General features: G+C 70.4%; 59 protein-coding genes and 1 tRNA gene (2 of these 60 cut by a window edge). 11 read left to right on the top strand and 49 right to left on the bottom strand.

The genetic code is table 11. The annotated features are described in order from the left end of the window. The 6 genes from AC2DGY_RS07425 to rpsB all read right to left on the bottom strand — a co-directional run. A protein-coding gene (locus AC2DGY_RS07425; protein WP_484509055.1) for a DivIVA domain-containing protein crosses the window boundary here: on the bottom strand, positions 1-609 show its 5' portion. Its footprint begins 18 nt before the window's first position; 609 of the gene's 627 nt are visible here — the first part of the coding sequence; it begins with the start codon at positions 607-609; the stop codon falls past the left edge of the window. Beyond that, positions 606-1,658, bottom strand: a complete 1,053-nt coding sequence (locus tag AC2DGY_RS07420) for a phosphatidate cytidylyltransferase (RefSeq protein WP_484509054.1) — start codon at positions 1,656-1,658, stop codon at positions 606-608. Before AC2DGY_RS07420 ends, AC2DGY_RS07425 begins: the two co-directional genes overlap by 4 nt. A 5-nt stretch (positions 1,659-1,663) precedes the next feature. Beyond that, positions 1,664-2,218, bottom strand: coding sequence for a ribosome recycling factor (gene frr, locus AC2DGY_RS07415; protein WP_484509053.1), 555 nt, complete (start codon positions 2,216-2,218; stop codon positions 1,664-1,666). A 73-nt stretch (positions 2,219-2,291) separates the two neighbouring features. Next, positions 2,292-3,011 carry a UMP kinase gene (gene pyrH / locus AC2DGY_RS07410; RefSeq protein WP_484509052.1) on the bottom strand — a complete coding sequence of 240 codons (720 nt, stop codon included), beginning with the start codon at positions 3,009-3,011 and terminating at the stop codon, positions 2,292-2,294. 96 nt (positions 3,012-3,107) lie between these two features. Further along, positions 3,108-3,935, bottom strand: a complete 828-nt coding sequence (gene tsf / locus AC2DGY_RS07405; RefSeq protein WP_484509051.1) for a translation elongation factor Ts — start codon at positions 3,933-3,935, stop codon at positions 3,108-3,110. 97 nt (positions 3,936-4,032) lie between these two features. Further along, positions 4,033-5,052, bottom strand: coding sequence for a 30S ribosomal protein S2 (gene rpsB, locus AC2DGY_RS07400; protein WP_484509050.1), 1,020 nt, complete (start codon positions 5,050-5,052; stop codon positions 4,033-4,035). 310 nt (positions 5,053-5,362) lie between these two features. Between rpsB and AC2DGY_RS07395 the strand changes: the two genes are divergently transcribed. Continuing rightward, complete coding sequence (locus AC2DGY_RS07395) at positions 5,363-5,845, top strand: murein hydrolase activator EnvC family protein (RefSeq protein ID WP_484509049.1); 483 nt, start codon at positions 5,363-5,365, stop codon at positions 5,843-5,845. An 87-nt stretch (positions 5,846-5,932) separates the two neighbouring features. On the opposite strand, the gene AC2DGY_RS07390 is transcribed toward AC2DGY_RS07395, so the two are convergent. The 10 genes from AC2DGY_RS07390 to AC2DGY_RS07345 form a co-directional block, all read right to left on the bottom strand. After that, positions 5,933-6,484: a hypothetical protein gene (locus tag AC2DGY_RS07390; RefSeq protein WP_484509048.1), complete on the bottom strand. Its 552-nt coding sequence runs from the start codon at positions 6,482-6,484 to the stop codon at positions 5,933-5,935. A gap of 55 nt (positions 6,485-6,539) precedes the next feature. Next, entirely contained in the window at positions 6,540-7,442 is a 903-nt protein-coding gene (locus AC2DGY_RS07385) for a tyrosine recombinase XerC (protein ID WP_484509047.1), read from the bottom strand. Between the two features lie 51 nt (positions 7,443-7,493). Next, a complete protein-coding gene (dprA, locus tag AC2DGY_RS07380; RefSeq protein ID WP_484509046.1) occupies positions 7,494-8,666 on the bottom strand; it encodes a DNA-processing protein DprA in 1,173 nt (390 codons plus the stop codon). Beyond that, positions 8,663-10,195, bottom strand: coding sequence for a YifB family Mg chelatase-like AAA ATPase (locus tag AC2DGY_RS07375; protein WP_484509045.1), 1,533 nt, complete (start codon positions 10,193-10,195; stop codon positions 8,663-8,665). The genes dprA and AC2DGY_RS07375 overlap by 4 nt, the downstream gene beginning before the upstream one ends. Continuing rightward, positions 10,192-10,554, bottom strand: coding sequence for a YraN family protein (locus AC2DGY_RS07370; RefSeq protein WP_484509044.1), 363 nt, complete (start codon positions 10,552-10,554; stop codon positions 10,192-10,194). The genes AC2DGY_RS07375 and AC2DGY_RS07370 overlap by 4 nt, the downstream gene beginning before the upstream one ends. Positions 10,555-10,650: 96 nt before the next feature. Beyond that, positions 10,651-10,974: a DUF2469 family protein gene (locus tag AC2DGY_RS07365; RefSeq protein ID WP_125132127.1), complete on the bottom strand. Its 324-nt coding sequence runs from the start codon at positions 10,972-10,974 to the stop codon at positions 10,651-10,653. 66 nt (positions 10,975-11,040) lie between these two features. After that, positions 11,041-11,700 (bottom strand): ribonuclease HII, encoded by a 660-nt coding sequence (locus AC2DGY_RS07360; protein WP_484509043.1) that lies wholly within the window; start codon positions 11,698-11,700, stop codon positions 11,041-11,043. Further along, positions 11,697-12,461, bottom strand: coding sequence for a signal peptidase I (gene lepB / locus AC2DGY_RS07355; protein ID WP_484509042.1), 765 nt, complete (start codon positions 12,459-12,461; stop codon positions 11,697-11,699). The genes AC2DGY_RS07360 and lepB overlap by 4 nt, the downstream gene beginning before the upstream one ends. A 145-nt stretch (positions 12,462-12,606) precedes the next feature. Beyond that, positions 12,607-12,954, bottom strand: a complete 348-nt coding sequence (rplS, locus tag AC2DGY_RS07350; protein ID WP_484509041.1) for a 50S ribosomal protein L19 — start codon at positions 12,952-12,954, stop codon at positions 12,607-12,609. A gap of 155 nt (positions 12,955-13,109) precedes the next feature. After that, positions 13,110-13,604 (bottom strand): MFS transporter permease, encoded by a 495-nt coding sequence (locus AC2DGY_RS07345; RefSeq protein WP_484509040.1) that lies wholly within the window; start codon positions 13,602-13,604, stop codon positions 13,110-13,112. Positions 13,605-13,737: 133 nt separating this feature from the next. On the opposite strand from AC2DGY_RS07345, the gene map reads away from it, so the two are divergent. Then, positions 13,738-14,520, top strand: a complete 783-nt coding sequence (map, locus tag AC2DGY_RS07340) for a type I methionyl aminopeptidase (RefSeq protein WP_484509039.1) — start codon at positions 13,738-13,740, stop codon at positions 14,518-14,520. A 449-nt stretch (positions 14,521-14,969) separates the two neighbouring features. On the opposite strand, the gene trmD is transcribed toward map, so the two are convergent. From trmD to rpsP, 4 genes are read right to left on the bottom strand one after another with little or no spacing between them, the layout of a single operon-like run. Further along, entirely contained in the window at positions 14,970-15,659 is a 690-nt protein-coding gene (gene trmD, locus AC2DGY_RS07335; protein ID WP_484509038.1) for a tRNA (guanosine(37)-N1)-methyltransferase TrmD, read from the bottom strand. 1 nt (position 15,660) lies between these two features. Continuing rightward, positions 15,661-16,377: a ribosome maturation factor RimM gene (gene rimM, locus AC2DGY_RS07330; RefSeq protein WP_484509037.1), complete on the bottom strand. Its 717-nt coding sequence runs from the start codon at positions 16,375-16,377 to the stop codon at positions 15,661-15,663. Next, positions 16,377-16,607 carry an RNA-binding protein gene (locus AC2DGY_RS07325; protein WP_484509036.1) on the bottom strand — a complete coding sequence of 77 codons (231 nt, stop codon included), beginning with the start codon at positions 16,605-16,607 and terminating at the stop codon, positions 16,377-16,379. Before AC2DGY_RS07325 ends, rimM begins: the two co-directional genes overlap by 1 nt. Positions 16,608-16,611: 4 nt before the next feature. Next, positions 16,612-17,025, bottom strand: a complete 414-nt coding sequence (gene rpsP, locus AC2DGY_RS07320) for a 30S ribosomal protein S16 (RefSeq protein WP_484509035.1) — start codon at positions 17,023-17,025, stop codon at positions 16,612-16,614. 187 nt (positions 17,026-17,212) lie between these two features. On the opposite strand from rpsP, the gene AC2DGY_RS07315 reads away from it, so the two are divergent. Beyond that, positions 17,213-18,376, top strand: a complete 1,164-nt coding sequence (locus tag AC2DGY_RS07315) for a glutamate--cysteine ligase (protein WP_484509034.1) — start codon at positions 17,213-17,215, stop codon at positions 18,374-18,376. Between the two features lie 35 nt (positions 18,377-18,411). On the opposite strand, the gene ffh is transcribed toward AC2DGY_RS07315, so the two are convergent. Continuing rightward, positions 18,412-19,980, bottom strand: a complete 1,569-nt coding sequence (gene ffh / locus AC2DGY_RS07310) for a signal recognition particle protein (RefSeq protein WP_484509033.1) — start codon at positions 19,978-19,980, stop codon at positions 18,412-18,414. 12 nt (positions 19,981-19,992) lie between these two features. Further along, the gene (locus AC2DGY_RS07305; protein ID WP_484509032.1) at positions 19,993-20,595 is read right to left on the bottom strand and encodes a TetR/AcrR family transcriptional regulator; all 603 of its coding nucleotides are present in this window, start codon (positions 20,593-20,595) and stop codon (positions 19,993-19,995) included. An 84-nt stretch (positions 20,596-20,679) separates the two neighbouring features. On the opposite strand from AC2DGY_RS07305, the gene lipB reads away from it, so the two are divergent. Together lipB and lipA are read left to right on the top strand one after the other, a co-directional pair. Continuing rightward, a complete protein-coding gene (gene lipB, locus AC2DGY_RS07300; protein ID WP_484509031.1) occupies positions 20,680-21,318 on the top strand; it encodes a lipoyl(octanoyl) transferase LipB in 639 nt (212 codons plus the stop codon). Beyond that, positions 21,315-22,316: a lipoyl synthase gene (gene lipA / locus AC2DGY_RS07295; protein WP_484509030.1), complete on the top strand. Its 1,002-nt coding sequence runs from the start codon at positions 21,315-21,317 to the stop codon at positions 22,314-22,316. The genes lipB and lipA overlap by 4 nt, the downstream gene beginning before the upstream one ends. Positions 22,317-22,340: 24 nt before the next feature. Here the strand turns inward: lipA and AC2DGY_RS07290 are convergent, their stop codons facing one another. The 3 genes from AC2DGY_RS07290 to smc are packed head-to-tail and all read right to left on the bottom strand — an operon-like array spanning position 22,341 to position 27,309. After that, positions 22,341-22,841, bottom strand: coding sequence for a DUF2004 domain-containing protein (locus AC2DGY_RS07290; protein WP_484509029.1), 501 nt, complete (start codon positions 22,839-22,841; stop codon positions 22,341-22,343). Positions 22,842-22,885: 44 nt separating this feature from the next. Continuing rightward, positions 22,886-23,758 (bottom strand): signal recognition particle-docking protein FtsY, encoded by an 873-nt coding sequence (ftsY, locus tag AC2DGY_RS07285; protein WP_484509028.1) that lies wholly within the window; start codon positions 23,756-23,758, stop codon positions 22,886-22,888. Positions 23,759-23,781: 23 nt separating this feature from the next. Beyond that, complete coding sequence (gene smc, locus AC2DGY_RS07280; RefSeq protein WP_484509027.1) at positions 23,782-27,309, bottom strand: chromosome segregation protein SMC; 3,528 nt, start codon at positions 27,307-27,309, stop codon at positions 23,782-23,784. Positions 27,310-27,726: 417 nt separating this feature from the next. On the opposite strand from smc, the gene AC2DGY_RS07275 reads away from it, so the two are divergent. Further along, positions 27,727-28,818, top strand: coding sequence for a GNAT family N-acetyltransferase (locus AC2DGY_RS07275; RefSeq protein WP_484509026.1), 1,092 nt, complete (start codon positions 27,727-27,729; stop codon positions 28,816-28,818). A gap of 3 nt (positions 28,819-28,821) precedes the next feature. Here AC2DGY_RS07275 and mutM read toward each other — a convergent pair whose 3' ends face one another. The 6 genes from mutM to AC2DGY_RS07245 form a co-directional block, all read right to left on the bottom strand. Beyond that, entirely contained in the window at positions 28,822-29,724 is a 903-nt protein-coding gene (gene mutM, locus AC2DGY_RS07270) for a bifunctional DNA-formamidopyrimidine glycosylase/DNA-(apurinic or apyrimidinic site) lyase (protein WP_484509025.1), read from the bottom strand. After that, positions 29,717-30,406 carry a ribonuclease III gene (rnc, locus tag AC2DGY_RS07265; RefSeq protein ID WP_484509024.1) on the bottom strand — a complete coding sequence of 230 codons (690 nt, stop codon included), beginning with the start codon at positions 30,404-30,406 and terminating at the stop codon, positions 29,717-29,719. Before rnc ends, mutM begins: the two co-directional genes overlap by 8 nt. Positions 30,407-30,423: 17 nt before the next feature. Beyond that, positions 30,424-30,633 (bottom strand): 50S ribosomal protein L32, encoded by a 210-nt coding sequence (rpmF, locus tag AC2DGY_RS07260; RefSeq protein WP_484509023.1) that lies wholly within the window; start codon positions 30,631-30,633, stop codon positions 30,424-30,426. A gap of 2 nt (positions 30,634-30,635) precedes the next feature. After that, a complete protein-coding gene (locus AC2DGY_RS07255; protein WP_484509986.1) occupies positions 30,636-31,136 on the bottom strand; it encodes a YceD family protein in 501 nt (166 codons plus the stop codon). A gap of 103 nt (positions 31,137-31,239) precedes the next feature. Beyond that, positions 31,240-31,737 (bottom strand): pantetheine-phosphate adenylyltransferase, encoded by a 498-nt coding sequence (gene coaD / locus AC2DGY_RS07250; protein WP_484509022.1) that lies wholly within the window; start codon positions 31,735-31,737, stop codon positions 31,240-31,242. Positions 31,738-31,762: 25 nt separating this feature from the next. Beyond that, positions 31,763-33,928, bottom strand: a complete 2,166-nt coding sequence (locus tag AC2DGY_RS07245; protein ID WP_484509021.1) for an ATP-dependent DNA helicase RecG — start codon at positions 33,926-33,928, stop codon at positions 31,763-31,765. A gap of 60 nt (positions 33,929-33,988) precedes the next feature. Here AC2DGY_RS07245 and AC2DGY_RS07240 point away from each other — a divergent pair, with 60 nt between their 5' ends. Continuing rightward, positions 33,989-34,573 carry an RsmD family RNA methyltransferase gene (locus AC2DGY_RS07240; RefSeq protein ID WP_484509020.1) on the top strand — a complete coding sequence of 195 codons (585 nt, stop codon included), beginning with the start codon at positions 33,989-33,991 and terminating at the stop codon, positions 34,571-34,573. Here the strand turns inward: AC2DGY_RS07240 and thiL are convergent. Further along, positions 34,543-35,526: a thiamine-phosphate kinase gene (gene thiL / locus AC2DGY_RS07235; protein WP_484509019.1), complete on the bottom strand. Its 984-nt coding sequence runs from the start codon at positions 35,524-35,526 to the stop codon at positions 34,543-34,545. The genes AC2DGY_RS07240 and thiL overlap by 31 nt on opposite strands. Before the next feature lie 35 nt (positions 35,527-35,561). On the opposite strand from thiL, the gene AC2DGY_RS07230 reads away from it, so the two are divergent. After that, the gene (locus AC2DGY_RS07230) at positions 35,562-36,038 is read left to right on the top strand and encodes a DUF3515 family protein (RefSeq protein ID WP_484509018.1); all 477 of its coding nucleotides are present in this window, start codon (positions 35,562-35,564) and stop codon (positions 36,036-36,038) included. Between the two features lie 70 nt (positions 36,039-36,108). Here the strand turns inward: AC2DGY_RS07230 and AC2DGY_RS07225 are convergent, their stop codons facing one another. From AC2DGY_RS07225 to AC2DGY_RS07195, 7 genes are all read right to left on the bottom strand, one after another. Further along, positions 36,109-37,194, bottom strand: coding sequence for a D-alanine--D-alanine ligase family protein (locus AC2DGY_RS07225; protein WP_484509017.1), 1,086 nt, complete (start codon positions 37,192-37,194; stop codon positions 36,109-36,111). Beyond that, entirely contained in the window at positions 37,094-38,206 is a 1,113-nt protein-coding gene (locus AC2DGY_RS07220; RefSeq protein ID WP_484509016.1) for an NAD(P)H-dependent glycerol-3-phosphate dehydrogenase, read from the bottom strand. The genes AC2DGY_RS07225 and AC2DGY_RS07220 overlap by 101 nt, the downstream gene beginning before the upstream one ends. Positions 38,207-38,219: 13 nt before the next feature. Further along, the gene (locus AC2DGY_RS07215) at positions 38,220-38,987 is read right to left on the bottom strand and encodes a lysophospholipid acyltransferase family protein (RefSeq protein WP_484509985.1); all 768 of its coding nucleotides are present in this window, start codon (positions 38,985-38,987) and stop codon (positions 38,220-38,222) included. After that, on the bottom strand, positions 38,984-40,354 hold the full coding sequence (gene murA, locus AC2DGY_RS07210) for a UDP-N-acetylglucosamine 1-carboxyvinyltransferase (RefSeq protein WP_484509015.1): 1,371 nt from the start codon (positions 40,352-40,354) through the stop codon (positions 38,984-38,986). Before murA ends, AC2DGY_RS07215 begins: the two co-directional genes overlap by 4 nt. Positions 40,355-40,418: 64 nt before the next feature. Further along, positions 40,419-41,015 (bottom strand): 3-isopropylmalate dehydratase small subunit, encoded by a 597-nt coding sequence (gene leuD / locus AC2DGY_RS07205; RefSeq protein WP_484509014.1) that lies wholly within the window; start codon positions 41,013-41,015, stop codon positions 40,419-40,421. 1 nt (position 41,016) lies between these two features. After that, positions 41,017-42,495 carry a 3-isopropylmalate dehydratase large subunit gene (gene leuC / locus AC2DGY_RS07200; protein ID WP_484509013.1) on the bottom strand — a complete coding sequence of 493 codons (1,479 nt, stop codon included), beginning with the start codon at positions 42,493-42,495 and terminating at the stop codon, positions 41,017-41,019. A 176-nt stretch (positions 42,496-42,671) separates the two neighbouring features. Beyond that, a complete protein-coding gene (locus tag AC2DGY_RS07195) occupies positions 42,672-43,751 on the bottom strand; it encodes a TerC family protein (RefSeq protein WP_484509012.1) in 1,080 nt (359 codons plus the stop codon). Between the two features lie 257 nt (positions 43,752-44,008). On the opposite strand from AC2DGY_RS07195, the gene AC2DGY_RS07190 reads away from it, so the two are divergent. Then, the gene (locus tag AC2DGY_RS07190; RefSeq protein WP_484509011.1) at positions 44,009-44,566 is read left to right on the top strand and encodes an RNA polymerase sigma factor; all 558 of its coding nucleotides are present in this window, start codon (positions 44,009-44,011) and stop codon (positions 44,564-44,566) included. After that, positions 44,563-45,642, top strand: coding sequence for a DUF4349 domain-containing protein (locus AC2DGY_RS07185; protein WP_484509010.1), 1,080 nt, complete (start codon positions 44,563-44,565; stop codon positions 45,640-45,642). The genes AC2DGY_RS07190 and AC2DGY_RS07185 overlap by 4 nt, the downstream gene beginning before the upstream one ends. Positions 45,643-45,655: 13 nt before the next feature. Here the strand turns inward: AC2DGY_RS07185 and AC2DGY_RS07180 are convergent, their stop codons facing one another. The 3 genes from AC2DGY_RS07180 to AC2DGY_RS07170 all read right to left on the bottom strand — a co-directional run bounded on the left by AC2DGY_RS07180 (position 45,656) and on the right by AC2DGY_RS07170 (position 48,010). Next, entirely contained in the window at positions 45,656-46,069 is a 414-nt protein-coding gene (locus tag AC2DGY_RS07180; protein WP_484509009.1) for a glucose-6-phosphate dehydrogenase, read from the bottom strand. Positions 46,070-46,141: 72 nt separating this feature from the next. Further along, the gene (locus AC2DGY_RS07175; RefSeq protein ID WP_484509008.1) at positions 46,142-47,842 is read right to left on the bottom strand and encodes a long-chain-fatty-acid--CoA ligase; all 1,701 of its coding nucleotides are present in this window, start codon (positions 47,840-47,842) and stop codon (positions 46,142-46,144) included. 92 nt (positions 47,843-47,934) lie between these two features. Further along, positions 47,935-48,010, bottom strand: a tRNA-Glu gene (locus AC2DGY_RS07170). Positions 48,011-48,118: 108 nt separating this feature from the next. On the opposite strand from AC2DGY_RS07170, the gene AC2DGY_RS07165 reads away from it, so the two are divergent. After that, entirely contained in the window at positions 48,119-48,757 is a 639-nt protein-coding gene (locus AC2DGY_RS07165; protein WP_484509007.1) for an MBL fold metallo-hydrolase, read from the top strand. Between the two features lie 22 nt (positions 48,758-48,779). Here the strand turns inward: AC2DGY_RS07165 and AC2DGY_RS07160 are convergent, their stop codons facing one another. From AC2DGY_RS07160 to AC2DGY_RS07130, 7 genes are all read right to left on the bottom strand, one after another. Next, the gene (locus tag AC2DGY_RS07160; protein WP_484509006.1) at positions 48,780-49,598 is read right to left on the bottom strand and encodes a hypothetical protein; all 819 of its coding nucleotides are present in this window, start codon (positions 49,596-49,598) and stop codon (positions 48,780-48,782) included. Between the two features lie 71 nt (positions 49,599-49,669). After that, a complete protein-coding gene (locus AC2DGY_RS07155) occupies positions 49,670-50,443 on the bottom strand; it encodes an amidohydrolase family protein (RefSeq protein WP_484509005.1) in 774 nt (257 codons plus the stop codon). Beyond that, a complete protein-coding gene (locus AC2DGY_RS07150) occupies positions 50,440-51,183 on the bottom strand; it encodes an amidohydrolase family protein (RefSeq protein WP_484509004.1) in 744 nt (247 codons plus the stop codon). The genes AC2DGY_RS07155 and AC2DGY_RS07150 overlap by 4 nt, the downstream gene beginning before the upstream one ends. A gap of 82 nt (positions 51,184-51,265) precedes the next feature. After that, entirely contained in the window at positions 51,266-52,018 is a 753-nt protein-coding gene (locus tag AC2DGY_RS07145; RefSeq protein ID WP_484509003.1) for an SDR family NAD(P)-dependent oxidoreductase, read from the bottom strand. Continuing rightward, entirely contained in the window at positions 52,015-52,500 is a 486-nt protein-coding gene (locus AC2DGY_RS07140) for a TIGR03618 family F420-dependent PPOX class oxidoreductase (RefSeq protein WP_484509002.1), read from the bottom strand. The genes AC2DGY_RS07145 and AC2DGY_RS07140 overlap by 4 nt, the downstream gene beginning before the upstream one ends. Before the next feature lie 35 nt (positions 52,501-52,535). Next, entirely contained in the window at positions 52,536-53,540 is a 1,005-nt protein-coding gene (locus AC2DGY_RS07135) for an ABC transporter permease (protein WP_484509001.1), read from the bottom strand. Next, on the bottom strand, positions 53,537-54,152 hold the 3' portion of the coding sequence (locus AC2DGY_RS07130) for a sugar ABC transporter ATP-binding protein (RefSeq protein ID WP_484509000.1). The gene runs 911 nt beyond the window's last position; 616 of the gene's 1,527 nt are visible here — the last part of the coding sequence; its start codon lies off the right edge, out of view; its stop codon occupies positions 53,537-53,539. Before AC2DGY_RS07130 ends, AC2DGY_RS07135 begins: the two co-directional genes overlap by 4 nt.

Genomic DNA, 54,152 nt, shown 5'->3' with positions numbered 1-54,152 from the left:
GACCTCCACGACGGCGTCCAGGACCGCGTCCACCTGGGCTTCGCGATACCCGCCGCGCTGCATCCGGAACGCCACGGCCCGGACCTGCTCGACGGTCACCGGCTCACCTGCAGCCAGATAGCGGGCGAGCTTCTCGGCGACGAGGTCGACCTCGTCGACCCGATAGCCGTATCGGAGCACGGTCACCCGGTCGAAGCGTCGGCCCTTCGGTCGAAGCAGCCGGTCGAGCACCACCTGCGCGGTCGCGCGCGAGTCCGCCACCCACGCACGGGCGCCTCGCCGGCCCATGGCCTGCTCGCGCTCGCGCGCGGCGAAGGCGTCCTCGATACGTCCGAGCGCCGCGTCCACCGGCGCGACGGCATAGCCCGAACGCACGAGCGGGAACGCCGCGGCCCGCACTTCGGCCGAACGGAGGGCTTCGGGGTCATCGGATTCGAACGCCGCCCGCGCCTGCGCCAGAAACGCGTCGACGGCGCGCTTCTCGTAGCCCTTCTGACGCCGCGGAGCATCCGGGAAGGGCGCACGCGTCACCTCGCCGTCGCTCGTTTCCGCGTTGCGATCGCCCGCGTCGGAGTGCCCCGTGCGGGCGTGCTCGGCGTCGATGGTCATGTCACCGCCAGAGGGGTCAGGAGATAGTAGAGCGCCAGCGCGGCGGTGGCCGACGGCAGGATCGAATCCAGCCGGTCCAGCACGCCCCCGTGACCGGGAAGCCATGAGCTCATGTCCTTGATGCCGAGGTCGCGCTTGATCATCGACTCGCCGAGGTCGCCGGCGGTGGCGGTGCCCAGGATGGCCGCGCCGAAGATGAGTCCCGCCCACCAGGGCAGGTCGAGCATGTACAGCGCGAGGACGACGCCGGCCGCGAGCGCGACCACCGCCGACCCGGCGAAGCCCTCCCAGGTCTTCTTGGGACTGATGCGGGGCGCCATCAGGTGTCGGCCGCCGCGGCCGAAGGTCAGGCCCGAGGCATAGGCCCCGGTGTCGGCGACGACGGTCACGATGAGGAACGCGAGCACCCACCACTCGCCGCGCGGCTGGGAGAGGAGCACCATCGCCAGGCTGGCCAGGAACGGCACGTAGAGCTGGATGAACGCCGACACGAGCACGTCGGTGAGAACCGCGCCGTAGGTGCGCCCGTCGCGTCGGAGCATCTGGCCGAGCAGTCGCCACACGACCACGAGGGCCACCGACGCGAGCGTCGCGACCCAGTGCAGCCACAGGGTCGCGAAGTAACCGGAGACCAGCAGCAACGTGCCGGCGACCACCTGGGGCACGAGATCGATCCGGCGGCCCGATGCCTGCAACGCCCGCGTGAACTCGAACATCCCCAGGATGCAGGCGGCGATGGCGAAGATCAGGAAGATCCACTTGACGAACAGCAGGGATGCGAGCACGGCGGCACCGATGGCCAGGCCGATGGCGATCGCCAGGATGAGGTTCCGACCGGTGCGCTGCGTGATGCGCGCGTTGGCCTCCTCGAACTCCGCCCGCGCGTGCGCGACCTGGTTCTCGAACTCCGAACGCGCGGCGCGGATGCGCGGCTGAAGACCCGCGCCGGCGTCCGCCGCGCTCTGCGCGCGCCTCGCCCGGGAAGCGTCACGACGGGACAGCGGCGCGTCAAGGGGTGACGCGCTGTCCGTGCCGGATGGATCGGTCATGGGGCCTAGACCTCGAGGAGCTCTGCCTCTTTGCGCTTGAGCGCCTCGTCGATGGCGTCGACGTGGGCCTTGGTCAACGCATCCAGCTCCTTCTCGGCCCGGCCGAGCTCGTCCTCGCCGACGTCGCTCTTGAGCGCGTCGAGCTCGTCCTTGGACTTCCGCCGGATGCCGCGCACGTGCACCTTGGCGTCCTCGCCCTTGGAGCGGACGAGCTTGACGAACTCTTTGCGCCGCTCGGCGGTGAGCTCGGGCATCGTGACGCGCAGCAGGGTGCCGTCGTTCGTCGGGTTGGCCCCGAGGTTCGGCATCTCGCGGATGGCCGTCTCGATCGCCTTGAGCGCCGACTTGTCGTAGGGGGTCACGACGAGGGTGCGGGCTTCGAGCGTGTTGAGGGAGGCGAGCTGTGCGAGCGGTGTGGGCGATCCGTAGTAGTCGACCATCACCTTCTGGAACAGCTGAGGGTTGGCGCGCCCGGTGCGAACGGTGGCGAAGTCCTCCTTCGCCGCTTCCACGGCGCGGTCCATTCGCGATTCAGCGTCGGCCAGAACATCGGCGATCACAGGAACTCCATTCGTTGGGCTCGACGTCCCAGTCTAGACAAGCCCACCCGGTCCGGCGGGCGCACAACGCCGTTCACGCATTCACGAGCGTCCCGATGGATTCGCCCAGCAGTGCGCGGGTGACGTTTCCCTGCGGCTCCATCCCGAACACCCGCATGTCCATGCCGTTGTCCATGCAGAGGCTGAAGGCGGTCGAGTCGACCACCTTGAGGCCGCGCTGCAGGGCGTCCATGTACGTGATGGTGTCGATGCGTGTGGCGGTGGCGTCTTTGCGCGGGTCGGCGGTGTACACGCCGTCCACACCGTTCTTGGCCACCAATACCTCGGTCGCCCCGATCTCCAGCGCTCGCTGGGCGGCGACGGTGTCGGTGGAGAAGTAGGGCAGGCCCGCGCCCGCCCCGAAGATCACGACGCGGCCCTTCTCCAGGTGACGCTCGGCACGGCGCGGAATGTAGGGCTCGGCCACCTGGGTCATCGAGATGGCGGATTGCACGCGGGTGGCGGCGCCTGCCTGCTCGAGGAAGTCCTGGAGCGCCAAGGCGTTCATCACGGTGCCGAGCATCCCCATGTAGTCCGCGCGCCCGCGATCCATGCCGCGCTGGCTGAGTTCGGCGCCGCGGAAGAAGTTGCCCCCGCCGACGACGACGGCGACCTCCACCCGGTCCACGGCCGCGGCGATCTCGCGGGCCATCTGGCTCACCACGTCGGGGTTCACACCCAGCTGGCCACCACCGAACGCCTCGCCCGAAAGCTTCAGCAAGACCCGTCGGCGCCCGGTCGCTTCATCGATCACGTGTCATCCCTCTCGTCGGACCCCAACCTATCCTCCCGAGTCCGGCGGACACGGGAAAGGGCCCGGGATGCGGTGCATCCCGGGCCCTCCTTCCCCCTACGCGCCGACCTTGAAGCGGGCGAAGTCGGTGATGGTGATACCGGCGTCCTTGGCGACCTGGGCCACCGACACCTTGTTGTCCTTGGCGTAGTCCTGATCCAGGAGGGCGACCTGCTTGAAGAACGCGTTGACGCGGCCCTCGACGATCTTCGGCAGGGCGGCCTCGGGCTTGCCCTCGTTGCGGGAGATCTCGGTGACGATCTCGCGCTCCTTGTCGACGTCGGCCTGGGGCACGTCCTCGCGCGAGAGGTACGTCGGGTTGGCGAAGGAGATGTGCTGCGCGATGCTGCGCGCAGCCTCGTGGTCCTCGCCCGAATACGCCAGGACCACACCCACCTGCGGGGGCAGGTCCTTGCTGGTCTTGTGCAGGTAGACCGAGAAGTGCTCGCCCGTGAGGGTGCGCACCCGACGAAGCTCGACCTTCTCACCGATGATCGCGGCCTCATCCGAGATGAGCTGGTCGACGCTCTGGTCGCCGGCGGGAGCGGCCAGGGCCGCCTCGGCGGAGTCGGCGGACGCGGCGGCGGCGGCCTCGACGACCTTGTCCGCGAGCGCGATGAAGCGGTCGTTCTTCGCCACGAAGTCGGTCTCGCACGCGAGCTCGAGCAGGGTGGCCTTGCCGTCCTGCTCCCGCGCGGTGATGAGTCCCTCGCTGGTGGAGCGGTCGGCACGCTTGGCGTTGCCCTTCGCGCCCTTCAGGCGCAGGATCTCGACGGCCTTCTCGACGTCCCCGTCGGCCTCTTCGAGCGCCTTCTTGGTGTCGACCATGCCGGTGCCGAGCTGCTCGCGCAGCGACTTGATGTCGGCGATCGTGAAGTTTGCCATATGGCGGCTCCTTGTTCTGGTGAGTTCTGGGGGAAGCGTCGGCGAGGCCGTCTGGAACGACCTCGCCGACGGAATTCGTCTGTAGGGAAGGCGCGTGTTACGCGTCGGTCTTCGCAGGAGCCTCGTCGGCCGGTGCCTCGTCGGCGTTCTCGGCCGATGCCTCCTCGGCGGGTGCCTCGTCGGCGCGCTCGGCCGATGCGTCGGCGATCGCCGCGGCGCCCTCGGCGTCGGGGGCCGACTCCGTCGCGGCTTCGCCCTCGATCGCCTGCTCGTCGGCGACGAGCTCGCTCGCTTCGGCGGTGGCCTCGGCGACGTCGGCGACCTTCTCGGTCTCGGCCGAACCCTGCGTGGGCGAGCTCTGCTCGAGCAGCTCGCGCTCCCACTCGGTCAGCGGCTCAGCGGCCTGCTCGGCATCGCCGGCGGGCTGGTGACGCTGGATGAGGCCCTCGGCGGCGGCGTCGGCGATGATGCGGGTCAGCAGGCTGACCGAGCGGATCGCGTCGTCGTTGCCGGGGATCGGGTACTGGAACTCGTCGGGGTCGGCGTTGGTGTCGAGGATCCCGATCACCGGGATGCCGAGCTTCTTGGCCTCGTCGATGGCGAGGTGCTCGCGCTTGGCGTCGACCACCCAGATCGCCGAAGGGGTCTTCTGCAGGTTGCGGATACCGCCGAGGGACTTGTGCAGCTTGTCGAGCTCGCGCTTCTTGAGCAGCAGCTCCTTCTTGGTGAAGCCGCTGTTGGCGGGGGTCTCGTAGTCGAGCTCCTCGAGCTCCTTCATGCGGGCCAGACGCTTGGAGATGGTCTGGAAGTTGGTGAGAAGACCACCGAGCCAGCGCTGGTTGACGAAGGGCTGACCGACGCGCGTCGCCTGCTCGGCGAGCACTTCCTGGGCCTGCTTCTTGGTGCCGACGAAGAGGATCGTGCCGCCGTGGGCGACGGTCTCCTTGACGAACTCGTACGCCTTGTCGATGTACGACAGCGACTGCTGCAGATCGATGATGTGGATGCCGCTGCGCTCGGTGAGGATGAAGCGCTTGACTTTCGGGTTCCACCGGCGGGTCTGGTGTCCGAAGTGCACGCCGCTGTCCAGCAGCTGGCGAATGGTGACGACGGCCATGGCCGTTCTCCTTCTTTGGGCGCGTGCGCGCCTGGTTGCGGTTGTGTCGCGCCGACCCGGTCGGGCGGCGAGCCTGGTGTCCGGCACGCATCCGCTCCCGGGCGGATGCCCGGAAGACCGGTGGATGCGGAATGCCGCGCGATGCGGTTCAACAGAACTGCGGTGCGCTGTGGACACGCGGAGTCACCCCGACGGACGGGGCGCCCCACAAGTGTACCAGCCGCTCCTCCCCAGGCGGTCGGTCGGCCGACGTCTCCACCGCCTCCCTCGCGTGCCCCTCGTCGGCACCGGGGGCGGCGAGGCTGGGGCCATGCGGCATCCGCTTTCTTCCGCCCTGCTCCTGGCCGTCTCCGTGATCTCGGCTGCCGCGCCCGCGGCGCCGTCGCCCGTATCCCCGGACTGGGTCTGGCCGGTGACACCGGTGCACGTGGCCCGCGCCTATGCCGCTCCGGCCCACGCCTACGGTCCCGGGCACCGCGGGGTGGACCTGTCCGCCACGGGTCCGGTGCACTCGCCCGCAGACGGGGTGGTCGCCTACGCCGGAGCGGTGGTCGATCGGGGTGTCGTCACGATCGACCACGGTGGCGGCTTGGTGACGACCTTCGAGCCCGTGGAGACGGTTCTGCGGCCCGGTGACGCGGTGGCCCGCGGGGAGGAGGTCGCGGTGGTGTCCGTCGGGGGACACGCCGAGCCGGGCACCGTGCACTTCGGCGTGCGCCTGCACGGCGAATACCTCAACCCCCTCGTGCTGCTCGGAGGAATCCCCCGCGCCGTGCTGCTCCCCTGCTGCTGACGTCCCGCGAATCGAGGAGATCGCGCCGATCGAGGAGCCGCCGGCCCGGTATCGCCCTCGATTGCCGAGAACTCCTCGAATTCCGGTTCACTCGATCGCGTTGCGGTCGCCCTCGTCGGTCACGACTGCCTCGTCGTCGAGTCCGCGCACGGTGTTGGCGTTGCCGCGGACGACGACACTGTCGATGGAGTCTGGGGCGGTGACGGTGTTGCGGTCGCCGCCCACCACGAGCGCGTCGATCTCGTCGGCGGTGACGACGGTGTCGTTGCCCTCGACGGTGACGGCATCCACCTCGCGGACAGACACTTCGATGCGGTCTCCCGCGAGGGTCAGGGCGTCGATGTCGGCGGCGACCAGGTTCACCTGCAGGTCGTTGCCGCGGATCTGGACGTCCGGGCAGTCGCCGGTGAGGGTGAGCGGGGATGCTCCGGCCGTGAGCACGATGGGGGCTCCCCCGCAGTTCTGCGCTGCGCCCGCGGTCGGCGATGACTCCGGACCCGGGGACGCGCTCGCCGACGTCGACGGCGCACCGTCGGTAGGCTCTCCGGTCGCGCTCGGCCCGGGCGGCTGCCCCGCGCATCCGGCGAGCAGCGCCGCCGTTGCCAGGAGAACCGCCGGACCCGTCCGCCGTATGCGCATGCCAGCGACGCTACGCTCCTCGGCTGACGCGGCACAGGGCCACAGGTCACGGTGCTCAGGCGCGAGGGTGGGCGAGGCGGTAGGCCTCGGTGAGCCGCTCGCTCGACACGTGCGTGTAGATCTGGGTCGTGCCGAGGCTGGCATGGCCGAGGATCTCCTGCACCGCGCGCAGGTCGGCGCCGCCATCCAGCAGGTGGGTCGCGGCCGAGTGACGGAGGGCGTGCGGACCGACCGCGGACGAACCCACCACCGGCCCGATGGTGCGAGCGACGAGGTCGTACACCGAACGCGGTCCGAGTCGGCGCCCACGGGTGCCGAGGAACACCGCCGCGCCGGCGTCCTCGGCCCGCGCGGCGAGTGCTGGCCGGCCGCGCACCAGGTACGCCTCCAGCGCACGGGCGGCGCCGCCGCCGTAGGGCACGACCCGCTCCTTGGATCCCTTGCCGAGCACCCGGACCGTGCGCCGGCCCGGGTCGAGGTCATCGATATCGAGACCGCACAACTCGGAGACCCGCACTCCCGCGCCGTAGAGCAGCTCGAGCACGGCAGAGTCGCGGAGGGCGGTCGGATCCCCGTCGGCCGCGTGGGAGGCGAGCGAGTCCAGGACCTCGCGAAGGGCATCGGCGGTGGCGACGGCCGGCAGCGCACGCCCGCGTTTGGGGGTCACCAGCCGCAGCGTCGGATCGATCGGGACGAGCCCCTCCTCCTGTGCCCAGCGGAAGAGTCCGCGCACGGCAGCCGTACGCCGTGCGAGGGTGCTGCGCGCCTGCCCCCGCTGAGCGGCCGACCACGACCACTCCCGGAGGTGCTCCACATCCACCTCCGCGAGCGGCATATCGCCGCCGGTGGCGAGCAAGTCGTCCAGATCGGAGCGGTAGGCGCGGACGGTGGCGGGCGCGAGCCGGCGTACCTCCGCCAGTTGGGAGAGGTAGGCGTCGATCGCGGCACGCAGCAGCACTCCCCCAGGATGCCGCGAACCAGTGCCCGCGAGCGTCGCTCTCCCGGCGCGTCACCGGCTCGGTGCGCGGCGCCACCCGTCGCCGTCGGCCACCAGTGCGCCATCGAGCACCGCGAGCCCGATGAGGGCTTCCACCTCCGCCACGGCCAGACCGCTGCGTCGGGCGAGCTCGCCAGCCCCCGCGCGAACGCGCGTGCTCGCCGCGTCCAGCAGCCGAGTCAGCTCGTCGGTGCGGCCCGCCGCCACGACCGCGGAGGTGACCGGCAGACCGATCAGTTCCCGGACGTCGTCGGCTCCGGTGATGCACCGTCCGTCGTAGTCGCGGAGGATGCGGTGACACCCGGCCGACGCGGCGCTGGTCACCGGGCCCGGAACCGCACCGAGTGCGCGACCGAGTGATGCGGCGTGTGCCGCGGTGTTCAGCGATCCGCTGCGCGTTCCCGCCTCCACGACGACCGTGGCGTCCGACAGCGCGGCGATGAGCCGGTTGCGCGCCAGGAAGCGCCACTTGCTGGGCGCGGTGCCGCAGGGGGTCTCGCTGGCGACGACTCCCGACCGGGCGATCCGGGCCAAGAGGTCGGCGTGACCGGAGGGATAGGGCCGGTCGATGCCTCCGGCCAGGAGCGCGGCGGTGAGTCCCCCCGCCGCGAGGGCGGCCCGGTGAGCAGCGCCGTCGATGCCGTATGCCGCGCCGGAGACGACCGCGATGCCGTCAGCGGCGAGTTCGGCGGCCAGCTCCGCCGCGACATGCTCGCCGTAGCCGGTGGCCGCCCGGGCACCGACGATGGCGACGGCCGGCTTGCGCGTCATCGCGGCGAGATCACCGTGCACCCACAGCGCATGCGGCGCGTGGCTGCCGAGGTCGAGGAGGCGCGCGGGCCAATCGGAATCGCCGGGAACGACCAATCGCGCGCGTGCTCGACGGGCCCGCTCCAGGGCGGAGGAGACGAGGGCGGGGTCCGCCCGCGGCATCCACCGGTCGCGTGCGGCCGCCAATTCCCGCGCCGGGATCTCCGCATCCCGCAGCGGCGAGCCGGCGAGCATCCGTCGGAGCGCTTCGACCGCGCCGAAGGTGGCGATCAGGTCTCCGGCCACACGGTCGCCCGGCTCGGTCAGCACGCTCCAGACCGCTCGCGCATACGCGTCCGGGGCATCGGCAGACGAGCCTCGAAGGTCGCGCAACGCGCCATGGGCGATCTCGGGTGAGACCTCGAGCGCGCTCACGCGGTCATCCCCCGCTTGAGGAAAAGCGCACGGCCGATGTCGCCCACATCCACCGCGGCCCGCCCAGCGAGATCCGCCAGCGTCCACGCGACCCGCAGCACACGGTCGTACCCCCGCAGTGTGAGCGAGCCGCGGTGCAGGGCGGCGTCCAGCGGTCGCCGCACGATCGGGGGCGGCGCCATCGGCCCCTGCCGGAGCCACGTCCCGGGGACATCGGCGTTCCGCCGCCATGGCGTCGCCGCGAGGCGGGCAGCCGTCCGCTCGCGCGCCGCCCGCACGCGTTCGCGAGCGGAGGCGCTCGTGGCCGTCGAGGGCGCGGGGTCGCGGTGGGCGACGGAGACCCGGCGGAGAGACAGCTCGATATCCATGCGGTCGAGCAGGGGGCCGGACAGGCGGCCGAGGTAGCGGCGGATGGCGTTCGGTGGGCACACGCACGTTCCCCCGGGGACGCCGTACTGTCCGCACGGGCAGGGGTTCGTGGCCATGACCAGTTGGAAGCGCGCGGGATAGGACGCTTCGGCGCCGGCTCGGTGGATCGCGATGCTGCCCGATTCCAGCGGCTGGCGCAGCGCGTCCAGGGCCGAGGACGCGAACTCGCCGGCCTCGTCGAGGAAGAGGACGCCGCCGCTGGCCCGGGCGATCGCTCCGGGGCGCACGACGCGGGAGCCCCCGCCCACGAGTGCGCCCACGCTGGCGCTGTGATGCGGCGCCTCCCACGGGGGGATGCGGGAGAGACGCGTGACCGGTGCGCCCGCGAGCGAGCGCACGCAGGCCGCTGTCAGCGCGGCCTCGTCGTCCAGGGGCGGGAGGATGCCGGGGAGTCTTCGCGCCAGCATGGTCTTGCCGGCCCCGGGAGGACCGCTCAGCAGCAGGTGGTGCCCACCCGCCGCCGCGACGATGAGCGCCTCCACGGCGTCGGGCTGTCCGATGACGTCGGCGAGGTCGGGGGTCTCGTCCGCAGGGACGTCGACCTCTTCGGAGGGAGCGGCGACCGGGTCGAGGTCGGCCGCATCCACCTCCGCCCCGTGCCAGCGCAGCACCTCGGCCAGGCACGCCGCTCCGAGCACCTCGATGCCATCGACCAGTTCGGCTTCCCGCAGGTTCGCGAACGGCACGACCACGCGCGGCACGCCCGCCCGTGCGGCCGCCAGCACGGCGGGGAGGACGCCCGGGAGCGGCCGCAACCGCCCGTCGAGCCCGAGCTCCCCGATGTGAACGGTCGACGACAGGCGGCCCGCATCCATGGCGCGCTCCGTCGCGAGTGCCGCCACCGCGATCGCCACATCGAACCCCGAGCCGTACTTGGGAAGGCTCGCCGGGGACAGGTTCACCGTCAGGCGACGGCGGGGAACGGGCACGTTGCGGTTCGCGCACGCGTTCGTCACGCGCTGCACCGCCTCGCCGATGGCTTTGTCGGGGAGGCCGATGACGCGGAACCCCGGAGTCTGCGGTGACAGGTCGGCCTCGACCTCCACCACGGCGCCGTTCAGCCCCGACAGCGCGATCGAGAGCGTCCGCGCGGTGGTCACAGGGCGTCCTCGAGATGCTCGAGGATCGCGGTGGGCACGTCGGATCCGGTGAGCGCTATCGCATCCACCCGAAGGCGACGGCCGCGAGCCTGCTCGGGATGCGCCGCCATCCATGCGACCGCGAGACGCCACAGCCGCGCGCCCTTGCGCTCGTCGATGGCCTCCAGCGGATGGCCGAAGGCCAGGGATCGGCGGGATTTGACCTCGACGACGACGAGGGCGTTCCCGCGCACCGCGACGATGTCGATCTCACCCTGCGGGCACCGCCAGTTGCGGTCCACGATGGTGTACCCCGCGGAGCGCAGGTGTGCCGCCGCCCGCTCCTCGCCGGCCCTACCGAAGTCGTCTTTCTCTGCCATGCAGCCAGCCTGGCCGGCTGCTCGGTGCCGTGGTCACCGCACATCTGCACCGGGGGATGCGCCCCGGAAATCCCCGCCTGGGGAGGAGAGACCGGGTCAGCCGTCGAGCGACAGCTCTTCCGGCAGCTGGAAGTCGCGTCGCGACAACTCCTCGACATTGACGTCTTTGAACGTGAGCACCCGCACCGACTTGACGAAGCGGTCGGCCCGGTAGATGTCCCACACCCAGACGTCGGTCATCGAGATCTCGAAGTAGAAGTCGTGCTCGGTGTCTCGCCGCACCACGTTGACCTCGTTGGCGAGGTAGAACCGGCGCTCGGTCTCGATCACGTACTGGAACTGCGAGACGACGTCGCGGTACTCGCGGTACAGCGCCAGCTCGAGTTCGCGGTCGTAATCCTCGAAGACATCGTCATCCATGGTGCTTCCATCCTAGGGCGACGGGTGCCGCCGCGCGGTGGCGCGGTGGCGCGGGCGAGCCGCAGATCAGAAGAGGGTGGGCGCGTCGAGGATCGACCACGACTGCCGGTGATGGGCGCTCATCCCGTGGGAGCGGATGGCCTCGCGGTGGTCCGGGCTCGCGTACCCCTTGTTCCGCCACCAGTGGTACGCGGGCAGTTCATCGTGCAGCCCGGTCATCAGGCTGTCGCGGGCGACCTTCGCGATGACGGATGCGGCGGCGGCGCTCGCGCAGTCGCGGTCGGCCTTGATCACCGGCGTCACGCGGAGCCCGGTCGCTCCGGCCGGCGTGATGTAGTCGTAGTTGCCGTCGAGGATCACGATGGCGCTCTCCGGGACGACGCCCTGGGCACGCAGATCCTCGATCGCCCGCAGCGCCGCAAGCCCCAGCGCACGCATGATGCCGATCTCGTCGATCTCCGCGGAACCGGCCCACCCCACCGCGCTGGCGGCGACCCAGGCCGACGCGCGCGCCGCGACGTCGGCACGCTTGGGCTCGGGGACGAGTTTGGAGTCGCGAAGCCCCGCGGGGATCCGCTTGCGCGAACGATCCGGGTCGATCACGGCCGCACCGACCGCGACCGGGCCCGCCAGTGCGCCGCGCCCGACCTCGTCGCACGCGATCACGAGCGGGTGCTCTTTCAGCAGCCGTCGCTCGAGGGTCAGTCGTGGCTCGACGACCGTCACGGGGCACCCTCGGCGGCGGGGATTCCCGCGAACACGTCGTGGTGGAAGTCGATCCCGCCGAACCGCGCGATCGGCCAGGTGACGAGGAACGCGCGGCCCACGACGTTCTCGAGAGGGACGAACCCCTCCCCAGGCTGATCCTGGTTGTAGCGCGAATCCCGTGAGCTGTCGCGGTTGTCACCGAGCACCCAGACGGAATCCGCCGCGACTTCCACGTCGTAAGCCATCGGCTCCGGTGCCGAGCGCCCGGGGGGCAGATTCAGATAGTCCGTCTCGTCGATCGGGACACCGTTGACCGTGATCTGCCCGAGGGCGTTGCAGCACACCACGTGGTCGCCGGGGAGCCCGATCACGCGCTTGATCAGGTGGTCGTCGCTGTCCGGAGCCGACAATCCGACGAGCGACAGCAGCCAGTCGCCGGCTTCCACGATGCCGGGTCGCGGAGGGTCGTGCGACGGGGGCAGCCACCCGCCGGGGTCGCGGAACACCACGATGTCACCGCGCTCGTACTCCCCGAAGCGAGGCGTGATCTCATCGACCAGGATGCGGTCGTCCACCAGCAGCGTCTGAGCCATCGAGGTGGACGGGATGTAGAACGAGCGGACGAGGAACGTCTTCACGAGGAACGACACGAGCAGCGCGATGACGACGATGACCACCACGTCGCGGAGGAAGATCAGCAGCCCGCGCCGGCGACGGCGCTCGGCGCTGCTGCGGCCTTCGGTCGACGCGGGGGCGGATGCGGTCTGCTCGCTGCTCATGGGGATCCTTCGCCCGGCCCGCACGAACGAGGCGAACCGCGGTTCAAGCGTCGCACACCTCGCCTGAACGGCGGGTATCGGCTCAGCACTTCGCCGGGAACGAAGAACGCCCCGGGCGATGCCGGGGCGTTCTTCACAGGCGCGATCAGCGGTCGCGCTTCTCCTTGATCTTGGCCTTCTTGCCGCGGAGGGCACGGAGGTAGTAGAGCTTCGCGCGGCGGACATCGCCACGGGTGACGACCTCGATGTGGTCGATCACCGGGCTGTGCACCGGGAAGGTGCGCTCCACGCCCACCTGGAAGCTGATCTTGCGAACCGTGAAGGTCTCGCGGACACCGTCGCCGGAGCGGCCGAGCACGATGCCCTGGAACACCTGGATACGCGAGCGCGTGCCCTCGGTGATGTTCACGTGCACCTTGACGTTGTCGCCGGGGGCGAAGGGGGGAATGTCGGAGCGGAGCGAAGCCGCGTCGACGGCATCGAGGATCTGCATGATCGTCTCTTCCTGCGGCCGCCACAGGTCGACCGCATGATGGTTGGTAGGTTCCGGGTGTGCCCGAGGCCGCGAACGCGGCGGACTCCCCTGAGGCAGAGCCGGTCAGGACACAAACATCCATTCTGCCATGGATGTGGTGTGGTCCCAAACCATCACGAACCGGCGGGGCGCTCCGTGATCACGATGACGGGCGCGTCCGTGGGTTCTGCGTGCGGCGGATGCTGAGGCGAGAGGTAGGCGGTGCCGTCGGCGGCGCGCAGCAGCGACTGCGCTCCGAGCTTCGCTTCCCGCAAGAGCTGCCAGATGGCGAGCCAGAACAGCGCGACCGCGATGATCACCGCGAGGATCAGCGCCGGCGCGAACCAGGTCGGGCTGAACAGTCCGGTCGCGATGATGAGCGCGTGCCATACGCCGAACCCGGCCACGTCCCACCAGGACACCGCCCGTGTCGCGCGGACACTGCTGCGCGCCCGCACGAGGAGGGCGAGGACGAGCTGACCGAAGAACACCGACGGTATGGCGAGGAACAGCACCCACAGCAGGGCCCATCCGCCCGCGTCGAAGGCGATCCATCCGGCGAGCAGCCACACCGGCAGAATCACGGCGGCCGGAAAGAGCCACCAGAAGAACGCCCGACGAAGCCACATGCCCCGATGCTAACGCCGCCCGCGGGGCTGGTGCCGGAGAGCCCGGAGTTCCCACGGCATCCTCACGGGTTGGCCGTGCACCGCACCCGCACGGTTGCCATCCGCGACAATGGGACGAGACGGAAGGACATCCATGATCGAGTTGCGCACACCGGCGGAGATCGAGGCCATGCGGCCGGCCGGCCGCTTCGTGGCGGAAACCCTCGCGACCCTGCGCGACGAGACCAAGGTGGGGACGAACCTCCTCGCCATCGACCGTCGCGCCCACGAGCTGATCCGACGGGCCGGCGCGGAATCCTGCTACATCGACTACCACCCGTCCTTCGGCGCGAGCCCGTTCGGGAAGGTGATCTGCACGTCGGTGAACGACGCCGTGCTCCACGGTCTGCCGCATGACTACGCCCTTCGCGACGGCGATCTGGTGTCGCTGGATTTCGCGGTGTCCATCGACGGGTGGGTGGCCGATTCCGCCGTCTCGTTCGTCGTCGGCACGGCGCGAGATGAAGACCTGGCGCTCATCGACACGACCGAACGTGCTCTGGATGCGGCGATCGAGGCGGCCGTCGTCGGAAACCGCATCGGCGACATCTCCGCCGCGATCGCCGCGGTCGCCCACGGGGACGGCTACTCCATCAACACCGATTTCGGCGGGCACGGCGTCGGCCGGGTCATGCACGGCGACCCGCACGTCCCCAACGACGGCAAGCCCGGGCGCGGCTATCCCCTGCGCGCCGGACTCGTGATGGCTCTCGAGCCGTGGTTCCTCGCGACCACCGACCTGCTGGTCACCGACCCCGACGGATGGACGCTCCGCGGCGCCGACGGCTCGCGCGGGGCCCACGCGGAGCACACCGTCGCGATCACCGACGACGGCCCGATCATCCTCACCGACCGCTCGTTCCTCGGCGTCGACTGACCTCCGGCCGCGGTCGCGGTGCTGCCGCGCACCACTCCGAGCCGCCGCATCCAGCCGCGGCATCCGTCCGGCGACCGACGCCCGGCCGTTCAAACTCAGGAGAATCCGTCACTTCGGCCCCTTTCGGGCGCCCCGCCCGGCGTGTCTCCTGAGTTTTGAACACGGATGCCGCGGATCGGCCGGCGCGCCCCGCACCCCTGTGGCTCCGCCGCACGCCTCCGCGGCAGCCCGTGCCGCCGCATCCAGCCGCGGCATCCGTCCGGCGACCGACGCCCGGGTGTTCAAAACTCAGGAGAATCCGTCACTTCGGCCCCTTTCGGGCCCTCCCGCCCGGCGTGTCTCCTGAGTTTTGAACACGGATGCCGCGGAACAGGCGCGGAACGGGTGACCGGGGACCGGCACGCCGGCCTGGGCGACACTGCACCACGGGTCGGGTCAGTCGGCCAGGGTCAGTCGGCCAGGAGGTCGGGACGCCGCTCGCGCGTGCGCTCGAGCTGCTGCTCGCGCCGCCACGCGGCGATCGCCCCGTGGTTGCCGCTGAGGAGGACGGGCGGCACTTCACGGCCCCGCCAGACCGCGGGCTTCGTGTACGAGGGGTATTCGAGGAGGCCATCCTCGTGGGACTCCTCCACCAGGCTCTCGGGATTTCCGACGACGCCCGGGATGAGGCGGCCGATCGCCTCGATCATCGCCATGGCCGCCACTTCGCCGCCGTTGAGCACGTAGTCGCCGAGGCTCACGAGCCGCACGTCACCGAGCGAGGCCGCCTCGGCGAACACGCGCTCGTCGATGCCCTCGTAGCGGCCGCAGCCGAAGACGAGGTGCGACCGTTGCGCCAGTTCGCGGGCGGTCGCCTGACGGAACACCTCGCCCGCCGGGGAGGGGAAGATGAACACCGGACGATCGCTGGCGCCGGCGGCGATGTCGCCGAGCGCCTCGCCCCACGGCTCGGGCTTCATGACCATGCCGGCACCGCCGCCGTACGGGGTGTCGTCGACCGTGCGGTGCCGGTCGTGAGTGAAGTCGCGGAGGTCGTGCACGCGGATATCGAGAAGCCCGGCGCCTCGCGCCCTGCCGAGGAGGGAGACCTCGAGCGCGTCGAAGAAGGAGGGGAAGATCGAGACGACGTCGATGCGCACGTCAGTCCTCCCGAGCGCTGTCCTCGTCCGGCGCGGGACCGTCCTCGTCCGGCGCCGGACCGTCCTCGCCCGGCGCGGAACCATCGTCCTCGGTCGGGGACTCCTCGACCGGTTCGGTTTCAGCGAGCTCGGGCTCCGGCTCGTCGGACGCGCCGGGCAGGTCTTCGAACAGGCCGGGCGGAGGGGTGACGACCACGCGGCCTGCCACGACGTCCACCTCGGGTACGAGAGCCTTCACGAACGGGACAAGCACCTCGCGCTCCCCCGCCGTCACGATGAGGAGGTCCTGCGCGGGCATGTGGTCCACGCGCGCGACGCGGCCCACGACGGTTCCGTCACGGACGACGTCCATTCCCACCAGCTGGTGGTCGTACCAGGCGTCCTCTTCCGCGGGAGCGGCCTCGGCATCCTCATCGATCCAGAGGATGGCGCGGACGAGCTCCTCGGCGGACGAGCGGTCATCGACCCCTTCGAAGAAGGCGACGGCGTGGCTGTTCATCCACTTGAACTCGCGGACGGTGAGCGACTTCCCGTGCCAGGGCGAGGAGGTCGGCACCTGGAGGGTGAACGTCGCGCCCGGCACGAATCGTCCGTCCGGGTCGTCGGTGTACAGCTCGAGCTTGAGGGCGCCCTTGAGCCCGTGGGCCTTCACCAGGCGCCCGACGCGCAGCTGCGTGCGCGCGGGTTTCGGGGAACGGGACGGTGCTGCGTCCGACATCAGTCGTCGGCGACGTCGACGCGGACGCGACGACCGTCCGCGAGCGCCGAGATGAGGGTGCGCAGCGCCTTGGCCGTGCGTCCGCCGCGCCCGATCACGCGTCCCCGGTCGTCCGGGTGCACGCGTACCTCCAGCACGTCCCCGCGCGGGGACGTGCTGGAGTGGATGGTCACGTCGTCAGGGTGATCGACGATCCCCTTGACGACGTGCTCGAGCGCGGCGGCCAGCAACGGGTTACTCCGAGTCGGACGCCGAAGCGGCGTCAGCGTCCTCGGCGGCGGGCTCGGCGGCCTTCTTCTCCGCCTTGGGCTTCACGACGGACTTCTTGGTCGAGTCGATCTCGAACGGCTGCTTCGGCTCGGCGACCTTGACCGTCGAGACGGCGTTCTTGTCGCCCTTGAAGCGGCCCCAGTCTCCAGTGAGCTTCAGCAGTGCGGCGACCTGCTCGGTCGGCTGCGCGCCGACGCCGAGCCAGTACTGTGCGCGCTCGGAGTCGACCTCGATGAACGAGGGCTCCTCCGTGGGGTGGTACTTGCCGATCTCCTCGATGACACGACCATCGCGCTTGGTGCGCGAGTCGGCGACGACGATGCGGTAGTAGGGCGCGCGGATCTTTCCGAGACGCTTGAGACGGATCTTGACAGCCACGATTCTCCTGGTGATATGGAAGTGACGAACTGGTCGCCGGAGTGGGGTGTGCATCCGGCGGAAGCTCAAATGGTCGGACCGAGGCTGGATAGAGGGTCGAGCACACGGTCCAGCCCTCTATTCTGCCAGACATCTGCGGATGCGGCGAAACGGAGGGTCGTGCGGCGTCGCATGTCAGACTGTCGCCATGACGGTCCCGTTCGCGCCCTCTGCACGTTCGTCGGTCGGGATCGAGTGGGAGTTGATGCTCGCCGACCGCGAGAGCGGTGATCTCGTGCCGCGTGCGCCCGATATCGTGCCGCCGCTCGAGGAGAGCACGAAGCTCGAGCGCTTCACCATCACCCAGGAGCTCCTGACCAACACCATCGAGCTGACCAGCGGCGTCGGCGACACGGTGGCTGCGGCGGTGGACGACATCGCCGACGCGATCGCCGCCGTGCGCACCGAGACCGAGCCCCGCGGCGTGGAGCTGCTGTGCGCGGGAAGTCACCCGTTCGCGCAATGGTTCGATCAGCAGGTCACCGACAAGACGCGGTACCACAGGCTGATCGAGCGCACCCAGTGGTGGGGCCGCAACATGATGATCTGGGGCATCCACGTTCACGTGGGGGTTGAGGACGTCAACAAGGTCTTCCCCCTCATCGACGCCCTGTCGGTGTACCTGCCGCACCTGCAGGCGCTGTCGGCGTCGAGCCCGTTCTGGGCGGGTGAGCGCACCGGGTACGCCTCCAACCGCGCACTCGTGTTCCAGCAGCTCCCCACGGCGGGACTGCCGTGGCAGCTGGAGAACTGGGCCCAGTACGAGGCGTACATCGACGACATGACGCGCACCGGGGTCATCGCCGATGCGACAGAAATCCGCTGGGACGTCCGGCCGGCCCCCCGGTGGGGCACCATCGAAGTGCGGGCGTGCGACGGGATGTCGACGCTCCCGGAGCTCGCTGCCGTCGCCGCGCTCATTCAATCGCTCGTCGAGCGGTTCTCCCGCGACCTTGACGAGGGCCGCCCGATCCCGCGTATCCCGCCCTGGTACGTCCGTGAGAACAAGTGGCGTGCGGCGCGGTATGGCCTGGACGCGCGGATCATCGTCGACGCCGAGGGACGGCAGGCGCCGGTCGTCGAGCACCTCCGCGAAACCATCGCCGAAGTCACCGACATCGCCGTGGAACTGAAGTGCGGGCGCGAACTTGCGGCGCTGGACACCATCCTCGCCACGGGGGGCAGCTCGGCCCGCCAGGTCGCCGTCGCCGAGGCCGCCGATGGCGACCTCCGTGAGGTCGTGCAGCACCTGATCCGAGAGTTCCGCAGCGGTCCGACGCTCCGCGAGCACCTGCGCTCGTTCCCCGCCTGACCCCTCGAGCCGGCCGTGCGCGGCGGGGGACGGCGTCAGCTGCGGCCGAGGAGCTTCTGGAGCTCGGCGAGGTCGGCCTCGCTCGGCTCGCCGGCCGGGGCACCCGTGCGGCCGCCGAGTCCGAAGCCCGAGCCGGTGGGAGCGGCGGGGGCGGATGCGGCGATGCCGGCGTTCTCCGCGGCACGCTTGGCCGGGTTGCCTGAACGCGACCCCTTGGCCTTCTGCTGCTTCCCGCGCTTGGCGGATGCGCCGGGGCGGGCGCCGGGCACCGGGCCCATTCCGGGAATGTTCGGCACACCGCCGCGCGCCATCGTCTTCATCATCTTCGCCGCCTGCTCGAACCGCTGCACGAGCGAGTTGACGTCGGTGACCGTCATCCCCGACCCGCGCGCGATGCGCAGGCGCCGGGAACCGTTGAGCACCTTCGGGTTGCGCCGCTCCCCCGGGGTCATCGAGCGGATGATCGCCTCGGTGCGGTCGAGTTCGCGCTCGTCGAAATTCTCCAGCTGCTGCTTCATGGAGCCCATACCCGGGAGCATCCCGAGCATCTTCTTCATGGAGCCCATCTTCTTCATCTGCTGCATCTGCTCGAGGAAGTCCTCGAGCGTGAAGGTCTCCGTCGCCAGCTTCTCGGCGACCTTCATCGCCTCTTCCTCGTCGAACGCGCTCTGGGCCTGCTCGATGAGGGTCAGGATGTCGCCGAGGTCGAGGATGCGCGACGCCATGCGGTCGGGGTGGAACGGCTCGAGGTCGTCCAGGCCCTCGCCCGTGGAGGCGTAGATGATGGGGCGTCCGGTGACGGATGCGACGGACAGGGCCGCGCCGCCGCGCGCGTCGCCGTCGAGCTTGGACAGGACGACCCCGGTGAAGTCGACGCCCTCCTGGAACGCCTTGGCGGTGTTGACCGCATCCTGACCGATCATCGCGTCGATGACGAAGAGGACCTCGTCCGGGTTGGTCGCGGAGCGGATGTTCGCGGCCTGCTTCATCAGCTCGGCGTCCACGCCGAGCCGGCCCGCCGTGTCGATGATGACGGTGTCGTGCTGCTGACGGCGGGCGTGCTCCACGCCGTCGCGGGCGACTTTGACCGGGTCGCCGACGCCGTTGCCGGGCTCCGGGGCGTAGATCGCGGCCCCCGCACGCGCGGCCACGACCTGGAGCTGGTTCACGGCGTTGGGGCGCTGGAGGTCCGCCGCGACGAGGAGCGGGGTGTGCCCCTCCTTCTCCAGGGAGCGCGCGAGCTTGCCTGCGAACGTCGTCTTCCCCGACCCCTGGAGGCCGGCGAGCATGATCACCGTGGGCGGGTTCTTCGCGAACTGCAGGCGCCGCTGCTGCCCGCCGAGGATGCCGACGAGCTCCTCGTTGACGATCTGCACCACCTGCTGCGCGGGGTTGAGGGCGCGGTTGACCTCGTCGCCCAGTGCCCGCTCGCGCACGGCCGCGGTGAAGTCCTTCACGACGGGCAGCGCGACGTCCGCCTCCAGCAGGGCACGCCGGATCTCGCGCACCGTGCCGTCGATGTCTGCGGGCGTCAGCTTGCCCTTGGTGCGGAGGTTGCGGAATGTCTCGGTGAGCCGATCGGAGAGCGTGCCGAAGGTAGCCATGATGCGGCAAGTTTACGCGAGCGCGTCGCCGGTCTGCCCGGGAGTCGCCGCGGGCACGACGTCAAGGGCCCGCGCGAGCACGTCGCCGAGCACCGTGCGGCCCGGACCGAGCGCTGCCCACCGCGATATGGCGGCGAGAACCGCGCCGCCATAGGCCGCGCCGATCACATCGGCCCTGAGGGGCTCCACCCCCGCGCGGCGGAGCCTTTCGGACACCGCATCGGCGATGCGGGCGCGACGGATCCCCGCCTCGCGCTGCAGTTCCTCGCGGATGCCCATGGTCTCGGCCTGCCCGAGGGCCAGCGCGAGGCTGTCGGGCCGGAAGCCGTCGGCCAGGCCGGCCAGGGCTGCCCTCACCCCATCGGTACCCTCCGCCTCATCGTCACGCAGTCGGGCTGTGAGGGCCAGGATCCGCTCATCCAGCGCCGCCCAGAAGACGTCGCCCTTCGTCGCGAAGTAGTTGAAGAAGCTCGACCTGCTCACCCCCGCGCGGGTGGTGATGTCGGACACCGACGTGGAGTCGTAGCCGCGCTCGAGGAACAACTCGCACGCGGCGTCGGCGAGGGTCTCGCGCGACGACGCCTTCGGGCGCCCGCCGCGGTTCTCGGTCGGCATGTGCCCAGATTAGCCCGCCCGGATCATCCACCCGGATGTATTGTTGGACGCAATCCATAAATGTCCCCCGCGACAGGAGATCGGATGCTGGACATCGTGAGGGCCGGGCTGGCCCCCGCCTATGTGCCCTACGCCGAGGGGTGGGCACTGCAGCGCCGCATCCATGCCGAGGTGGCGGCCGGCGGGCGCTCCGACACGCTGATCCTGCTCGAGCACGAGCCGGTGTACACGGCCGGCCGGCGCACCGCAGACCACGAGCGACCCACGGACGGCACGCCGGTGATCGACGTCGACCGCGGCGGGAAGATCACGTGGCACGGGCCCGGGCAGCTCGTGGGCTATCCCATCCTGCGCCTGGCCGAACCGGTCGACGTCGTCGCGCACGTGCGGCGCCTGGAGCGCGTACTCATCGCCGTACTGGCCCGGCACGGGGTGGCCGGATACCAGGTCGACGGGCGGAGCGGCGTGTGGGTGCGCCGCCCCCTGTCCGAGGACAAGGTCGCCGCCATCGGCGTCCGGGTCGAGAAGGGAGTGACCATGCACGGCTTCGCGGTCAACTGCGACAACACGCTGGCGGGGTTCGCCCGCATCATTCCCTGCGGGATCGCGGATGCCGGCGTCACGACGATCAGCGAGGTGGCCGGAGTCGTCGTCACCCCGGCCGACGTCGCCGCCACTGTGACCCGCGTGTTCACCGAGGAGTACGCGGGGGTCGCCGCATGACCGCCACCATCCCGGACGGGCGCCGCCTGCTGCGCCTGGAGGTGCGCAACGCCCAGACTCCCATCGAGCGCAAGCCGGAGTGGATCAAGACGCGAGCGAAGACCGGCCCGGAGTACTCGGCTCTCCACGCGCTCGTGAAGAGCGAAGACCTGCACACCGTGTGCCAGGAGGCGGGCTGCCCGAACATTTACGAGTGCTGGGAGGACCGCGAGGCCACCTTCCTCGTCGGCGGTTCGCAGTGCACCCGCCGGTGCGACTTCTGCCAGATCGACACCGGCCGGCCCGCCGACTACGACACCGACGAGCCGCGGCGCGTCGGCGAAAGCGTGCAGCGGATGCGGCTGCGCTATGCCACCGTCACCGCGGTGGCGCGCGACGACCTGCCCGATGAAGGGGCATGGCTGCACGCGGAGACCGTCCGCCGCATCCATGAGGCGAACCCCGGCACCGGGGTCGAGATCCTCGCGACCGACTTCTCCGGGAAGCCGGATCTCCTGGCCGAGGTGTTCGACTCGCAGCCGGAGGTGTTCGCGCACAATGTGGAGACCGTCCCGCGGATCTTCAAGCGGATCCGGCCCGCCTTCCGCTACGAACGCTCCCTCGGGGTGCTCACCAGGGCTCGCAACGCGGGGCTCATCACCAAGTCGAACCTCATCCTCGGGATGGGCGAGGAGCCGGAGGAGGTCGTGCAGGCCCTGCAGGACCTGCGTGCGGCCGGAACCGACATCATCACCATCACGCAGTACCTGCGGCCCTCGCCGCGTCACCTCCCGGTGGCTCGCTGGGTCACGCCGGACGAGTTCGTCGCGTTCAAGGAGGAGGCCGAGCGCATCGGATTCCTCGGGGTGCTGGCCGGTCCCCTGGTGCGCTCGTCGTATCGCGCGGGTCGCCTCTGGGCGCAGTCGATGAGGTCGATGGGCCGGGACATCCCCCCGCACCTGGCGCACCTGGCCGCCGAGATCGCGGCGGGTGAATCGGGGTTCGCGCAGGCCGTCTGACCGCCGCCGGGATGTCCCCGGGGCTCAGTCGGCGCTGGTGACGGACTGCACCGTCCCGTCGGAGGCGAGGTTCACCAGGAGCACATCGTCGGTGGCGTCGGGGTCCAGGGCGTACTCGAGCACCGCGAACGGCTCGGTGCCGCCGTGTTCGTCGGCGAGGATCGTCATGCTCATCAGCTGCAACGAGCGGATGACATCGACCTGCACGTCGCCGGACACATCCACCAGGAGGTCGTCGAGCTCGTCACCGAGGACCTGCTGCTGCTGGAGGATGTACTCGATGACCTCGCTCGTGCGGTCATCCAGTTCCGACACCATGGCGTTGCGCGCGGTGTGATCGATCGCCTCCAGCGACGAGACCATGGAGGCTGCCACATCCAGGGCCGCCTGCGACACGTCGTCCTGGTCGGGCGCGGTCAGATCGACCGTCACGGTCTGGTCGCCGAGCTCGACGTTCTCCGACCAGAAGATGGATCCGTCCGGGCCCGACTCGAGGAGTCCGAAGAAGTCGTGCTCGATCGCCATGGCCCTATGAAACCAGTCCCTTCGTTCGTGCGATAGTCGCGAGGTCAGTCGACCAGGGACGCGGCGAAGACGTGCGGGGTGAACCCGGTGAGGTCACCGATCCCCTCGCCCGAACCCAGCAGCTTGACCGGGATGCCGGTGCGCTCCTGCACGGCGAGGATGAACCCGCCCTTGGCCGAGCCGTCGAGCTTCGTGATGACGAGCCCCGTGACCCCGGCGTGCTCGAGGAACGCCTGCGCCTGCATGACGCCGTTCTGGCCCGTCGTGGCATCCAGCACAAGTAGGACCTCGCTGATCGGGGCCTGCTTCTCCACGACCCGCCGGATCTTGCCGAGCTCGTCCATCAGGCCGCCCTTGGTGTGCAGGCGTCCGGCCGTGTCGACGAGGACGATCTCGGTGCCGGTCTCCTTGGCGTACGTGATCGTCTGGAAGGCGACCGACGCCGGGTCCTGGCCTTCGTGCTGCGGACGCACGATGGTGGCTCCCCCGCGCTCGGCCCACGTCGCTAGCTGGTCCACGGCGGCCGCGCGGAACGTGTCGGCGGCGCCCACGACGACGGAGCGGCCGTACCGCTGCAGGAACTTCGCGAACTTGCCGATCGTGGTGGTCTTGCCGACGCCGTTGACACCCACGACCAGGACGACGGCGGGCCGCTCCGTGAGGCGGAGCGTGGTGTCGAACTTCGCGAAGTGCTCTTCGAGCGTCTCGCGCAGCATCCGCTGAAGGTCGCGCGGGTCGGTCGTACGGTATCGGTCGACCTTGTCCCGGAGCTCATCGACGATGCGTTCGGTGATGTCGGGGCCGAAATCGGCGGTCAGGAGGGCGGTCTCCAGGTCTTCCCACGTCGTCTCGTCGATCGTGGGCTTGACGAACAGCCCGCGCAACGCGCGGCCGAGCGACCAGGAATTCTCCGCCATGTCTTCAGCCTACGGGCCTGGGCTCAGGCCGTCGCGCGATCGCCCACCCGCTGGCCGACCACGGCGGAGACACCGTCCTGACGCATCGACACGCCGTAGAGGGCGTCGGCGATCTCCATCGTGCGCTTCTGGTGCGTGATGACGATCAGCTGGCTGTTCTCGCGCAAGCGCTCGAACACGCCGAGGAGGCGCCCGAGGTTGGCGTCGTCCAGCGCGGCCTCGACCTCGTCCAGGATGTAGAACGGGCTCGGGCGGGCGCTGAAGATCGCGACCAGGAATGCCACCGCCGCCAGAGATCGCTCCCCGCCGGACAGCAGAGACAGCCGCTCGATCTTCTTCCCCACCGGCCGCACGGACACCTCGATCCCCGTCGTCAGCGGAGAGTCGGGGTCGGTCAGCGAGATGCTCCCGGTACCCCCGGGAAAGAGGATGGGGAAGACCTCGGTGAACGCGTGGCGGGTGTCCTCGAACGCGGACAGGAAGATCGTCTGCATCCGCTCGTCGAGTTCTTCGATGATCGTCAGCAGATCCTTGCGGGTCTGCGCGAGATCGGCGAGCTGCTCGGTGAGGAACGCGTGCCGCTGCTCGAGGGCCTCGAACTCCTCCAGCGCGAGGGGGTTCACCCGGCCGAGCTGTGCGAGCTTGCGCTCGGCGTCGGCGAGCCGCCGCCGTTGCGCTGCGCGGTCGAACGCCACTGTCGGCGGTTCCTCGTCGTCGCCGGGCGCTCCGTCCGCAGGGATGGGCTGATCCGGGCCATATTCTGCGACGAGAATATCCTCTTCGAGGCCGAGTTCCGAGTGCACGCGCTCGAGGAGACTCGTCACGTGCAGCCGCTTCTCGTGGATCTGCAACTCCAGTCCGTGAACGTTCTCGGTGAGGGCTCCGAGCCGCTCGCGGAGCGCCGCATCCTGTGCTCGGGCTGCGGCGAGTTCCGCCGTGACGGCGGTACGTGCCGACTCGGCCGTGGCCAGTTCCACCCGGGCCTGGGTCACCGACCTGTCGACGGAATCGAGGAGGGCCGGCAGCTGCGCAGCGACCTCCGCCGCGATGTCGCGCTGTGCCCGGCGCACGACGGCGCGGCGAGCCGCCTCCTCGGCCGCGGCGCGTTCACGTTCGCGCTGCCGCTCGAGCTGAACGACCCGCGCCTCCCCCGCCCGCACCCGCTCGCGGAGGGTCTCCACCTCCAGTCGCGCGCGCATCTCCGCGTCGCGCGCTTCCTCGAGCGCCGCGAGCATCCCCTCGCGGGCAGAGGCGTCCAGCATCGGCCGCGGCGCCTCCCGCGCGCGGGCGAGCGCCTCGGCGGCGGCCCGTTCGGCGGCCTCGGCATCGGTCACGGACGCCTGCGCCTGCGCGAGACCGGCGGCCAGCCGCTCGCACTCGGCGACGGCCGCCTCGTGCCGCACCGTCGCGCGGTTCACCTTCTCGGCATGCGCGGCCAGCGCGGCATCCTGTACGCGCAGCGCGGTGAGCGATTCCCGTGCGCGCCGACGCGCCGCATCGTGCGCGGCGACCGCATCGGTGAGCGCCTCGCGGAGCGAGTCGGCCACGACCACCATCTCCGACAGCCGCTCGGCGGCGGCATCGCGTTCGGCGGCGAGTTCCAGACGTGAGCGTCCCGCTCCGGAGCCGGCGCGCAGCGTGAAGGCGGTGACCACCTCGCCGGCGCGGGTGACGAGCGTGAACTCCGTGGTCGCCGAGCCCAGGGCGGTCAGAGCCGCGCGCGCCTCGGCGAGGTCGTCGGCGACGAGCACGCGGGCCAGGATGCCGCGGACACCTGCCGGAGCGGTCACCACCTCCGCGGCCGACACGACGCCGGGGATCGGGGGAATCGGGATCGACGTCGAGGGGACGTCGTCGGCGGTGACGATGTCCACGACGCCGAGGTCGCCGTCACGCGCGAACCCCGCCGTGGCGAAGGCGCTGTCCCGGGTGTCGACGAGCAGGCCTTCGGCGAGCGGCCCCAGGGCCGCGGCGATCGCGGACTCGAAACCGGGCTGCACCTTCACCGCGTCACTGACGAGACCGCGGACCCCCGCACCTCCGCCGGCCACGAGCTCGGCGGCGGCGTTTCGCACATCGAGCGCCCGACCGAGCGCGGTCGTCTGCGCTGTCAGTGCTTCCACCTCCCGCTCGGCCGCGTGCAGTCGGTCACGGAGCCCCGAGACGGTGCTCTCGGCGTCGTTGGCCTCGCGCTGCGCGCGCTCGTATGCCGCGGCGTGCTCGGCCGCAGACTCCTCGGGAGCCAGTTCGGGGTCCAGTCCTTCGCGCTCGGCTTCCGCCTCGGCGCGGCGGACGAGTGCCGCATCGAGGGCGCGCTGTTGGCGCTCGACTGCGGTGCGGACGGCCGCGAGGGCGGATGCGGCGGCCTCGGCCGTTCCGCGCAGCGACGTGATCCGCATGTCGTGCTCGGAGACGAGAGCGCTCTGGGCGGCGATGTCGACATCGAGCGCATCCAGCTCCGCTCGCGCCCGGATCACGCCGCGCGAGGCGAGGGCTGCCGCATCCTGCGCATCCCCCAGTCCCGAGGAGATCGCGTCGATCTCCTCGCGAGCGTCGTCGATCATGCCGCGCGAGACGGTGGGAACGAACCCGGAGGAATCGTCCTCGTCGGCGGACAGCAGCGCCAAGCGCTGACCGGCGAGGGAGTACAACCCCCGCAATCGCTCCTGCACCTGCTCGAGCGAGAAGGCGACCCCCCGCGCGCGGTCGACCGCCTCCGAACGCTGGTCGTTCTCCAGACGCTCCACGCGCGCGCGGAGGTTCTCCGCCTGATCCTGCAGCACCACCCGCTCGGTGTGACGCTCGTGCTCTGCGCGGGCGTGGTCGGCGAGCTGGGCGCGAAGGGTGACGAGCTCGTCGGCGAACAGGCGCGCCTTGGCGTCGCGCACGATCGCGGCGATCGTCGCGGCCTCCCGCGCGATCTCGGCCTGCCGTCCGAGGGGCTTCAGCTGGCGTCGCAGCTCTCCGGCCAGATCGCTCAGGCGCGTGAGGTTGGCCTCCATCGCGTCGAGCTTTCGGAGGGTCTTCTCCTTGCGCCGGCGGTGCTTGAGGATTCCGGCGGCCTCCTCGATGAAGCCGCGGCGCTCTTCCGGCGAGGCCTGGAGCACGTTGTCCAGCCGCCCCTGGCCGACGATGACGTGCATCTCGCGGCCCAGGCCCGAGTCGCTCAGGAGTTCCTGCACGTCCAGGAGACGGCACGTCTCGCCGTTGATGGCGTATTCGCTGGCACCGGTGCGGAACAGCGTGCGACTGATCGTCACCTCGGAGTACTCGATCGGCAGGGCGCCGTCGCTGTTGTCGATCGTCAGATGCACCTCGGCGCGACCGAGGGGTCCGCGCGTGGATGTCCCGGCGAAGATGACGTCTTCCATCTTCCCGCCGCGCAGGGTCTTGGCCCCCTGCTCGCCCATCACCCAGGCGAGGGCATCCACGACGTTGGACTTGCCCGACCCGTTGGGACCGACGATGCACGTCACGCCGGGCTCGAAGGCGAACGTCGTCGGCTGCGCGAACGACTTGAAGCCCTTCATCGTCAGGCTCTTCAGGTGCATGGATACGCCTTCCGGACAGGCATTCTCACTGCCTCACGGTACCGGAGTCGCACCCGCGACCCGCGATGCCGTGCCGATGACGCGCCCAAGGCGGGCGCCGACGCGTCGGGCTGCAGCGGTTGCTCGACGGACGCTTGACCGACCGACGGGAGTGCCGCTAGCCTCACAGGTCGTCCGAAGCCGCGCGTCGCAGCTGCCCCGCGCTCCGCACCGCGCCACCCCTCCCCCCGCCCTCCCCGCGGTATGCTCCGGCCGCAGACCGACGCCCCGGCCGTTCAAAACTCAGGAGAATCCGCCACTTCGGCGCCTCTCCGGTACTCCCGCCCGGCGTGTCTCCTGAATTTTGCACACGGATGCCGCGGAACGGCCACCCCGCACAGCCGATCCCCTCCCCCTCCCTCCCTCGAAGGACCTCCCATGAGCACCACCCCTGCCGGCCTCGAGCTGCGCCCCCTGTCCATTCCCGCCTCCGTGCAATCGCCTGACGCCGGCGACTTCGTCGAGATGGTCCGCGTCCGCAACATCGTGTACGCCGAGATCGCCGGACACGACGATTTCCGCCTCGAGCCGCGCGAGGTGCTTCCCGCCTACGCCCCCGATCCGACGGAGCTGCGCGTCGTGTGGCTCGCGGTCTGGGACGGTGAGGTCGTCGGCCGCGTGGGCGTCGACATCCCGCTCGAGGAGGGCTCGCGCGTCGCCTCCTGGCTCATCGAGCTGCGCCGTTCGGCCTGGGGCCGCGGAATCGGCACCGCCGCCTACCGGCTGGTGGAACGCGCGGCGCGAGACCACGGACGCACCGTGCTGCAGTCGTGGGCGGAGCATCCCGCCGACGACGGCCCCCGCCTCCAGCCCCCGACGGGCTTCGGCAGCATCCCCCGCGACCGCGCCGCCCGGTTCTACCTGGCGAACGGGTACACACTCGAACAGGTCGAGCGCAACAGCGCACTGAATCTCACCGATCCCGCGCTGGACGCACACCTGCAGCGTCTGCTCGAGGAGGCCACCACGGCGGCGGCCGGTTATCGCATCGTGCAGTGGGAGCTACCCACGCCGCCGGAGTTCGTCGACGGCTACGCCTGGATGAAGTCGCGGATGATCACCGATGCACCCGCCGCCGCGCTGGAGTTCGACGAGGAGGTGTGGGATGCCGGGCGCCTGGAGCGACATGAGAAGGTCTACCTCGACGCCGGCCGGCGGATGCTGGTGACCGCCGCTCAGCACGTCGACTCCGGTGATCTCGTGGCGTTCAACGAACTCGTCATCGGCAGCGACCCCGCACGGGCCACCATGCAGGAGGACACGCTCGTGCTCTCAGGGCACCGCGGGCACCGGCTGGGCATGCTCGTCAAGTGCGCGGCGCTCCTGGCCTGGCGCGAGATCGCGCCGCACTCGCCGCGGGTGATCACGTACAACGCCGAGGAGAACCGGCCGATGCTGAGCATCAACGAGGCCATCGGGTTCGCTCCCATCGCCTACGAGGGCGCATGGAAGAAGGTTCTCCCCGCGTGAGCGCTACGCCGTGTGGGGCGGCCTCTGGCAGTGCGGGCAGTAGTGGCTCGAGCGGTTCATGAACGATACGCGTACGATCGGCCGGCCGCATCGGGGACACGGTTCCCCCGTGCGGCCATACGCGTTGAGGGAGTGGGCGAAGTAGCCGGCCTGGCCGTTGACGTTGACGTACTGCGCGTCGAAGCTCGTTCCCCCCTCGGCCAGCGCCTTCTCCAGGACGGTGCGCACCTCCGCGAGGAGCCGTCGGGCGGCCCGGGTGGACAGGGTGCTCGCGGGCGTCTCCGGATGCAGCCGCGAGGCCCACAGCGCCTCATCCGCGTAGATGTTGCCGATGCCGCTGACCGTCGTCTGGTCCAGGAGCACGCGTTTGACCCCGGAGTTCTTCCGGCCCAGCGCCGCGCGGAACCCTGCGTCATCGAACGCGGGGTCGAGGGGATCCCGGGCGATGTGCGCCACCTGGGTCGGCACCTCGCTGCGCGCGGTCCCTTGCCCGCCCGGGGCACCGTCGGACGTCGGAATCAGCGCATCGATGGCGAGCGAGCCGAACGTTCGCTGGTCGGCGAAGACCACGGCGACCTCTCCGTGCACCGGGTGTTCCAGCTCGATCCGGATGCGCTCGTGGCGCTCAGCGGCGGTGCCGGGCGAGCGGAGCAGCAGCTGCCCGCTCATCCCCAGGTGCGCGATCAGCGCGTCGGAACCCCCGGTCAGCGGAAGCCACAGGAACTTGCCCCGTCGCGCCGCGCCCTCGATCGTCCGACCGGTGAGCGCGGCCTCGAAGGCGGCGCCCGGGGCGTCGTGGCGGGTGAGCGCCCGCTCGTCCACCACCGAGACGCCGGCGATGCGGGCACCGGTGACGGCCGGCTCGAGACCGGAGCGGACGACCTCGACTTCGGGAAGCTCAGGCACCGTCGCTGAGTTCGCGCCACGCCGTGAGCGCGGCCGCCATCTCCGCCTGCTTCTTGCTGGATCCCTCGCCCACGCCCGCGAGATCCCCCACCCGCACGGTGGCCGTGAATCGGCGGTCGTGGTCGGGCCCGCGTGCATCCACCACGTACGCCGGCGCCGACATCCCGCGACGGGCAGCGAGTTCCTGGAGGCTCGTCTTCGGATCCATCGCCGCACCATATCGATCCGGATCGGCCAGCAGCGGCTCCGTGAGCCGCAGGACCAGCGCGGTGGCCGCCTCGGGCCCCGCCGACAGGTAGGTCGCGCCGATCACGGCTTCCATGGTGTCGGCGAGGATGGAATCCTTGTCGCGCCCACCCGTGAGGTCTTCGCCGCGTCCCAGCAGCAGGTGCGCTCCCAGCCCGACAGCACGCGCGATCTCCGCCAGAGCGACCGTCGAGACGACGCTCGCGCGCCGCTTGGCCAATTCGCCCTCGTCCAACTCTGGATGCTGGGTGAACAGGCGCACCGTCACGGCCTGGCCGAGCACCGAGTCCCCGAGGAACTCCAGGCGCTCGTTGTGCGCGATGCCGCCGTTCTCATACGCAAAGGAGCGGTGTGTGAGCGCCAGCGACAGAAGCTCGGGGTCGATGTCGACCCCGAGCTCGTCGGTGAGCGCGTGGCGCTCAGATACGTCGGTCACGGCGGATGCCGTCGACGTCAAACGTCTGCGACCTTGCGGCCCTTGTACTCCAGGAACAGCTCGGTGCCCTGCGAGTCAGTGACGACCTTCGCCTGGTGGGGACGGCTGTAGACGACCTTGCCGTTCTCGATCGTCTTGACCAGGGCCGTCGCCTTGGCCTTCCACTGCGCGCGGCGCGAGCGGGTGTTGGAGCGGGATACCTTCCGCTTCGGGGGGTTACCTGCCATGGCTAACTCTTTCCTGTGTTCTGGACATCGTGGCGCGGTGCGTCATCGCCGGGCTCTGGGGTGAATTGCTGCAGGGCGGCCCATCGAGGATCGACGGTTTCCTGCGGGCGTTCCTCGGTGCTTCTGGCCATTCGCTCACCCGTGGCCGGGTCGAGGCCGGGGCAATCCGGCTGACACACCGGCTGGAACGGAAGCGCGAGAACCATCGCGTCTCGGACGAGATTTTCCAGATCCACACGGTCGTCGCGAACCTCGAAGTCCTCCGCTTCATCCCCAGGATACGCGAAAAGCTCCTGGAACTCGACTTCGACGGGCTGCGTGATGTCGATGAGGCAACGTCCGCAGACGCCGGAGTACGTCGCATCCGCGATTCCGGACACGAGCATGCCCTCGTGCACCGATTCCACTCGCAGGTCGATGCCGATCGGCTCGCCCTCGGGGATGGAGACGAGTCCCTCGCCCCATTTCTCCGGTGCGGGGACCTCCAGCTCGAATTCGCGCATCTCTCCGGGGCGGCGAACGATGTCGCGGACGGCCACGGAGAAGGGTCCAGGTCGGTTTCTCACGGTGCTCAATGGTACCCGTGCTGCGGGCGGGCGGGGTTGCTCAGTCGCGGGCGCCGGTGTTGAGGAACCGGGAGACGGCCGGCGGGACGAACGGCGACACGTCCCCGCCCAGAGCGGCGACCTGTCGCACGAGAGAGCTGGAAACGAGCGCGTGAGCGGGGTCGGGGAGGAGGAAGACCGTCTCGACATGGGCGAGGTGGCGATTGACGATGGCCATCGGGGTCTCGTACGCGACGTCCACCTGAGAGCGGATGCCCTTGACGAGCACGCCCGCCCCGACGTCGGTGGCGTAGTCCACCAGCAGTCCCATGGTCCAGGAGGCCACGACGATCTGGGCGCCGTCGATGCCGCTCTCGGCGACGGACTGCTCGAGCAGCGCAAGGCGCTGCGCGATCGGCAGCATCGCCTCCTTGCCGGGGTTGTGCACCACGAGGACGTGCAGCTCGTCGTACAGCGCCGCAGCGCGTCGGATCACATCGAGGTGACCGAGCGTCGGCGGGTCGAACGACCCGGGGACGACCGCGATCCGGCTGTTCATGGGCCCAGCCTACCGGGGAGACCGCTCACCCCTTCGCCAGTGCCGCGCGCTCCTCCGCGCCGACCCGGCGATCGATGGCCGCAGCGAGCCCCGGGTGGCGTGCCAGGGTCGGGTCCTCGGCGATCACCGTATCGGCCGCGGCGCGGGCCTGCGTGATCAGATCCGCGTCGGCGACGACCCGGAGGAGGCGCAGCGAAGACCGCGCGCCGGACTGGGCGGCGCCCAGGACATCTCCCTCGCCACGGAGCTCCAGGTCGACTTCGGCGAGCTCGAACCCGTCCACAGTGCGCGCAACCGCTTCCACCCGCGCCCGCGCCGGCGTGCCGGGCGAGGACTCCGTCACCAGAAGGCACAGCCCGGGCACCCCGCCCCGACCGACGCGGCCTCGCAGCTGGTGCAGCTGCGAGACGCCGAACCGGTCGGCCTCGAGGATGACCATGGTGGACGCGTTGGGCACGTCCACACCCACCTCCACGACGGTCGTTGCCACGAGCACGTCGATGTCGCCGCGCGCGTAGGCCTGCATGACGGCGTCCTTCTCATCCGCGGGCATCCTGCCGTGGAGAGTCGCCATCCGGATGCCGGTGAAGGCGGGATGCCGCGACAGGACGTCGGCGACCTGAACGACCCCCCATCGCGTGCGGGGGGCCTCCCCCGCATCGGCCACGATCTCCTCCGCCGTGTCGTCTTCGACCCCCTGATCGGCGTCGATGGCGGCGCAGACGACGAACGCCTGCCGCCCCTGACCGACCTCCTCGGCCACGCGGTCCCACACCCGGGCGAACCACCCCGGTTTCTCCGCGACGGGTGCCACGAAGGTCTGGATCCCCGCGCGCCCGGCCGGCATCGTGCGGATGGTCGAGACGTCCAGGTCTCCGAAGACGGTCATCGCCACGGTGCGCGGGATGGGGGTCGCGGTGAGCACGAGGGTGTGCGGGGCCGTCCCCTTCGCGCGCAGGGCTTCGCGCTGCTCGACGCCGAAGCGGTGCTGCTCGTCCACGACGACCAGGCCGAGGTCGGCGAACGTCGTGGTCGAACTCAGCAGCGCGTGCGTGCCCACGACGATGCGCGCCTGACCCGAGGCCACGCGGAGCGCGGCCTTCCTCCGCTCCGCGGCGGAGAGCTGTCCGGTCAGCAGCGTCGGCATCAGCTCGGGCGCCAGCTGCGGTCCCAGCATCCGCGCGATCGAGCGCACGTGCTGGCCGGCCAGAACCTCGGTCGGAGCGATGAGCGCGGACTGCCCGCCGGATTCGGCGACCTGCAGCATGGCGCGCAGCGCCACGAGGGTCTTTCCCGATCCGACCTCGCCCTGCACGAGCCGGTTCATGGGCCAGTCGCCCGCGAGGTCTGCGGCGATCTGGTCGCCCACCGTGACCTGGTCGGGCGTTCGATCGAACGGCAACGCCGCGTCGAACCGCTCGAGAAGCCCACCCGGGATCGCCGCGCGCTGGGTGGCCGAGAGGGCCCGGACGAACTGGCGCTGCTGGAGCAGGGCCGCCTGCAGCACGAACGCCTCGTGCATGCGCAGGGTGGCCACGGCCGGCCCCACCTGGTCCTCGGAATCCGGCCGGTGGATGTGCTCGAGCGCGGTGCGCGCATCGAGCAGCCCGTACCGGGTGCGCAGGTCGTCGGGGAGCGGGTCGTCGACGTGCTGGAGAGAATCCAGGACGAGCGCGATGGTCTTCTGCACGAGGGTGCTGGGAACCGTGCTGGTCGCCGGATAGATGGGAATCGGCACGTGGGCGTACGCCTCGGCCGACATCCGCGCCGTCTCGACGTCTTCGAAGAGTTCGTAGTCGGGATGCGACAGCTGGGTGGCGCCGCGGTATTCGCCGACCTTGCCGGAGAAGATGCCACGACGGCCGGGATGCAGGTCCTTCAGGCGCCATGCCTGGTTGAAGAACGTGAGCGTCAGGCGGCCATCGCCGTCGCTGATGACGACCTCGAGGATCGAACCCTTGCGGTTCTGCATGCGCCGCTCACCGGCGCTGACCACCTCGGCCACGATCGTGACCGGTTCGCCGATCGGCAGGGAGTCGATGGGAGTCAGTTCGCCCCGGGTGGCGTAGCGCCGGGGATAGTGCGTGAGCAGATCCCCCACCGTCGTCATGCCGAACGCCCGCTCGAAGGCGGCGGCGGTCTTGCCGCCTACGGCGCCGTCCAGACGCGAGGCGAGCGAGAGGCCGGGCATGCTCCGAGTCTAGGCACCCGCGGCGACACGACCGGCGCCGGGGCTTTGTAGGGTGAGACGATGACACGCATCATCGCCGGCGCCGCAGGCGGCATGGGAATCGCGGTACCGCCCGCCGGCACGCGACCCACCAGCGACCGGGTGCGCGAGTCGCTGTTCAGTGCGCTGGATGCGGCGGATCTGCTCGAGGGCGCACGCGTCGCCGACCTGTACGCGGGTTCGGGTGCCCTGGGGCTGGAGGCGGCCAGCCGTGGCGCGATCAGCGTCGACCTCGTCGAGAACTCCTCCGGCGCAGCATCCGTCATCCGCCGCAACGCCGACTCGGTCACCCGGACCGCCGCAGTGCGCACCGTGGTCCGCGTGCACCGCACCGCGGTGTCGACGTTCCTGCGCGCGACCAGCCGCGGGCCGTACGACCTGGTCTTCGTCGATCCGCCGTACGACCTGCCGGAGACGGAGCTGACCGACGCACTCGAGGCACTCGTCCCGCACCTGGGCGCCGACGCCGTGGTGATCGTGGAGCGCGGCCGCCGCTCGCCCGAGCCGTCGTGGTCCGCGGCGGGTCTGGAACCGCTGCGCTCCCGCTCCTATGGCGACACCGTGATGTGGTGGGCTCAGCCGCGTCCGGCGTCCCAGTCGCGGTAGGGGTCCCACCCTCCGCCCGCGGCGTAGGGTGCACCATCGAGCGTGAGCGGCGCGGAGCCGCGGGGGCGCACGACGCCGATCCGCCGCCCGACGCTCTCGGAACCGGGCGGGATGGTCAGGAGCAGGGCGTGGTCTTCGCCGCCGTCGAGGGCTGCTCGGGGGTCGCCGCCGAGCGCAGCGCTGTCCAGGTCGAGCGTGACCCCGGACGCGTCCGCCAGGCGCACAGCATCCAGCGCCAGGCCGTCGGACACGTCCATCATCGCCGTGACCCCGCTCGATGCGGCCGCGACGCCCTCGGCGATCGGCGGTATCGGGGCCAGCTGCCGCGCCACCGCCTCGGCGTCGCCGGCATCGAGGGCGTCGAGGCGTGCGGGGGTGACGCAGACCGGCGCGCCGTCGCCGTCCACGAACCGGTCGAACAGCACCGCGAGGCCGCGCGCGGCGACTCCGAGGTCGCCGATGATGCGCACCTCGTCGCCCGGGCGCGCCCCCGAGCGACGGACGGGCTCCCGTCCGTCCAGGGAGCCCAGAGCCGTCACCGCGATGGTGAGCGTGTCCGAGACGGTGAGGTCGCCACCCTCGATCGCGCATCCCGGCGCGAGGTGCGCGCACGCGGCCGCCAGCCCGTCCGCGAGGGCGTCGACGAAGTCGAGCGGGGTGGCATCCGGCAGTGCCAGTGCCACCAGGAGCGCGGTCGGCCGGGCACCCATCGCGGCGACGTCGGCGAGGTTGACCGCGGCGGCCTTCCACCCCAGGCGGTAGGGGTCAGACCACGCCAGCCGGAAGTCCGGGCCGTGCACGAGCGTGTCGGTGGTGGCCACCACGCGCCCATCCGGTGCCGCGATCACCGCCGCATCGTCGCCGGGCCCAACCAGCGCCGTCGAGGCCGGGAGGCGCGACAGGATGCGGCGGAGGAGCTCGCCCTCGCTGGTCGCGCCCACTGTCCGGTCCACACCGCCCACGCTACCGGGCGGGTTAGCCTGGAGGTGTGACCCGCCTGCGCCGCCTTCTCGCCGCCGCGGTCGTCCCCGCCCTCCTCGCCCTGGGGATGTCGTCCTGCGCGGCGACGGTATCGCTCCAGGCCGCCGAGCACGCCGACGACCCGGCGTGCGCCGCGGTGTCCGTGCGGCTTCCCGAGACCGTCGCGGGACAGGACCGGCGCTGGACCGACGCGCAGGCGACGGGGGCGTGGGGCTCTCCCGCGGCGATCATCCTCACGTGCGGGGTCGAGGAGCCGGGGCCCTCGACGCTCCGGTGCGAGACGGTGGAGGGCGTGGACTGGATCATCGACGAATCCGAGGGGGAGGAGAACCGCTACCGGTTCACGACCTTCGGCCGCACACCCGCCGTGGAGGTCTACCTGGACTTCAACGTCGTGGGTAGCGCCGACACCCTGCGCGCCCTGTCCCCCATCCTCGACCGGGAGCTCGCCACGACGGGCGCGGCCTGCACACCCCGCACCTGACCGTCCAGTCGCCAGGATCCGTCGCGTTCTGAGCGAAAACGCGACGGAAGCTGGCGAGTCGACGGAGGGGTCAGGCGCGGGAGAGGCCGTCCTCGATCAGCTCGGTCACCAGCTCGGGATACGTCATCCCCGACGCGATCCAGCACCGCGGGAACATGGAGATCGGCGTGAACCCCGGCATCGTGTTCACCTCGTTCACGAAGAACTCGGCGCCGGTGTAGAAGAAGTCCACCCGCGCGAGACCCTCACCCCCCAGGGCCTCGAAGGATCGCGCGGCGATGCGCTGCATCTCGGCGAGTTCGCCGTCGTGGAGATCGGCCGGGCACACGAGCTCGATGCCCGGCGCGTCGAGGTATTTCGCCTCGAAGTCGTAGAAGTCGCGCCCGGTGACGACGATCTCCCCCGCCACGCTCACGCGGGGAGGCGCGCCATCACGGGCGGGGAGGACGCCGCACTCCAGTTCCCGTCCGATCACGGCCTGTTCGACGAGCACCAGCCCATCCTCGGCGAACGCGGTCTCCAGCGCCGGCTGCAACTCGTCCCACGACGTGACCTTCGAGACGCCCACGCTCGACCCGGCCCGGTTCGGTTTCACGAAGACGGGGAGGCCGAGCGACGCGATCCGCCGCTCCCAGAGGTCGCGGTTGCGCGCGAGGTCGGCGCGTGTGACCGCCACCCACGGCACGACCGGCACGCCGGCCGAACCCAACACGGTCTTCGCCACGTTCTTGTCCATCCCGAGGGCCGACATGAGCACACCCGCGCCGGCGTAGGGCACGCCCAGCAGCTCGAGCATCCCCTGGACCGTGCCGTCCTCGCCGAACCGCCCGTGCAGGATGGGAAGGACCACGTCCACGTCGCCGAGCGACCGCTCCCCCGAAGCATCCACCAGCGTGAGCTCGCGCGTCGCGGCCGACTCCGGCCAGCGGATGCGGGTGCCGTTGTCGACGACCTCGGGAAGCCGCGCCGCGTCGAGCGCGAACTTGTCGGGGTCGTCGTCTTCGAGGACGAACGCACCCTCGCGGGTGATCCCGACCGGGATCACCCGGTAGCGGTCACGGTCGATCGCCCGGAGGACGCCGCCCGCCGTCGCGGAGCTGATCGAGTGCTCGCTGGAGCGACCGCCAAAGAGCACCACGACCGCCGGCTTGTCCATTCTGCGTCCTCTCGCCCGTGGGCTTGTCGTCGTCGGTGGTGAGGTGGGGCGCGATGTCGCGAGGGTCCATGGTGCCATCCAGCACCATCTTGACCTGCTCCACGATCGGCATTTCCACGCCCACGGCACGGGCCAGCTGCAGGATCGGCGCGACGGAGGCGAGCCCCTCGGCCGTCTGCTGCATCTGCTTGACCACATCCGGCAGGCTCACGCCCTGGCCGAGCAGACGCCCGGCGGTGTTGTTGCGGCTGAGCGGCGACTGGCAGGTGGCGATGAGATCGCCCAGCCCGGCCAGACCCTGCAGCGTCTCGGGGTGCGCGCCCTGCGCCACGGCGAAATCGGTCATCTCGACCAGCCCTCGCGTGATGATCGACGCCTTCGTGTTCTCGCCGTACCCGACACCGTCGACGATGCCGATCGCCACCGCGATGAGGTTCTTCAGGACGCCGCCGAACTCGGTGCCGATGACGTCGGTGTTCACGAAGGTGCGGAAATACCGATTGCGCGCCCGCAGGGCGACGGCCTCGGCGGTGGCCTGGCTCGTCGAGGAGATGACCGCCGCTGTGGGCTGCTCGCGCGCGATCTCCAGGGCCAGGTTGGGTCCGGAGGCCACGGCGATCCGGTCGGGATCGCACTGCAGCTCCTCCTCGATCACCTGGCTCATCCGCTGCCCGGTCCGCTTCTCCACGCCCTTCATCAGGGAGACGATCGGAGCGTCGGAGTTCGACACCAGCGGCCGGACCGCTTCCAGGTTCTCACGCAGGGCCTGACTCGGCACCGACAGGTACACCTGATCGACGCCATCGAGGGCCTCGGCGAGGTGCGACGTGGCGGTGAGGGACCGCGGCAGATTGATGCCAGGGAGGTATTGGGTGTTCCGGTGCGCCTGGCGGATCTCCTCCGCCTGCTCGGGACGGCGCGACCACATGGTCACGTGGGCGCCACCGTCGGCGAGCACCTTCCCGAAGGTCGTGCCCCAGCTTCCGGCGCCCAGAACCGCGACGCGCGGCATCGCCGCATCCTGCCTACGGCTCAAGGCGCCCCGTCTCGGTCTGCCCGTGCACGGCGGGGTCCCAGCGATCGGCCGGAGCCGGGATGCCGCGGAGCGTCTCGAGCAGTTCGGTGATCCGGTCCATGACCACCGCGGTGGCCTGGGCGAGCACCGCCGGCTGGGCCCCGCGGGCGCGGAACTCCGAGAGATCGACCGGTTCGCCCACCACCAGACGCACCCGGCGACGGGGCGGCCAGAGACGGAGCCTGCCGTATCGGGGCATGATCTCCTGCACGCCCCAGTGCGCGATGGGGATCACCGGAAGGTCCCCCGCGAGCGCCAGACGCACAGCGCCGGTCTTCCCCCGCATCGGCCACATGTCGGGATCGCGCGTGAGCGTGCCTTCGGGGTAGACGACGACACCCCGCCCGGTCTTCACGAGAGTCTCGGCGTTGCGGATCGTCTCGCGAGCCGACGCCCCCGAGGACGTGCGCGCCACGGGCACCATCTTGGCCGCACGCATCGCTGCACCCAGCACCGGGACGCGGAACAGACTCTCCTTCGCCATGAAGCTCGGCGCGCGACCCATCCGCCACACCGCGACGGCGACGATCAGGGGGTCCAGCTCCGAGTAGTGGTTGGGGGCGATGACGTATGCCCCCTCCTGCGGGAGGTTCTCCTCCCCCGAGATCTCGATCTTGGCCAGGACGCCGATAGCCGGAACGATCAAGCCGCCCAGCAGCCAGTAGGCGCTCGGCCGGGTCTTCTCGCTCGACGCGCGACGGGTGAGTGCCACGACTATCCGATGACGTCGAAGTCGGCGCCCAGCGCGTCCAGCTTCGCGAGGAACTTCTCGTAGCCGCGGCGGATGATGCCGATGTTGCGCACCACCGATTCGCCCTCGGCCGCCAGCGCCGCGATGACGTAGCTGTACCCGCCGCGGAGGTCCGGAACCACGACATCCGCGCCGTGGAGCGGAGTCGGGCCGTTGATGACCGCGGCCTGTTCGAGCGAGCGCCGCGGCACGCGACGGTCGGGGCTGTCGATGCCCTGCGGGTGCACGACGATGTCGGCGCCCATCTGCACGAGGGCCTCGGTGAAGCCCAGGCGGTTCTCGTACACCGTCTCGTGCACGACCGACGTGCCCTGGGCCTGGGTCAGCGCCACGATGAGCGGCTGCTGCCAGTCGGTCATGAAGCCGGGGTGGACGTCGGTCTCCACCACGACGGGCTTGAGCGCGCCCCCACGGCGGAACTGGATGCCGTCCTCGCGCACGTCGAACCATCCGCCGGCCTTGCGGAAGACGTTGAGGAACGTGAGCATCTCCTGCTGCTTGGCGCCGCCGACGAAGATGTCGCCGTCGGTGGCCAGAGCCGCGCACGCCCACGATGCCGCCTCGTTGCGGTCGAAGATCGCGCGGTGGTCGTACCCGCGCAGCGACTCGACGCCCTCGATCAGGATGACGCGGTTGGGCTCGTACGAGATGATCGCGCCCATCTTCTGCAGCACCGCGATCAGGTCCATGATCTCCGGCTCGATGGCGGCGCCGCGAAGCTCGGTGATCCCCTTGGCCCGGACGGCCGTGAGCAGAACCTGCTCGGTGGCACCGACGCTCGGGTAGGGCAGGTCGATCTTCGCTCCGTGCAGCCCGTTGGGCGCGGTGATGCGGATGCCCTCGTAGCTCTTGTCCACGACGGCGCCGAAGGCGCGCAGCGCGTCCATGTGGAAGTTGATCGGCCGGTCGCCGATGCGGCAGCCGCCCAGGTCGGGGATGAGCGCCTCGCCGAGAAGATGCAGCAGGGGACCGCAGAAGAGGATCGGGATGCGGCTGGAACCGGCGTAGGCGTCGATCTCCTCGAAGTGCGCGGTGGCGGCGCCGCTCGGGTCCAGCCGGATCTCGCCGTCCTGCGCACCGTCCTCCACGCGCACGCCGTGCACCTCGAGCAGCGAGCGGACGATCTGGACGTCGCTGATGTCGGGCACGTCGCGGAGGATGCTCGGGGTCTCTCCCAGGAGGGCGGCCACCATCGCCTTCGTGACGAGGTTCTTGGCGCCCTTGACCTCGACCCGACCGGTGAGCGGTCGTCCACCACGGATGGAGAGGACTTCGCCGGATTCGCCTGCCGGGCCGGAGTATGCGGCGCCGGTGTCGGGGACGAGTGTTCTCATGCGGTGGACCTCACTTGGTGTTGACGAGGGGGTTTCACGCCGGCCCGGGTGCGGCCGGCGGGGCTTAGCGAACGGGCAGCGTCCGCGGTCGCCATGCCTCGCGGCGAGCCTCGAACTGCGCGATCTTGTCTTCGTTACGCAGCGTGAGCCCGATGTCGTCGAGCCCCTCGAGAAGCCGCCACCTAGTGTAATCGTCGATGTCGAAGGGGACTCGGAGGTCGCCCAGGCGCGCCTCGCGCGCCTCGAGGTCGACCGTCATGGAAACGCCCGGCTGCGCGTCCACGGCCGCCCAGATCCGCGCGAGGTCGTCGTCGGAGATGACGCCCGCGACCAGGCCTTGCTTGCCGGAGTTGCCGCGGAAGATGTCGGCGAACCGGGGGCTGAGCACGACGCGGAAGCCGTAGTCGCGAAGCGCCCACACCGCATGCTCCCGGCTGGATCCCGTGCCGAAGTTCGGGCCGGGGACGAGGATCGATGCGGACGAGAACGCCGGCTGGTTCAGGACGAAGTCGGGATCCTGCCGCCAGCTGGCGAACAGTGCGTCTTCGAAACCGGTCTTGGTGACGCGCTTGAGGTAGACGGCCGGAATGATCTGGTCGGTGTCGACGCCCGAGCGCTTGAGAGGGGCGACGACACCGGTGTGCGTGACGAACTTGTCCATGTCAGGCCTCCGCTCGGATGGACGCGGCCTCGTGCAGGGGAGACAGGTCGCTCGGACTCGACAGCGTCCCGCGGATCGCCGTGGCGGCCGCCACGAGCGGCGAGACCAGGTGCGTGCGGCCGCCCTTGCCCTGACGCCCCTCGAAGTTGCGGTTCGACGTCGAGGCGCACCTCTCCCCCGGCGCGAGCTGGTCGGGGTTCATGCCCAGGCACATCGAGCACCCGGCGAAACGCCACTCGGCGCCGAATTCTTCGATGATCTTGTCCAGGCCCTCAGCCTCCGCCTCGAGGCGCACCCGCGCCGAACCGGGGACGACCATCACGCGGACGCCCTCCGCCTTGGTGCGCCCGCGGATGATGGAGGCGAAGGCGCGGAGGTCTTCGATGCGGCTGTTCGTGCACGAACCCATGAAGACCGCATCCACGCGCACGTCCTTGAGAGGCGTGCCGGGAGTGAGGTCCATGTACTCCAGCGCGCGGCGCGCGGCCGCCTTGTCGCCTTCGTCGGCGAGAGCCTCGGGGTCGGGCACCACATCGCTGAGCGAGACGCCCTGGCCGGGGTTGGTGCCCCACGTCACGAACGGCTCGAGCTCGTCGGCGTCGAGGAAGACCTCGGCGTCGTAGACGGCCCCGTCGTCGCTGGGGAGCGTCCGCCAGTAGGCGACCGCCTCCTCCCAGTCCTGACCTTCTGGCGCGTGCGGGCGGCCCTTGAGGTAGGCGAAGGTCGTCTCATCCGGTGCGACCATGCCGGCGCGCGCGCCCGCTTCGATCGACATGTTGCAGATCGTCATCCGTCCCTCCATCGAGAGGGCGCGGATGGCGGAGCCGCGGTACTCCAGAACGTAGCCCTGGCCGCCGTTGGTGCCGATCTTGGCGATCACGGCGAGGATGATGTCCTTCGCGGTGACCCCGGGCTTCAGTTCGCCCTCGACGGTGATCGCCATCGTCTTGAAGGGCTTGAGGGGCAGGGTCTGCGTGGCCAGCACGTGCTCGACCTCGCTCGTCCCGATCCCGAAGGCCATCGCGCCGAACGCGCCGTGAGTGGAGGTGTGACTGTCGCCGCACACGACGGTGATGCCCGGCATGGTCAGGCCCAGCTGCGGCCCGACCACGTGGACGATCCCCTGCTCCTTGTCGCCGAGGGAGTGCAGCCGCATGCCGAACTCCGCCGCGTTGTTGCGCAGCGTCTGGATCTGCGTGCGGCTGGTGAGGTCGGCGATCGGCTTCCCGATGTCGAGGGTCGGAGTGTTGTGGTCCTCCGTCGCGATGGTGAGGTCCAGCCGCCGCACCGGGCGTCCCTCGGCGCGCAGACCGTCGAAGGCCTGGGGGCTGGTCACCTCGTGCACGAGGTGCAGGTCGATGTAGATCAGGTCGGGTTCACCGTTCTCGCCCTTGACGACGAGATGGTCGTCCCAGACCTTCTCCGCGAGGGTGCGGGGACGATCGGGGATGGACGTGATGACGGGGTGGGGAGTGCCCATGGGTTCTGCCGTTCTCCTCGGGTGAGATCAAGCCAGCGACGAACTCCGCGACGAGAGAGGCCTGTTACGAGGTCCCGCCGCGGCCGCTAAGGAGAAGGCGAGCGATCCGCACGGCCCCACGATACCACCGCGCCCGGCCCGATCGTCCGACAACCGGGGTCCTCGCTCCGGGCGGGTCAGTGCCCGCGCTTCTCCCCCGGCGAGGGCTCCTCGACGGACGGCGGGGTGCCCTTCTCCGCGGCGACCCGGGAGGCAGCCGCGACGGCCGTGGCCGCCCGACGGTCGCGCGCCGAGGCGAGAAGGCTCGCGATGGTGGCGACGGCCATCGCGGCGACGATCACGACGAGCGACGCGCCGGTGGAGATCTCCGGTGCCCACTCGATGTGCTCCCCGCCGTTGACGAAGGGCAGCTCGTTGACGTGCATCGCGTGGAGGATGAGCTTCACGCCGATGAAGGCGAGGATGAACGCGATGCCGTAGTGCAGGTAGCGAAGACGATCCAGGAGGTCGCCGAGGAGGAAGTAGAGCTGGCGCAGACCCATCAGGGCGAAGATGTTCGCCGTGAAGACGATGAAGGCGCTCTGGGTGATACCGAAGATCGCGGGAATCGAATCGATCGCGAAGAGCAGGTCCGTGACCCCGATCGCCACGAAGACGATGACCATGGGCGTCCACATCTTCTTTCCGCCCACCACCGTGCGGATCTTCGACCCGTCGTACTCGTCGCTGATATCGATGGTGCGGCGCAGCAGACGCACGATGAAGTTCTCCCGCTTGGCCTCATCCTCATGTTCACCGCCGGGGAAGGCCTGCCGGATCGCGGTGTAGACGAGGAACGCGCCGAAGGCGTAGAAGATCGGGCTGAAGTTCTCGATGACGGCCGCCCCGACCAGGATGAACGCACCGCGCAGGACGAGCGCGATGATGATGCCCACCATCAGCACTTCCTGCTGGTAGCGACGCGGCACGGAGAACTGCGACATGATCAGCACGAAGACGAACAGGTTGTCGATCGACAGGCTGTATTCGGTGAGCCACCCGGCGATGAACTGCCCGGCGTACTCACCGCCGGCGAAGACCCACATGAGCGCCGCGAAGATGAGTGCGAGCGTGACGTAGAAGACGACCCACAGGGTCGACTCCCGCGTCGAGGGGATGTGGGGCCGCTTCAGGATCAGCAGCAGGTCGGCGACCAGAATCAGCGTCAGCACGACGAGGGAGCCGATCTCGAACCACAGCGGCAGTTCCAGGTCCATGGGGGCCTTTCGAAGGATGAGGGTATAGGAGCCGAAAGTCTCTCCCCGCGACCGGGGTCGCGGCACGCACCGGGACGCCGCAGAAGGAGCCCGTGATGACGAATGCGTGCTGTCGGGATACTCCCTCTCGCGCCGTCCAGTCTACCGCGGCGCAGCAGCCGCCGAAGAGACGCCGAGACGATCCGGTCCCGGTGGACACCTCCTGGGTGAGAGACAATGATCCGGCCGCGACGGTGCGCGGGCGAGGACGGAACGACATGGCCCACGAGCAGGTCGACGACGCGGCGCTGGTGGCGCACGCCGCCAGCGGATCGGAGTTCGCCTTCCGCGCGCTGTATCGGGCGTACGTGCGACCGGTCTACTGGATCGCTCACCGCCTCCTGAACGACGGCCCCGATGCGGAGGACGTCGCGCAGGAGACGTTCGTCCTGGCGTGGCAGAAGCTGCCCGGCTTCCAGCTGCAGGGGGCCTCCCTCCTGCCGTGGCTCGCGACCATTTGCCGCCTGCAGGCGGCAAATCGCCTGCGTGCGCGACGCCGCGATCGCAGCCGAACCGCCGATCTGGATGACCGCATCCCGGCCCCGGTCGACATCGAGAAGGAGGTCGTGGACGCCCTGACCGTCGACGCGATACTCCGCGAGGTCGAAGGGCTGAGCGACCTCGATCGGGAGATCTTCCGGCTGTGCGCCGCAGAGGGCTACGCCTATCAGGAAGCGGCGGAGCTCCTGGGCGTGAGCCACGGTGTCGTACGCAATCGTCTCTCCCGCATCCGCACGCGCGTGCGGACAGCCGTGACCGAGACGGAGAACGCATGAACCCCACCCAGTTCGATCCGACGGTCCTCCCCCGTCTCAGCGACGAGCGCGTCGGCGTCATCGAGCGCCGCGTGTTCGCCGACATCGAAGCCGACCGACGCCGGCACCGCCGGCACCGGCGAATCGGTTGGTCGATCGGCAGCGCCGCCGCGGCGGTGGTGGTCGCCGCGGCGGTGATCGCGCCCGCAGTCCTGTCCTCCCTCCCGGGCGCCGCCGGCGAGAACTCGGCCGTTGCACCGATGAGCGGTTCCCGAGACGGCGGCATCGCACTCATCCCCGAGTCGGCGGTGGAGGGGCAGCTCGGCGCCGCGGACGAGACCACAGCCGCGGAGGGCCCGCGCGACGTGATCTCCACCGGCTCGGCGAGCGTCGTCGTCGACGATGTCGCGGCGGCGGCCGATGCGATCGCCCTGGACGCCCAGGAGCGCGGCGGTTACGTCGAGTCCCTCAGTGTGGGCGCGGACGGGCGCGCCGTCGGCGAGGTCGGGGACGGTTCCGAGGTGCTGGTGTACCCCGCGCCGATCCCCGGCGACGGGGGCTCGGTGACCGTCCGCCTTCCGGCCGATCAGCTGGACGCGGCGATCGCACGCCTGTCGGACGTGGGGGATGTGACCTCGTCGACCGTGTCGCGCCAGGACGTCACCGACCAGGCCATCGACCTGCGCGCTCGGGTCGCGGCTGCCGAGGCATCCGTCACCCGGCTCACCGAGCTCATGGCCCAGGCCGCGGATGTGGCCGATCTCCTCGCGGCCGAGAGCGCGCTCTCGGAGCGTCAGGCGGCCCTCGAATCCGACCGCCAGCAGCTCGCATCACTGGACGGCCGAATCGAGATGTCCACCCTCACCGTCCACGTGGCGCCGCGGTCGATCCCGGTCCAGGCCGATCCCGCCGGGTTCACCGACGGCGTGGCGGCGGGATGGAACGGGCTGGTCGCAGCTCTCAACGGGCTCGTCATCGCCATCGGCTTCCTCCTGCCCTGGCTCGCTGTGCTCGCCGCGGCCGGGGCCGTCGTGTGGAGCGTGGCCCGGCTCGTCCGCCGCACGCGCGCCCGCGGCGCGGGGGTCGAGGACGCGTGAATCCGGCTCGGGATCAGGCGACCTGGCGGCCGCACATCCCGCACTCGCCGGTCGCCGACACCTCGACGTAGCACTCCGGGCACATCGCCCGCACGGTATCCGACGGCGCGGGGCGGCGCGGGGCAGCCTCCGGGCGGGCGGCACGGGGGCCGGCGGGGCGGCGGGCGGGGCGGCTCGGCGCCGTCGCCGCCGCCGGAGGCGCGGCGGGCGCGGCAGGGGTGTGTGCGGAGCAGTAGAAGCGCACGTAACCGGCGTGGTTGTTCGGGTGGCGATGCTTCACCGCCCACAACTCGGTGCGGGGCAGGGGCTCCGACCCCGCGCCGCATGCGAAGCACCGCGTGTCCTCGCCCGGCGCGGCATCGGCCGCGGGGGTGGGCACGTCGAACGGGATCTGATCCCGCCAATCGGATGACTGCACGATCCGCATGGCGTCTCCTCCTCGTTCCCCCTCCACGGTACGCGACCGGCGGGGCTCTTGCGGCCGATAGCCGCGCGCTGGTCAGTCGCCGGCGAGCAGACGCTCGCGTACCTCTCGGCGCATCACCTTGCCGATGAGCGAGCGCGGCAGGTCGTCGACGGCGACGATGCGCCGCGGCACCTTGTAGGCCGCGAGGTGCTTGCGGGAGTAGTCGCGGAGCGCCTCGACGTCCAGCTGGGCGCCGTCGCGCAAGACCACCGCAGCTGCCACCTCCTCCCCTCCGCTCGAGCGGGGAAGGGCGACGACGGCCGCCTCCGCGACGTCGGGGTGGGTCCGGAGGGCGTCCTCCACCTCCGTCGGGGAGACGTTGAATCCGCCGGTGATGATCAGCTCCTTGAGCCGGTCGACGATCGTGACGAATCCGTCCGGCGACACGGAGGCGATGTCGCCGGTACGCAGCCACCCGTCGGCGAGCAACGTGGCGGCGGTGTCACCCGGGCGCTGCCAGTAGCCCTGGAAGACCTGCGGGCCCCTCAGCAGCAGCTCGCCGGTCTCCCCGAGAGGCCGGTCCACCGACGGGTCATCCGGGTCCACGACCCGGATCTCCGTGCTCGGGAAGGGCACGCCGACCGTGCCGGGGCGGCGCGTCGGCCCCATCGGGTTACCGAGGGCGACCGGCGAAGTCTCGGTCATGCCGTAGCCCTCCACGAGGAGACCACCGGTGGCCTCCTCCCAGCGCTGGACGGTCGCCACCGGAAGGCTCATCGCTCCGGAGATCGCGAACCGCACGCTGGAGAGGTCGATCGTGCCGCGCGACGCCGCGCGTGCGAGCCGGTCGTAGATGGGGGGAACGGCGGGAAGGAACGTCGGCGGGCTCTTCTTCGCCGCATCCGTCACGAGCTCGATGTCGAAAGTGGGGAACAGCACGAGCTTCGCGCCGATGCTCATCGCGAAGGTGAGGCACAGGGTCATCCCGTAGGCGTGGAAGAGGGGCAGCACCCCGTAGAACGTCTCCTCCCCGTCGACGAGCCCGGGCACCCAGGCTCGGCCCTGCATGGCGTTCGCGCGGAGGTTGGCGTGCGTGAGCATCGCTCCCTTCGGCGTTCCCGTCGTCCCGCTGGTGTACTGCAGCAGCGCGATGTCGTCGAGCGCAGGTCCGGGCACCCGCCGCGGGAGACGCCGGGAGGCGACGAGCCTCCGCCAGGTGTGGGGATGCCGCGTCTTGGGGGTGCTGGTCATCCGCTCGCGCGCTTCGCGGGCCTTCGGAATCGGCAGACGCAGGGCGGCGCGCTTGCCGAAGGGCAGCGCCTCGGTCATGTCGACGCTGACGATCCGCTCGACAGCGAGATCGGAGGGGAACCCCGCGACGGTGTCGTAGACCTTGTCCCATACGATCGCGAAGCGCGAGCCGTGATCTTCGAACTGGTGACGCAATTCGCGAGCGGTATACAGCGGGTTGTGCTCGATCACGATGGCGCCGAGCCGCAGCGTGGCATAGAAGGCGATGACGTGCTGCGGGCAGTTCGGCAACACGAGCGCGACCCGGTCGCCGCGCCGCACGCCGAGGCGTCGAAGCCCCTCCGCGGCACGATCGATCAGCTCGCCGAGCTGTCGGTACGTGGTCGTCGCTCCGAAGAACTCCAGCGCCGGGCGACCGGGGAAGGTGCCGATGCTGGCAGCCATCATCTCCGGCAGAGTCTGTGAGGGCGGCTGGATGTCGGCGGGAACGCCGTCGGCGTAGGAGGAGAGCCAGGGACGAGAGTCGTACGGGTTGCTCGACATGTCGCCATCCTTCCCCGGGTGCGCCTGCGCCCCGGCCTCTTGCGTGGGCAACGAAAGAGTGCCCGTCCAGACGGACAGGCACTCTTCGGTGTTGGTGACCCCAGCGGGATTCGAACCCGCGTTACCGCCGTGAGAGGGCGGCGTACTAGGCCACTATACGATGGGGCCGTCAGACAACCGTTCGATTATGCCATGCCCTCTCCGGGTCGGCCAAATCGTCGCACACGATGCCGGGGGCGGTTGCCGTCGGGCCGGCGGACCGGTTGACTCGCCGGTATGCGAGTGACCAAGTACGAGCACGCGACGCTGCGCGTCGAGGCGTCAGGCAAGCAGCTCATCATCGATCCCGGGGTTTTCACCACCCCCCTCACCGACCTGGGGACCGTCATCGGGATCGTGGTCACGCACGAGCACCCCGATCACTGGACGGCCGAGCAGCTGGATCGCATCCTCAAGGCCACGGGGGGCGTGCCGATCTTCGCCCCGGCCGGGGTCGCGCACGCGGCAGCGGGCTACGACATCACCGTGGTCGCTCCTGGCGACACCGTCGAGCTCGACCCGTTCCGCCTCGAGTTCTTCGGCGGCCGGCACGCCGTCATCCACGAGTCGATCCCCGTCGTCGACAACGTCGGAGTGCTCGTCAACGGTGCCTTCTACTACCCGGGCGACTCGTATGCCGTGCCGAAGGGAGCCGATGTGCAGCTGCTCGCGGCGCCCGTGGGAGCGCCGTGGCTGAAGATCGGGGAGGCGATGGACTTCGTGCTCGCCGTCGCGCCGCGCCGCGCCTTCGGCACGCACGACATGACCCTCTCCGTCGCCGGGCGCGACATGGGCCGTGCCCGCCTGCAGTGGGCGACCGAGCAGCACAGTGGGCAGTTCCTCGCCCTGGATCCGGGAGACAGCGCCGACATCTGACGCTCTCGGCGCAGGGAGCGGCTCAGCTCCCCTGTGCCGGCGCGCGGACCCACACGTGCACGCGATCGCCGTTGTGCACGAAGCGGAGGAACGTGTTCGCCGGCAGGTCGCCGAACACGTTCGCGCGCATGCCGCGCCAGATCCGCAGATCGATGAGGGGGTCGAGCCCGGCGGGCGTGCAGTTGACCCCCAGGGTGCCGTACCGCTCCGCCTCGATGACGAGGCACCGCTCCCCCGTCGTCGCCAGCACCAGCCAGATCTGAAGCTGCTCGTACGCCTCGAAGCGTTGCACCTCCTGGACGGTGACATCCGCGGCATCCAGGAATCCCTGCTGCGCGATCCGCTCGCCCTCCTCGCCCGCCGGGATGCGGCCGAGGCTGCTGTCGGAGCGGGGTGCCGACAGCTGCGTGACACCCCACACCAGGCATGTCACGAGCACGATCGCCGCGGCCCCGCCGACCCAGCGTCGCCGAAGCAGCGCCCGCGCGCGGAGAAGAAGCGCGCCCGTGAGCGGCCGCTCCTGGCCCGCCGGGTCATCGGGCGGGAGCTCATCCGAAGCGTCACCGCTGTCGGCGCCGCCGGGCGCGCCAGCCCTCACGACATCGGGCTCCCCGGCCGACCGGTCATCCGGTGCGGGAGCCGCGGGGGCAGGCGGCCGGTCCGGCGGCGAAGGAGCCGGCCCCCCGTCCTGCAGCATCCGGTGGTGCGACGCCCGTTCGAGCGCCTCGAGCCGTGCCACCGCCGCCGGATCGGAGACGATATCGGGGTCCGGGCCATAGGCCCGGCGGCGCAGGGCCGCGAGTTCCCGAGATTCCTCAGGACCCAGCGCCGTCGCGTCCATGCTTCATTATGGTCGCCGCGCGGATCGCGGCTACCTGCCCGGATGACGCGCGCCCGCGCACCCCATCCCGCTCAGTGATCCCGCGCGTGCCTGCTGATGCGTGCGGAGGCTGCCGGGAGGCGGAACACGCGGACGGCGTTGTCCTCCTCGACGAGCACCCTCTCGTGCGGAGCGATCTTCATGTTGCGGATCCGCGCAACTTCGAATGCCTGGTCGTAGCCGGGCGCGAAGGAGGCGAACAGCAGCCGCTCGGGTCCGAGCTCGCTGACGATCTGCTCGAGGAAGTCCTGCCGGTACTCCCCGTTCGAAAGCACGGAGATGTTCGGGGCCCCTCGAAGTGCCGCCCAGGCGTCAACCATGCTCAACCCGGAGATGTTGATCTGGCCGCCGGAGGTGAGCACCAGCTGGGCGTCGGGTACCGCGCGCGCGAGGTCCAGCACCTGAAGCGGTTCGGATCGGTTCGTCACTCCGGCGACGATCACGACAGGCAGTCCGAGCTCAGCCGCCAGCGCCACGACGGGCTGGGCGTCCTGGATGCGGAACACCTCGTGGTCCGGATCGAGATAGACGCCGACGCAGCCGAGCTCTTCCGCGCAGCGGCGGAGCTCCTGCAGCGCCTGCGCACCCTGGTTGGGGTCCACCCGGGCGAGCCGATGGATGCGGGCCTCCCCGGCGGCCGACCGGTGGAGCCTGTCGTTGGCGGGTGGCAGTGCGTAATCGCGGCCGCGTGCGGGCGCCGCGATGACCGCTTCGACGCCGGCTGCCACCGCTTCGTCGAGGCACCGTGCGACGTCGAGCGACGGACCGAACAGGTTGTCGCCGATGATCACCACGGCGTCGATCATCGTGCTTTCTCCAGACCGAGTAGCCGGGCGGCGTTTCCACCCAGGATCGCGCTCTCCACCTCTGGGGTGAGCCCGAGACGGCGGATCTTCGCCACTTCCAGCGCCGGGTTGCACCCCGGCCCGTCGCTGCCGAACACCACCCGCTCTGCGCCCACCGCGGCGACGGCGACCTCGATGAGTTCGGGGTGCGGCATCGCGGAGGTCTCCAGGACGACGTTCGGAAGCCGCTCCGCCGTCGCGATGGCGTCGCGCACGTGGAAGTAGCCGCCCATGTGGCCGAAGACGACGACGCACTCCGGAACCGCGGCGGCGGCCAGCCCGAGAGCCTGCGGAGTGGTGTACGGGTCGTCTCCGCAGTGGAACAGCACGGGCAGTCCCGCGCCGGCGGCGATGCGGAGCAGCGCGATCGTCGCCTCACCGGCGGGATGCGCCAGGGTCGTGGTGGGATGCGTCTTGATCCCCCGGACTCCCGCGGCAACGGCCTGCGCGATGAGGCCGGGCATCTCCTCCTGGAAGTTCGGGTTCACCCGCACGAAGGGCACGAGACGATCCGGGTATCGCCGCGCGGCATCGGTGATGTAGTCGAGCGCATCGGGGTTTGAGCCGGGGAGATCGGTGTAGGTCATGATCACCGCACGGTCGATGCCCGCCTCATCGAGCAGCCCGACGATCTTCTCTGGCGGATCGACCCAGCCGAACGCGGGTGCTTCATCGACGTGCGTGTGGAAGTCGATGATCATGTCTCTGCTCCCGCTCGGGTCTGGCCGTCCGGCACGAGACCGTGGCGACGTTCTGGATCGGTGGGGGCGCCTGCGGGGTAGGTCATCGAACCGTGTACCCGCCGTCGATCATGAGTGAGGAGCCCGTCATGAAGCTGGACTCGTCGCTCGCGAGGAAGACGGCGCCGGCGGCGATCTCTTCCGGACGACCGAGACGGTTCAGAAGGGTGTCGCCCTCCCACGTGGCCAACAGCTCCTCGGGGTTCGGGACGCCCACGAGCTGTCGCCGGATGAGCGGCGTGTCGGTCGGACCGGGGCAGAGGGCGTTCACGCGAATGCCGTGCTCGGCATAATCGATCGCCAGCACCCGGACGAGACCGATCACACCGTGCTTGGCGGGCACATACGACGTGAAGCCGGTCAACCCGGCGAACGCGAGCTGAGAGCCCAGGGCGATCAGCGAGCCGCCCCCACCGTCGATGACGTGGGGCAGTGCGGCCTTGAACGTGACGAACGGCCCACGGAGCATGACCGCCATGTGGTGATCCCACTGCTCGACGGAGATCTCCGTCGCCTTTCCCACGAGCTCGTACCCGGCCCCGGCCACGACCACGTCGAGGCCGCCGAGCGTGTCCGCTTCGGCGTCCACCCACTCCTGAACCGCCGCCGGGTCGGCCACGTCCACGACGGAGAACCGCGCTCCCGACTCCTCGACGACGCTCCGCGCCTCGGGATTGATGTCGCTGACCGAGACGGTCGCTCCCTCCGCCGCGAAACGCTGGGCGATGGCGAGGCAGATTCCCGAGCCGCCGCCGGTCAGAAGGATGCGTTTACCGGCGAGCCGGTCGGAGGTCACTTCGCGTCCGTCCAGACGGTGTCCTTCGTGAAGGTGCGGTCGAAGCCGCCACCGTTCCAGCTCGTCATCTTCACCGGGTGCACGCGGAACGGCACCCGCGGGAACTGGAAGGTGCTCTCGCCGTACTCCATGCCCTCGGGCCCGAGATAGCGCAGGATCATTTCCTTCATCGGCTCGATGTAATCGAAGTCTTCACCGAGGAACTCCACGTCCGCCTTCGCGCTGACGCGCTTGTACGGCAACTCGGGGTTGTCGATCAGGATGCCGCAGCGCGGGTCCCGTCGGAGGTTCTTCACCATCCCGGTCCGCTCCTTGCTGACGATGAGAAAGGATGCTCCGTCCCACGTGTACCAGACCGGGCTCACGGTGGGGTACCCGTCTTCGTTCACCGTCGCGATCTTGGCGAACCGCCGGCCCGTGGTGAGGAACTCGCTGAGCTCGTCGGGGGTCATGCCCCGGCCGTCGTTGCTCGTCATTGCCATGATGTCTCTCCTTGTTGAGGTCTGCAGCCGTGGGCTCACGCCGCCGGTGCGGGTTCTTTCACTGTGGTCGGGCGTCGGGGGCGACGGGGATGGGCGACCTTGTTGGCGAACAGTGCCGCGGCGAAGAGGATGATCAGGCCGCGGAAGAGCTGCTGGTACCAGACCTCGATCCGCATGAGGTTGAAGACGTTTCCCAGGAGCGCGAAGAGCACGACACCCCCCAGGAGACCGATCAAGCGACCGCGCCCGCCCGCCAGGCTCGCCCCGCCGATGACGACGATGGCGAGGGTGATGAATTCCAGTCCGTTCGCCGCGTTGGGGTCGCCCACTCCCGTGCTCCCGAGGAAGACCAGGCCGGCGAGCCCGCCGAGCAGACCAGAGCCGACCAGCGCGGACGTCTGCACCGTGCGCACCCGCACGCCACTGAGCGCGGCGACGGTGGGGTCGCCGCCGACCGCGTACACGCGGGCGCCCCAGACGGTTCGCCGCAGCAGGAACCACGCGGCGACCCATACCAGGATCACGAGGAGGACGATGAGGTAGACCCCGCCCACCGTCGCGTTGTAGAAGCCGGTCAGCGCAGGTGAGGCCTGGCCGGTGGGGGTGGGAGCGATGAACAGCACCACACCCTGCAGCACCGTCCCGGTTGCGAGGGTCGCGATGAACGATTCCACGTTGAACCGCACCACGAGCAGGGCGTTCAGCGCGCCGACACCGAGCCCGGCGAGGAGCGCCACGGCCACTCCGGCAGCGACGTTCCCATCCGAGCCGCCCATGACCATCGCCGCCAGGATGGACGCGAGTTTGGCGTTGGCCGCGATGGAGAGGTCCACGCGCCCGATCAGGACGGCGAGGAACTGGGCCAGCGCCACCAGGCTCAGCCCCGCGCCCTGCCGCGCCACGCTGTTGAGGTTGTTCGGCGTGCCGAAGCGGTCGGCGAAGACGAGAGCGACGACGCCCAGCGCGAGCACCACCACCCACACGACGGCGCCGTTGCCCGCGGCGCGGCCGAGCCGTTCGGACAGTGTCGAGCGCCTCATGACGCCACCTGCGTACCGGGTCCGGGGGCCGAGATCAGCCGCATGATGTCTTCCTCTCCGGTGCCTTCGGCGGACAGTTCACCGACGATCTCCCCATCGGCCATCACCAGGATGCGATCGGAGAGCCCGAGCACCTCGATGAGCTCCGACGAGATGAGCAGGATCGCCTTCCCACTGTCCGCGAGCGTTCGCAGGATGCTGTAGATCTGCTCCTTCGCCCCCACATCGACGCCGCGGGTGGGTTCGTCGAAGAGGATCACGTCGGGAAGCAGCTCCAACCACTTCGCGATCACGACCTTCTGCTGGTTCCCGCCCGAGAGCTCGCCCACCGCGGCACGGCCGTCCGTGGCCGTTCGGATCGAGAGGCGCTCGATGGCCGCCGCGACGAGGACGGCCTCCTGCTTCCTGCTGATCGCACCGAACCTGTTGCGCAGCCGGCGCCAGGAGAGCATGGACACGTTGTGCGCGACCGACTTGCCGAGGGCCAGGCCCGCGCCCTTGCGGTCTTCCGGGAGGTACGCCACCCGCGCGCGCATCGCATCACGCGCGCCGCGCAGCGACACCGGCTTTCCGCCGATCCGCAGGTCGCCGCCGACCAGGGGGACGTCGCCG

This window comes from Microbacterium sp. Z6_144 (genome assembly GCF_057197625.1).
Note: the sequence above shows the minus strand (reverse complement) of the source record. Positions and strands in the feature narration are given on the sequence as shown.

What these genes read in the sequence shown, in the direction of transcription:
- AC2DGY_RS07225 (WP_484509017.1), bottom strand. Translation starts at nt 37,194, where the DNA reads ATGGACAAGCCGGCGGTCGTGGTGCTCTTTGGCGGTCGCTCCAGCGAG.
- AC2DGY_RS07180 (WP_484509009.1), bottom strand. Translation starts at nt 46,069, where the DNA reads ATGCGGATCGTGCAGTCATCCGATTGGCGGGATCAGATCCCGTTCGAC.
- tsf (WP_484509051.1), bottom strand. Translation starts at nt 3,935, where the DNA reads ATGGCAAACTTCACGATCGCCGACATCAAGTCGCTGCGCGAGCAGCTC.
- AC2DGY_RS07220 (WP_484509016.1), bottom strand. Translation starts at nt 38,206, where the DNA reads ATGCCGCGCGTCGCGGTTCTGGGCGCCGGAAGCTGGGGCACGACCTTC.
- lepB (WP_484509042.1), bottom strand. Translation starts at nt 12,461, where the DNA reads ATGAGCAGCGAGCAGACCGCATCCGCCCCCGCGTCGACCGAAGGCCGC.
- smc (WP_484509027.1), bottom strand. Translation starts at nt 27,309, where the DNA reads ATGCACCTGAAGAGCCTGACGATGAAGGGCTTCAAGTCGTTCGCGCAG.
- AC2DGY_RS07150 (WP_484509004.1), bottom strand. Translation starts at nt 51,183, where the DNA reads ATGATCATCGACTTCCACACGCACGTCGATGAAGCACCCGCGTTCGGC.
- AC2DGY_RS07290 (WP_484509029.1), bottom strand. Translation starts at nt 22,841, where the DNA reads ATGGCGATCGAGCACGACTTCTTCGGACTCCTCGAGTCGGGCCCGGAC.
- AC2DGY_RS07175 (WP_484509008.1), bottom strand. Translation starts at nt 47,842, where the DNA reads ATGTCGAGCAACCCGTACGACTCTCGTCCCTGGCTCTCCTCCTACGCC.
- AC2DGY_RS07185 (WP_484509010.1), top strand. Translation starts at nt 44,563, where the DNA reads ATGAACCCCACCCAGTTCGATCCGACGGTCCTCCCCCGTCTCAGCGAC.
- AC2DGY_RS07390 (WP_484509048.1), bottom strand. Translation starts at nt 6,484, where the DNA reads ATGCGCATACGGCGGACGGGTCCGGCGGTTCTCCTGGCAACGGCGGCG.
- AC2DGY_RS07395 (WP_484509049.1), top strand. Translation starts at nt 5,363, where the DNA reads ATGCGGCATCCGCTTTCTTCCGCCCTGCTCCTGGCCGTCTCCGTGATC.
- AC2DGY_RS07240 (WP_484509020.1), top strand. Translation starts at nt 33,989, where the DNA reads ATGACACGCATCATCGCCGGCGCCGCAGGCGGCATGGGAATCGCGGTA.
- lipB (WP_484509031.1), top strand. Translation starts at nt 20,680, where the DNA reads ATGCTGGACATCGTGAGGGCCGGGCTGGCCCCCGCCTATGTGCCCTAC.
- AC2DGY_RS07140 (WP_484509002.1), bottom strand. Translation starts at nt 52,500, where the DNA reads ATGGCAATGACGAGCAACGACGGCCGGGGCATGACCCCCGACGAGCTC.
- ftsY (WP_484509028.1), bottom strand. Translation starts at nt 23,758, where the DNA reads ATGGCGGAGAATTCCTGGTCGCTCGGCCGCGCGTTGCGCGGGCTGTTC.
- AC2DGY_RS07275 (WP_484509026.1), top strand. Translation starts at nt 27,727, where the DNA reads ATGAGCACCACCCCTGCCGGCCTCGAGCTGCGCCCCCTGTCCATTCCC.
- AC2DGY_RS07160 (WP_484509006.1), bottom strand. Translation starts at nt 49,598, where the DNA reads ATGGACGCGACGGCGCTGGGTCCTGAGGAATCTCGGGAACTCGCGGCC.
- leuD (WP_484509014.1), bottom strand. Translation starts at nt 41,015, where the DNA reads ATGGACAAGTTCGTCACGCACACCGGTGTCGTCGCCCCTCTCAAGCGC.
- murA (WP_484509015.1), bottom strand. Translation starts at nt 40,354, where the DNA reads ATGAGAACACTCGTCCCCGACACCGGCGCCGCATACTCCGGCCCGGCA.
- AC2DGY_RS07155 (WP_484509005.1), bottom strand. Translation starts at nt 50,443, where the DNA reads ATGATCGACGCCGTGGTGATCATCGGCGACAACCTGTTCGGTCCGTCG.
- AC2DGY_RS07255 (WP_484509986.1), bottom strand. Translation starts at nt 31,136, where the DNA reads ATGCGCGAATTCGAGCTGGAGGTCCCCGCACCGGAGAAATGGGGCGAG.
- ffh (WP_484509033.1), bottom strand. Translation starts at nt 19,980, where the DNA reads ATGGCTACCTTCGGCACGCTCTCCGATCGGCTCACCGAGACATTCCGC.
- leuC (WP_484509013.1), bottom strand. Translation starts at nt 42,495, where the DNA reads ATGGGCACTCCCCACCCCGTCATCACGTCCATCCCCGATCGTCCCCGC.
- coaD (WP_484509022.1), bottom strand. Translation starts at nt 31,737, where the DNA reads ATGAACAGCCGGATCGCGGTCGTCCCCGGGTCGTTCGACCCGCCGACG.
- AC2DGY_RS07135 (WP_484509001.1), bottom strand. Translation starts at nt 53,540, where the DNA reads ATGAGGCGCTCGACACTGTCCGAACGGCTCGGCCGCGCCGCGGGCAAC.
- AC2DGY_RS07245 (WP_484509021.1), bottom strand. Translation starts at nt 33,928, where the DNA reads ATGCCCGGCCTCTCGCTCGCCTCGCGTCTGGACGGCGCCGTAGGCGGC.
- AC2DGY_RS07370 (WP_484509044.1), bottom strand. Translation starts at nt 10,554, where the DNA reads ATGGCAGAGAAAGACGACTTCGGTAGGGCCGGCGAGGAGCGGGCGGCG.
- AC2DGY_RS07195 (WP_484509012.1), bottom strand. Translation starts at nt 43,751, where the DNA reads ATGGACCTGGAACTGCCGCTGTGGTTCGAGATCGGCTCCCTCGTCGTG.
- rpsB (WP_484509050.1), bottom strand. Translation starts at nt 5,052, where the DNA reads ATGGCCGTCGTCACCATTCGCCAGCTGCTGGACAGCGGCGTGCACTTC.
- AC2DGY_RS07345 (WP_484509040.1), bottom strand. Translation starts at nt 13,604, where the DNA reads ATGTGGCTTCGTCGGGCGTTCTTCTGGTGGCTCTTTCCGGCCGCCGTG.
- map (WP_484509039.1), top strand. Translation starts at nt 13,738, where the DNA reads ATGATCGAGTTGCGCACACCGGCGGAGATCGAGGCCATGCGGCCGGCC.
- rplS (WP_484509041.1), bottom strand. Translation starts at nt 12,954, where the DNA reads ATGCAGATCCTCGATGCCGTCGACGCGGCTTCGCTCCGCTCCGACATT.
- rpmF (WP_484509023.1), bottom strand. Translation starts at nt 30,633, where the DNA reads ATGGCAGGTAACCCCCCGAAGCGGAAGGTATCCCGCTCCAACACCCGC.
- AC2DGY_RS07165 (WP_484509007.1), top strand. Translation starts at nt 48,119, where the DNA reads ATGCGAGTGACCAAGTACGAGCACGCGACGCTGCGCGTCGAGGCGTCA.
- rimM (WP_484509037.1), bottom strand. Translation starts at nt 16,377, where the DNA reads ATGTCGGACGCAGCACCGTCCCGTTCCCCGAAACCCGCGCGCACGCAG.
- AC2DGY_RS07365 (WP_125132127.1), bottom strand. Translation starts at nt 10,974, where the DNA reads ATGGATGACGATGTCTTCGAGGATTACGACCGCGAACTCGAGCTGGCG.
- AC2DGY_RS07420 (WP_484509054.1), bottom strand. Translation starts at nt 1,658, where the DNA reads ATGACCGATCCATCCGGCACGGACAGCGCGTCACCCCTTGACGCGCCG.
- AC2DGY_RS07190 (WP_484509011.1), top strand. Translation starts at nt 44,009, where the DNA reads ATGGCCCACGAGCAGGTCGACGACGCGGCGCTGGTGGCGCACGCCGCC.
- AC2DGY_RS07305 (WP_484509032.1), bottom strand. Translation starts at nt 20,595, where the DNA reads ATGCCGACCGAGAACCGCGGCGGGCGCCCGAAGGCGTCGTCGCGCGAG.
- AC2DGY_RS07315 (WP_484509034.1), top strand. Translation starts at nt 17,213, where the DNA reads ATGACGGTCCCGTTCGCGCCCTCTGCACGTTCGTCGGTCGGGATCGAG.
- lipA (WP_484509030.1), top strand. Translation starts at nt 21,315, where the DNA reads ATGACCGCCACCATCCCGGACGGGCGCCGCCTGCTGCGCCTGGAGGTG.